This window comes from Duganella paludis (assembly GCF_054461335.1).
In genome coordinates this window covers 6244443-6302113 of the sequence record NZ_CM136922.1, presented here as the reverse complement: position 1 = coordinate 6302113, position 57671 = coordinate 6244443, and the positions used below count along the sequence as shown (strand labels likewise).

The following is a 57671-nucleotide window of genomic DNA, read 5'->3' as shown; positions in this document are numbered from 1 at the left end:
AGCGGTCGATGGCCGGCGCGGAAAAATTGATCCATACCGTGCCGTCCGGCGAAGTCGGCACGCGCAGGTCGCCGACCGAGACGCTGTGCACGCCGTCGGCGCCGGCCTCGATCTCCAGCGCCTGCGTGCCGGTCGCCACGCGCAGCAGCTCCATCGACAGCGACGGCACCAGCGTCTCGCCGACCGCACCGACCAGCGGCGCGCGCCGCACGATGCCCTTTTCCAGATTGGCCGACAACAGGCCCTGCCCGCGCGCCGCCGCCTGCAGCGCGGGCAAGCTGGACATCGCCTGCGGGAAGCGCATCACCGGCAGGGTCGCCGCAGTCACCGCATGTTCGCCCTCGCCCTTCACGCGCATCGGCCAGACGCGCAAGGCGTCGCTGGTGCCGGCCTCCGCGTGCAGGAAGCCCGCCGTTCCAAGCACGATGGGCGCGCGCCGCATCTGCTCCGCCAGCAGCGCATCGTGCGACGGCAGCAGCGCCAGTTCGTCGTGCAGGCGGCCTTCCGGCAGCCGCGCCACCAGCGCCTCCGGCGAGGTGTTGTCCGGCTCAGGCATCAGGATATCGAGCCCGATCGCCAGCGGTTCCTGTTCGGCGATCCGCTCCAGCAGGTCTCTCAGCAAAGTGCGCGGCCACGGCCACTGGCCGTATTCGCTCAGCGCCGCTTCGTCGATATTGATGATGTGGACCGGCCCGGAAAGCCGCTGGCGCGGCAGGTAGACCTGATAAGCGTCGAACAACGCAAGACGCAATGCCGGCAGCGGACCGTCGCCGCCGCGTGCCAGCAGCAGAGCCAGCACCAGCGCCAACAGCAGCGCCAGCGGCCGGCCATGACCGGCGCGCACGCCGCCCGAGGCACGGATTTGCAAGCGGCGCAGCATGGCGGCGCTTACAGCGAAATTTCCATGCCGTCGTAAGCGGACAGGATCTCCAGCGGCGCTTCGCCGGTGATCTCTGCATAACGGCGCGTTTCAGCCAATACGCGCGAAATCTGCACGTCGTCGTAAATCGGTTCGTGATGGAACAGGCAAAGCTTGTGCACACCCGCCAGCTGGCACAGCTCCACCCCCACCACATTGCTGGAGTGCCCCCAATCGGCCTTCACCGAAATCGAATCGGCCAGCGAATACATGGCGTCGAAAATCACCAGGTCGGCATCGCGGAAGAAATCGACGAAGGCCACGCGTTCGGCCGCGTTATCGAGCTTGTGTTCGGAGTCGGTGCTGTAGATCAGCGCCTTGCCGTTCTGTTCCAGGCGGTAGCCGTAGGAGTCGCCGGCATGCAGCTGCAGCTTGGCGGTCACCGTCACATCGCGCAGTTGCAGGGGCACGCCCGGCTCCATGGTGACGAATTCGATGGTCGCGCCCAACTGCTGGAAGGTGACGGGAAAACTGATCGGTTCCTGCTGACGGCGGAACGCCGTTTCCAGATCCTTGTGGCAGCCGTAGATGATGATGCGGTTGCCCGGTATGTAGGCCGGCGTGAAGAACGGGAACCCCATGATGTGGTCCCAGTGCAGGTGCGACATGAATACATGATAGGTCTGCGGCTTGGCCGGGCCGTATTTCGCCAGCTTGGAACCGGCCAGCGGACGCACGCCCGAACCAAGATCCAGCACGATGTGCTCGTGGATGGCGTCCGTGTCCCAGGCCTCCACCTCCACGCAGCTGGAATTGCCGCCGTAGGTGCCGCTGACCTCAAAGCCCAAATCGTTGTCGATGTAATCGGCGACCTTCTGCGGCGTATCGAGATCGCGGCCGATGGCGCCTTCCAGCGCCGTCACCAGCTTGGCGCGTATCTGCCGCGCGTTCAGCGCCACCGGCAGCGAGCCGCGCGCACCCCAGATGCGCGCTTTCATGCGCCGCCCGCCGGAGTGGAAGCCGCCGATACCGCTGCCAGCGCCGCCGCGCGGTCCGGGAAGATCTCAAACAGCATGTCGAAGCGGCTGATGGTGAACACTTCCAGCACCAGCGGCTGCAGCGCCGCCAGCACCATGCGTCCGCCCTGCGGCTTGACCTGCTTGATCGCCACCATCAGGGCGCGCAGGCCGATGCTGCTGATATAAACCACGTTGGAAAAGTCGATGACCAGCGCCGCGCCGTCCTTGCGGCAATCCGCCAGATGCGGATCAAGCGCCAGCTTGAAGGCGTCGGCGTGGGTGTGATCGATGCGGCCTGCGGGGCTCAGGATAACCGTGCGGCCCTCTTGTGTTGGCTGTAGTTCCATAGTTTTGACTCGGCTTGACCTTGCGTACTCGTTTGTATAACTCATCAGCTTATTTTCCATTATCACATCTTTTTGTCCTTTTGACACCACGAACTGTTGCGTTCATCCATGCTATTCTTCGCCCTCGACGTATTCGGAGGAGCGCGCGCATGCCGTCACTTAACCAATTTTTCAAGCTCGCCGAACACGGCACCAACGTTCGCACCGAAATCATCGCCGGTGTGACCACTTTCCTGACGATGGCCTACATCATCTTCGTCAATCCGGCCATCCTCGGTGATGCCGGCGTGCCCAAGGACGCCGTGTTCGTGGCCACCTGCCTGGCCGCCGCGCTGGGCACCATCATCATGGGCCTGTACGCCAATTACCCGATCGGCATGGCGCCGGGCATGGGCCTGAATGCCTACTTCGCCTACGCGGTGGTGATCGGCATGGGCGTGCCGTGGCAATCGGCGCTGGGCGCGGTGTTCATCTCGGGCTGCTTGTTCATCATCGTCAGCCTGTTCAAGGTGCGCGAACATATCGTCAACGGCATACCGCGCTCGTTGCGGGTGGCGATTACCGTCGGCCTGGGATTGTTCCTGGCCCTGATCGCGATGAAGAGCGCGGGCCTGGTGGTCGCCAGCCCTGAAACGCTGGTGCGCGTGGGCGACATGCACAATCCGCACACCATCATGGCCATCTTCGGCTTCCTGCTGATCGTCACGCTGGACCGCCTGAAAGTACCGGGGGCGCTGTTGATCGGCATTGTGTCGGTGACGGTGCTGAGCTTTTTCTTCGGCGGGAATACCTTCCACGGCTTCGTCTCGATGCCGCCGTCGGTGTCGCCGACGCTGTTCCAGCTCGACCTGCAAGGCGCGCTGAATCTGGGCCTGCTCAACGTGGTGCTGGTGTTCTTCCTGGTTGAACTGTTCGACGCCACCGGCACCCTGATGGGCGTGGCCTCGCGCGCCGGCCTGCTGGTGAACGGCCGCATGGAGCGCCTGAACAAGGCCCTGCTGGCCGACAGCTGCGCCATCGTCGCCGGTTCCGTGCTGGGCACCTCCAGCACCACGGCCTACCTTGAAAGCGCGGCGGGCGTGCAGGCCGGCGGCCGCACCGGCCTTACCGCGCTGGTGGTCGCGCTGCTGTTCCTGGCCGCGCTGTTCTTCGCGCCGATCGCCGGCGTGGTGCCGGCCTACGCCACCGCGCCGGCCCTGCTGTTCGTCGCCTGCCTGATGCTGCGCGACTTTATCGACATAGACTGGAGCGACACCACCGAAAGCGTGCCGGCCGCGATCACCGCGCTGGTGATCCCCTTCACCTACTCGATCGCACACGGCATCGCGTTTGGCTTCATCACCTATGCGCTTTTGAAACTGCTGACCGGCCAGGCGCGCCAGGTCAAGCCGGTGGTGTGGGTGATCGCCATCGTCTTCCTGTTCAAGTACAGCTACGTCGCCTGATATCGTTGATTATTCACGACCAGTGTCGGCATCTCCCTGATCGGCATCACGCCGATCAGGTTATGCAGCCGCATGCGGCATAGCGTAAGAATATCTTCCTCCGGCGCAGCAAGACGCATCTGCACTTCCATGCCCAGCGGCGTGGCGGTGGTGCGCAAGGCGCGCAACTCAATATCCAGACGACGCACCACCTGCAACGCCGCCTCCAGCGTGGCGATGGGCGCATCGGGCTCGATGCAGAATCGGTAGCTTTTTTGTGTGGTATCCATGCTCTTAGAATAGCGGGAAAGCTCAAAAATAGGCTTCCTGATTTTCCACGAATTTACGCAATTTCCAGCATAATCCTCTGCCCAATGTAAAATATCCGGAATATTTATCTGGATACCTATGGAAATCGACGAACTGGATCGCCGCATCCTGCGCGAATTGCGCAACGACGGCCGCCTGAGCAACACCAAGCTGGCCGAAAAGGTCGGCCTCTCCACCACGCCATGCTGGAACCGCGTGCGCGCGCTGGAAGAAGGCGGCATGATCGAGGGCTACACGGCGCTGCTCAGCCAGAGCGCACTCGGTTACCCGGACACCGTCATCATCGAAGTGACGCTGGACCGGCATGACGACGACATTTTCGAGAAATTCGGCCAGGCCCTGGCCACACTGCCGGAGGTGATGGAAGCCTATCTGCTCACCGGCGACTACGACTACCTGATCAAGGTGGCCGTCGCCGGCACGGCGGGCTATGAGGAATTCCTGCGCAAGAAGCTGTACAAACTGCCGGGCCTCAAACACAGCCGCTCCACCTTCGTGCTGCGCTGCCTGAAACGCACCTATTCGGTCGAACCCTGACTTTGTGCGGAACCGTACAGAGGCCGCCGTCAAAAGCGTTCATATTCGGGGCTCATCCAATCAGGAGAAGACAATGAACAATACGATCAAACTCGCCGTGGCGGCAGCCGCCATGGGCATGGCTACCCAGGCTTTCGCACAAATCACATTCTATGAAGGTGACGGCTGGCGCGGTCGCGCCTACACCGCCAACGGCCAGGTGCGCGACCTCTCGCGCAACGGCTTCAACGACCGCGCCTCCTCGGTGGTGATCGATCGCGGCCAATGGGAAGTCTGCGAAGACGCCAACTTCCGCGGCCAATGCATGGTGCTGCGTCGCGGCAGCTACGAAACGCTGCAGGGCATGGGCCTGAACAACCGCATCTCGTCGGTGCGCCCGGTCAAAGCGCGTGACCGCTACGATAACGAAGCACCGCCACCGGTGGCGCAACAACCCAGCTATGAATGGCGCCGTCGCCCAAGCGAGCGCATTATAGAAGTGCCGGTGCGCTCGGTGCGCGCCGTGGTCGGCGAACCGGAACAACGTTGCTGGGTTGAGCGTGAACAGGTCAACGAGCCATCGCGCGGCGCCAACGCCGGCGGCGTGATCGCCGGCGCCCTGATCGGCGGCATTCTGGGTCACCAGGTTGGCGGCGGCACCGGACGCGATATCGCGACGGCCGGCGGCGCTATCGCTGGCGCGGCGGTCGGCAATAACGTCGCCAACCGGAACAACAGCAATAGCTATGCGCGCGACGTGCGCCGTTGCGAAAACGTCGCCAACCAGAAGCCGGAATACTGGGACGTGACGTATGACTATCGCGGCGTTGAACACCGCGTGCAAATGAGTACGCCTCCGGGCCGCACCGTGGCCGTCAACAGCAAGACCGGCGAACCGCGCATGTAATCAGCCCGCCGTCACGCAGCCCAATCCCTGCAGCGTGCGGCGGACTGCGGCGTCGATCGGCGTATGCGGCTCGACGCCCAGCACCGCCAGCAAGCGCGCATTCGACATGCGCACGGGTTGGCGCCACAGATAGCGCATCTCGCGCAATTCCCGGAACACCGGCACGAACGGCGCAGCCACAAATGTCAGCCACCAGGGAAACGCGCTCGCGCGCAACGCCGGCTTGCCGGCCGCTTGTGCAATCGCGGCGACCATCTGCGTGCCGTCCGCATCCCAATGACCCTGCATCTGATAGCTGGCAAACAGCGGCAATGCGTCGCCTCGCTCCACCAACCGCACCATGGTCTCCGCCACGTCCGGCAAGTAGGCCCATTGATGACCGACGCCCGGCGCCGAGGGATTGCTGATCGCCTTCAGCGGCACGCCCGGCTTGACCAGCCCTTGCGCGAACCAGCTATTGCCAGCCTTGGGGCCGAAAAAATCGCCTGCACGCACAATCAGCACCGGCACGCCACTATCCTTCAAACGCCGTTCCATCTCGACGCGGATCGCACCTTTGCGCGTGAGGGGACGTTGCGGCGCATCCTCGTGGATATGCGGGAAAGCGTCCGGTCCATAGTTGTAGACGGTGCCAGGTAGCAGGATGCGCGCACCCGACGCCCGCGCGGCGGCTATCGTGTTGTCGACCATCGGTAGCACCAGGCTGCCCCAGTTGCGATAACCCGGCGGATTCACCGCATGCACGATCAACTGCACGCCGGCCGCCGCGCGCACCACGTCGTCGCGGTTCATGGCGTCGCCGGTGATCCATTCCAGGCCGTCGCCTTCCGTTTGCGAGCGGTGCAAAGCCTTCACCCGCCAGCCGCGCGCCAGCAGCAAACGCGCCACTTCGCCGCCGATGCCGCCGGTTGCCCCCAGTATCAATGCTTCCATGCCGTTCTCCCTGTTGATTGCGATGGAGTCAGTGTCGCCCAAGGAGAGTTAAAAGAAAATTACCAAAAACCGCATAGCAGCTATACAATTTTGTATGAACTCGACCGAACCTGACTGGGATTTGTATCGCTCCTTCCTCGCCGTACTGCGCGAAGGCTCGCTATCGGGCGCCGCGCGCGCCCTCGGATTGACCCAGCCCACGGTCGGCCGCCATATCGACGCGCTTGAGCAGGCGCTAGGACTGTCGCTGTTCAGCCGATCGCAATCCGGATTCATCGCCACCGATGACGCCCACGCGCTACAGCCCTACGCGGACACGCTGGCCGCCGCCTCTTCCGCCCTGCTACGCGCCGCCTCGGGCCTGGGACGCGGCGCGGACGCGCAGCTGCAAGGCACCGTGCGCGTGACGGCCAGTGAGGTGGTGAGCGTGGAGGTGCTGCCGACTATCCTGGCGCGATTGCGCGCCAGCCATCCGGGTCTGACCATCGAACTGGCCGTATCGAACCGCATGGAGAATTTGTTGAGGCGCGACGCCGACATCGCCGTGCGCATGCAGCGCCCGGAGCAAGATGTGCTGGTCGCGCGCCGCATCGGCAATATCGATCTGGGGTTTCACGCCAGGCGTGATTATCTGGAGCACCACGGCACGCCGCGCTCCTGGGAGGAACTGGCGCGGCACACGCTGATCGGCATCGACAGTGAGAATGCCTTCACGCGCAAACTACAGCCGCTGCTAAGCGGCCTGGCGGGCTGCCACTACGCGGTGCGCAGCGACAGCGATCTGGTTCATTTGGCGTCGATACGCGCCGGCCTGGGCATCGGTATCTGCCAGGTGCGGCTGGCGGCTCGTGATCCGGCGCTGGTGCGCGTGGTGCCGGAACTGCTGACCATTCCACTCGATACCTGGCTGGCCATGCACGAGAACCTGCGCGCCAATCCTGCCTGCGCCGCCGTCTATAGCGCGCTGGCCGCAGGACTGGACGACTACATTAACGGGAACTGACCAGGCGACGCGACTTGTGCAGCTCATCCTGCATCTGCATGGTCTGATGCGCGGTGCGCAGCGTCAGCGAATCGACGCTGGCGGTGCTGCGCACCGTGGACGATGGCAGATCAGCCCAGCGGCTGCGCGGCGCCGGCGCAACCACGCGCGACAGCACCGGTGGACCCGACGGTTCGGCCGATGGCGCGGCCGAAACCGAAGCCAATACGTCCGACGATGGCGCAACCGATTCGGCTGGCGCCGGCGACTGTTCCTGTTGAGCTGACTGCGGACAATCCGCGTCCGTAAACAGCACATGCCCTTCCTGATCCACACATTTGTTGACCGCTGCGCCAGCGCCGCCGCAGGCCACGGCGAAAGCCGCGCATAGAATGAGTTTCATGATCGATGCCCCTTTGATAAGTGACTCCATCATCTACCTCGGCGCAGGTGCGGTCTGTGCGGCCTCGCACACCCCTGAATGCGGCATTGTCGCTCTATGTCGGGTACAATACCGCCTTCTCTCAGCAATACGCACGCTCATGAAATCTGTCCTGATCCTCTCCGCGCTTGCGCTGGCCGGCGGTCACGCCGCAGCCGCCGACTCGATAGACCCGGTCAACCCCAGCGGCTGGAACACCTCCGCCGAACTGGGCGCCATCTCCACCTCCGGCAACACGGTCGGCACTTCGGTCACCGGCAAGATCGACGCCAAGCAGGAAACGGCCAAGTGGAGCAACGAATACATCCTGGCCGGCTACTTCAAGGACGAAGAAGTCACCGACGACGATGGCACCAAATTGCGCGAGCGCTCGGCGCAGCGCTACTCGGCGTCCGCCAAGGCGGGCTACAAGCTGCTGGAAGACGACCACGGAAAACTGTTCGCGCTGGCCACCCACGTGGACGACCGATTCGGCGCATACACCCGCTACTCGACCATCGGCGTCGGCTACGGCACCCAGACCTACCAGTCTGACACGCACACGCTGGACGTGGAAATCGGTCCGGGCTACTTCCGTGGCGTGCGCTCGGAAGGCATCGTCGAAAACGGCATGACCATCCGTGGCGCGGCCGCCCTGAAATGGAAACTGAGCGAGAACGCGCAGTTCCGCCAGAACCTGAGCGTGGAACGCGGCACCTCGAATATGCACTCCATCGCCGAAACGGCCATCCTCACCAAGATCAACAGCACGATGCAGATGAAGGCGGCCTTCAACGTCCGCAACGACACCGTCGTGCCGGCCGATAAAAAGAACACCGATACACAAACTTCGGTCACGCTGGTTTACTCCTTCTAACTTTAAAACGAATCATGAACACTCCACGCACCCTCGGCACGCCCCTGTCCCCAACCGCCACCAAAGTCATGCTGCTCGGCTCCGGTGAACTCGGCAAGGAAGTCATCATCGCGCTTCAGCGCCTGGGCGTGGAAGTGATCGCCGTCGACCGTTATCCGAATGCGCCGGGCCACCAGGTGGCGCACCGCGCCCACGTCATCAACATGACCGACGGCGCCGCGCTGGCCGCGCTGATCGAACAGGAGAAGCCGGACCTGGTGGTACCGGAGATCGAGGCCATCGCCACCGACAAACTGGCGGAGCTGGAAGCAGCCGGCAAGATCACCTGCATCCCGACCGCGCGCGCCGCGCAGCTGACCATGAACCGCGAAGGCATCCGCCGCCTGGCCGCCGAAACGCTGGGCTTGGCCACCTCGCCCTACCGTTTCGCCAGCAGCCTGGAAGAACTGGAAGCCGGCGCCGCAGCCGTGGGCTTCCCTTGCGTGATCAAGCCCGTGATGTCGTCGTCGGGCAAAGGCCAGTCGAAGATCGACAGCGCCGCCGAAGTGAAGGCCGCGTGGGACTATGCCGCCGCCGGCAGCCGCGTCGATTCCGGCCGCGTGATTGTCGAAGGCTTCATCGACTTCGACTACGAAATCACCCTGCTGACCGTGCGTTCGCTGGGGGCGGACGGCCAGGTCGTCACGCAGTTCTGCGACCCTATCGGCCACGTGCAGGTGCAAGGCGACTACGTCGAATCGTGGCAGCCATGCCGCATGGACCCGTTGGCGCTGGAACGCGCGCGCGACATCGCCGCCAAGGTGACCGGCGACCTCGGTGGCCTGGGCCTGTTCGGCGTGGAGCTGTTCGTCAAGAACGATATGGTGTGGTTCTCGGAAGTGAGCCCGCGTCCGCACGACACCGGCATGGTGACCATGGCGACGCAGGTGCAAAGCGAGTTCGAACTGCACGCCAAGGCCATCCTCGGCCTGCCGGTCAACGTGGCGTTGAAGGCGCCGGGCGCTTCGGCCGTGATCTACGGCCAGCACGAAGCGGCAGGCATCGCCTTTGAAGGCGTGGCCGACGCACTGCGCGTGCCGAACAGCGACATCCGTTTGTTCGGCAAGCCGGAGTCGTTCGCACGCCGCCGCATGGGCGTGGCGCTGACCACCGCCGACGACGTCGACACCGCACGCGTCAACGCCAAGGAAGCGGCGTCGCGCGTGAAGCCGGTCATCAAGTAATTCCTACATCCCCCGGAACAGATCTGCGTAGTTGCGGCTGACGACCAGCTGTTCCGGGCGGCCTTTCAGCTGCACCATCAAGCGGCCGCGAAAATCCTGCCGCGTGCCCGCCACGTGGCGCGCGGCCACAATCACACTGCGGTGTATCTGCCAGAACTGCTGTTCATCGAGCTGCTCGCGCAGCTTGCTGATCGGCGTGCGGATCAGGCTTTCGCCATCGGCCACGAACACGCTGGTGTATTTGTCGTTGCTCTGGAAGTAGATCACTTCTTCGATCGGAATCAGGCGCGTTTCTTCGCCGTGCGTGGCGCGTATCCATTGCAGCGGCGCGGCGGCGGGCGCCGGCGCCTGTGCCAACGCAGCTGCGGGCGACGCGGCCAGATGCGCTAACAAAGCCTGCAGCGCGTCCGCCGGCACCGCCGGAGCCGCAGCCGCAACCGGCGCGGCGAAACGCGCCTTCAATTTGGCCACCGTCTTCTCCAGCCGTTCCAGGCTGGCCGGCTTGAGCAGGTAGTCCACCGCCGAATGCTCGAACGCCTCCACCGCGTACTGGTCGAACGCCGTCACGAACACGATGTGCGGCGGCTTGGCGCCTTCGGCCAGCCGCGCCGCCACATCCAGCCCGGTCAGGCCGGGCATGCGGATATCGAGGAAGGCCACGTCCGGCGCTTCCTCATCGATCATGCGCAGCGCTTCAAGGCCGTTGGCGGCACGCGCGACCACGCGGAGTTCCGGCCATACGCTTTTCAGCTGGCCTTCCAGGTACTCACGCAGATGGGCTTCGTCGTCTGCAATCAGGGCGCGGATGGTATCGATGTCGAACTCGCATTCAAAGGCAGCATCAGGCGCACCGTCATGCCGCAAGGTTGATTTTCCAGTAATTCTACCTTGGCGCCGGCGCCGTACAAACTGCGCAGGCGCTCGCGCAGATTACTCAGTCCCACGCCGCCGCCGGGCTTGCGCGGCGCGGATTCATTCAGGCCGGCGCCGGTGTCGCTGATGCGCAAGCACACATGCTCGCCTTCGATGCGGGCGCTGACGACGATCTCGCCGCCCTCCACCTTCGGTTCCAGCCCGTGCGCGATGGCGTTCTCCACCACCGGCTGCAGCAGCATGGGGGCGATACGGAACTGCCGCAGTTCATCCGGCAGTTCGATGCGATAACGCAGCCGCTCCCCCATGCGCACCGTCAGCACGTCCAGATAGGCGGCGATCAAGCGCATTTCGGAATCGAGCGTCGCTTCCTCGCTGCGGCTGGCGGCAAGGCTGGCACGCAGGTAGTCGATGAAGCGCTCCAGCATGTGCTGCGCCTGCGCCGGCCGGGTGCCGATCAGGCTAAGCACATTCGCCAGCGTGTTGTACAGGAAGTGCGGTTCGATCTGCGCCTGTAAGGCGCGCAGGCGTGCTTCGGCCAGCATGCGCTCGGTGGAAGAGATCAACGCCTGCCGTGTCGCCTCGGCCACGGCGCGCTCGTAGCGGCGTTCGGCCGAGCTGCGCACGAGGTACAGCAGCAGGCCCACGCCAAGCGCAATAATCAAGAGCTCCATCAACACGCTGCGGTTCGACAGCATCTTGAAGGGATCGACACCGTTCCAGATCATGCTGCCAAGGCCGACGCCGAACAACATGCTGAAGCCCATCAGCGTCATGCTGAACAACACGCGCGGAATCACCGACGCGCGGCGCGGCCAGCCGTCCAGCAGGCGGTCGGCCAGCACCGTCCCGGCGTGCATTGTTAAGCCGATCAGCGTGGACATCAGCAGCGTCGGGCCAAGATAGTGCAGAAAGGACCCGTCGCCGCGCCACAGGACGCCCTGCACCGCAGCGACCACGATGCCGATGCCGCTGCTCCAGATCAGGGTGTACAGCAGGTTGCGAAGCTTCGAATGCGGCCAGCGCCGGAAGAACGGAAACAGCTCCATCGGGTGCGACAACGGCGGAGGGGCGTTTGGCCCGGTGGTGCAGGAGGTAGATTTTTTCATGTCGCCAGAAAGTTACCATGAAAGCAAAGCGGTGCGCGATAGGGCAAGCGCGCCAGCGCCATCGGTCCGGCCTTGATGTTGTGCGCATCAAACACTGTCAGCACGGTTTGACCGTGGTGCCGGTCCTGCGCCACGCCCACCACATAGCCGTCGGTTTCCGAACGCGCGCCACGGCGCGGCACCAGGATGTGCTCCTCGACTTCCCAACCGGCGCCGAAGGCGTAGCCGTCCACTTTGCCGCTGTCGGTGTCGATCAGGTTGACGCTGTTCAGCACCGCATCGAGGTCGCCGGCGCCCAGCACCAGCAGCTTGCGATGGCGCGCGGAGACCACTTGCGGCGCTACGCGCGGGAACTCGCTGGCGCCGAACAGCCGCGCTTCGCGCGCCGTGCCGCTGGCGTAGTCCAGCGTAATCTGCACCGTGGCGCTGGGGTGGTCCGCAACCCTGCGCCGCTGTTCACGCTCGGCCAAGGTGGTATGGCGCAGCGCGTCGTCGTCGTGCAGCACGGCGTCGAAACGCGTGCAGGCGCCGTCTTCGTAAGCGTTCCCGAAATGGAAAACCGAACGCGCCGGCAGCTCGAACACCTGGCGCAAGGCCAGCGTGTCCTTGCTGATCACCAGCGCGCGCATGGGACGCTGCGCGCCGGCCCACTGCATGCTTTCGGCCAGGCTGCGCTCGGGCGCGGCCTGCATGTCGTAGGGCGCCAGCAGAAAGATCAGGTGGCGGCCGCTGACCACGAAGTCGTGCACCATATTCAAATGCGGCACAGGCAGCATGGCGGTGTGCGTGACCTCGCCGCTGGCGTTCAGCCGGTAGATGATCAATTGGTCGGTACCGGACATGGCGCCGAAGTTCCACAGGCCGCCGTCCGGGTCCTGCTTGGGATGGGCGGAAAACGGCATGGCCTTGAGATCGGCGCGCCAGGTCTTGATTCCGCGCGTGGCCAGCGTTTGCGGATCGAGCTCGGTGGCGGAGCCGCCCTCCCACAGCGCGTACAGCGCGCCGTTGAACGGCAGCAGATTGGTGTTGGCGGCGTTGACGCTGTCGTTGTTCTTGACGGCCTTGCGGCCGAAATAGGTGCCGAAGGCCGGATACAGGAAGCGCCCCGCCCTGCTTTCGTCCTCGAACTTGCGGGTGGCGACGAAGCGGCCGATGTGGCTTACCTTGCCGTCGGCGATATGCCAGCGCTGGGCAAAGCCGTCGCCGTCGAACAGATGGCGATACCGTTCACCGCCAAGTTCGTAGCGTCCCGGCCCGTTGCGGAAGAAGGTCCCGTTCAGGTCACGCGGCAAGCGGCCCAGCAGCGTGGCGCCGCCGGACAGCTCGCCGACACCATCGGAAGCCAGCACGGGGAAGGAAGCCAAGCCCAGTGCGGCCAGGCTGAGAAATTGGCGGCGGTTGATCATGACGGCTCCCCTCAGCGCAGATTGACGCTGGTGCTGGCGCCATCGGCCGGCAGCGCGATGCGGGCGTCTTCAAAGCGTGGCGCACCGCGCTTGCCGACTGCGTTGTTGCTGAAGGCGTAGTCCTCGGTCGGCATGCCGACCGGATTGCGATCCAGTTTGCCGTTGTTGTTGGCGTCATGATAAATCGCGAAGGCGTAATCGCCGGCCGGCAGGCCGCTCAGCTTCACTTGTACCGCACCGTCCCGCGCCGGCACGGCCAGCCCGCGTACAGGCTTGGAGGGGAAGGTTTCGGCGCTGTTGTAGACCGCGACCATGATCTGGCCGTCGGCGCCGGACACGCCGGCCACGTTGATGGTCAGGTCGGCGGCGAAGGCCGGCAAGGCGGCTGCGGCCAAAACGGCTGCAAGCAGCGGGAAGGTCAGTTTGGACATGCTGGGCTCCTGGGTGGGTGAAGTGTGAAGCCACTTTACCCGCGGCCCGGCGGCGGTGCGCAGCCATGCGACGAAGCGCTGCTAAGGCGCGCGAAGTGCGGCCCGATGGCGCGAAATGGCGTCCAGCATCTGCTCCACATCGACCGGCTTGGCGATGAAATCGTCCATGCCGGCGGCGATGCATTGCTCCTGCTCCGACTGCATCACGCCCGCCGTCATGGCCAGGATCGGCAATTTCAGTCCCAATTCCTTGCGCACGCGGCGGGTGGCCTCGAAGCCGTCCATCACCGGCATCTGCACGTCCATCAGCACGATATCGTAGTCGGCCGCGCGCTCGCGCAGGCGATCGACCGCCTCCAGGCCGTTCTCCACCAGGTCCACGCTGGCGCCCGCATGTTGCAGCATGCCGCGTGCCACCACCTGGTTCAGCGGATGATCCTCCACCAGCAGCAAGCGCAGTCCCTGCAGGCGCGCGGCATCGTCCGCTAGCGGCACCTCCGTAAGCGGCACCTCCGGAAGCGGCGTGCCCGGCACCGGCTGCGCATCCTGCGTCTCCGGCGCGACCGGCGCGCGCGTTTGCGACGACGGCTGCGACTGCGACTGCACCAGGCCCCAGCTGTCCGTGGCGGCGTTCTGCCACACCGGTTGATCCACCACCGCATCGGCGCCGCCGACCACGAACGGCAACGTCACCACGAACTCGCTGCCGGCGCCCTGCATGCTGCGCACCGAGATATCCCCGCCCATCAGCTCCGCCAGGCGGCGGCAGATCGCCAGTCCCAGCCCGGTGCCGCCGAAACGGCGCGTGGTCGAGGCGTCGGCCTGGCTGAAGGCGGAGAACAAACGGCTTTGCTGCTCGCTATCCATGCCGATGCCGGTGTCGCGCACCGAAAACCGCAGGCTCACATGATCGCCTTGACGCGGCTTGTCCAGCGAAATCCGGACGGTCACGCCACCGCGCTCGGTGAACTTGACCGCATTGCCCACCAGGTTGATCAGGATCTGCTGCAAGCGCATGGCGTCGCCCACCAGCACCTGCGGCACCTCGGCGTCGGCGGTGACGGCCAGGTTGATGCCGCGCGCGCTGGCGTTCACCGCCATCACGCTGGACACCGAATCGAGCAGCTCGCGCGGCCGGAAGGCGGCCGGTGCCAGCTCCATGCGGCCGGCCTCGATCTTGGAGAAATCCAGCACGTCGTTCAAAATCCCCAGCAGCACCTGCCCGGACGAGCGGATCATGCCGACATACTCCTTCTGCGTGCCGCTCAGCGGCGTGTTTTCCATCAGGTAGGCCACGCCCAGCACCGCGTTCATCGGCGTGCGGATCTCGTGACTCATATTCGCCACGAACTCGCTCTTGGCGCGGCTGGCCGCTTCGGCGCGCTGCTCGCTGTTCTTGCGGTCCGTGATGTTCATCGCGGTCAGATAACAGCCCTGCACCTTGCCGTCGGCCCGCACATCGGGCACCAGGTCGACCAGGAAGTGTCGCACGCCGTCCACGCTTTCGAAGTCGCGCTCGAAATGCAAGCGACTGCCGGCCAGCGCGGCGCGCAGCTCGTCCAGCCACGGCTCGGCCGCCGCGCCGAACACCTCGCTGACGGTCTTGCCGAGCATCGATTGCGGCTCGATGCCCCACAGCGCGCGGTAATAGTCGTTGGCGAAGCGGTAGCGCAGGTCGCGGTCCAGGTAGGCAATCAGCAGCGGCAGCGCATCGGCCAGCACGCGCGACCGCCGTTCGCTTTCGGCGCCGCGCAACTGGGCCGCCGCGCGCTCGGCCTTCTGGCGGGCGACGACCACCACGGACAGCAGCCCGACCAGCGCGGCGAAGACAAGCGACACGGAGACAATCAGGGCATCGTTGGCGGGCAGAGACAAGGTTAACTCGCTATGAACAAGATGGCAAAATATAACCTGTCGCGGCCCGAATGCCAAACCATTGTGGCAATATTTACGCTATAGTGGCTCATCACAGACAACCCCAGAATCCGTCATGCGCGCGTTGATGCTTCTCACGCTGTGCTACGCCCTGATTGCCCGCGCCAGCCTGCTGCTGGCGTTCGCCCACACCAACGCAACGCCGGTCTGGCCGCCCTCCGGCATCGCCTTCGCCGCCCTGCTGCTGATGGGATACCGCGCCTGGCCGGCGATCTTCGTGGGCGCCCTGCTGGCCAACCTGGTCTCCTTCAACGCCAACGGCCTGCCCTTGGATGCCACCGTGCTCACGGCCTCCCTGATTATCGCCGCCGGCAATACGCTGGAGGGACTGAGCGGCGTGTGGCTGGTACGGCGCTACTTCGACGTCAAGCAGCCCATGGGCCAGCAGCAGAACGTGTACAAATTCGCGCTGGTGGCCATGGCCATGTGCACCGTCAGCGCCGGCATCGGCAGCGCCACGCTGGTGCTCAGCGGCCTGGCGCCGGCCGCCGCCTACAACACCATCGCGCTCACGTGGTGGGTCGGCGACACCGCCGGCGTGCTGCTGGTCGGTCCGGCGATACTGATCTGGTGCGTGCGCCGGCGGCCGCGCTGGAGCTGGCCCCGCGCGCTGGAGATCGCCGCGTCGCTGCTGGTGCTGGTGGCGCTGTCGGTGGCCGTCTTCGGCCGCCGCTATTCCTACGAGGACGGCCTGGGATGGCTGCCCTACCTGTTCGTGCTGGCGATCGCCTGGTCGTCCTACCGCCACGGACTGCGCGGCGCCAGCCTGGTGTGCCTCATCGCCGCCGGAGGCGCGGTGTTCGGCACCATCAACGGGCGCGGGCCGTTCGCGGTCGGCACGCTCAACGACGCCTTGATCTCGCTGGTCAGCTTCATCATGCTGTGCAGCCTGATCGCCATGGTGCTGTGCGCCGACGCCAGTGAACGCAAGCGCGCCGGCGACAAAGTCAGTTACAGCGCCGCCCAATGGGGCACGCTGCTGATCGGCGTCGGCCTGACGGTGGCGGTGTGGAACCTGCTGGCGGTGGGCGCCGAGCGCCGCGCGCAGGAGCAATTCGACGCCGAATGCACCGACATCGCCCGCCGCATCAGCCGCCGCATGGCGCTCTACGAATCGGGCCTGCGCGGCGCCCAGGCGCTGTTCAAGGCGCAGCAGGAGCCCACCCGCGACCAGTGGCGCGATTTCGTCGAGGGCATGGACCTGCATAACAACTTCCCCGGCGTGATGGGCCTCGGCTACGCCATGCACCTGCGCGCCGACCAGCGCACCGAAACCGAACATGCCATCCGCTACCAGGGCTACGAAGACTTCCACATCTGGAACAACACCCAAGGCGCCAACGATCCCGGGGTATCCGCCGTGGTGATGTATATCGAGCCTTTCGCCGGACGCAATCTGCGCGCCTTCGGCTACGACATGATGTCCGAACCCAAGCGCCGCGCCGCCTTGCTGCAGGCTGCGCGCAGCGGCGCGCCGGCCATGACCGCCAAGGTGGTGCTGGTGCAGGAAGAGGGAAAGACCGGCCTGCCCGGCTTCCTGGTGTACTTCCCGATCTACCGCAAGCTGGCGCAATTGACCCGCGACGCCAGCGCCGACCAGCGCATGGCGGCGCTGCAAGGCTACGCCTACAGCCCGATCCGCGCCGATGAACTGATGCTCGACTTGCTCGGCCCCGCCGACAAGACCGTGCGGCTGGAGATTTTCGACGGCGCCCAGCCCTCGCCCGACACCCTGCTCTACACCAATGTGAGCGAGCCGGCGGACCGCAAGCAGTATCCCAATCCCTACCTGCGCACCATCCCGCTGGACCTGCTGCAGCACCAATGGACGCTGCGCTTCTCGTCGCAGCCGGCGTTCGAGAACGCCATCGACCGCCAGAAGTCGCACATCGTACTGCTGGCCGGTGTGATTATCAGCCTGCTGTTCTTCGGCGTGGTGCGGGCCCTGACCGCGCGCCAGGCCTACGCCACCGCGCTGGCGCGGCAAATGACCGGCGCGCTGCGCGAATCGGAAAGCTCGCTGATCGCCGCGCGCGACCAGGCCGAAGCGGCCAGCCGCGCCAAGAGCGAATTCGTCGCCAACATGAGCCACGAGATCCGCACGCCGCTGAACGCGGTGCTGGGCATGACGCATTTGCTGAGCAATACCGTGCTGTCGGCGGAGCAGTTCAAGTACGTCGAGATGATACGGTCGTCCGGCAATTCCCTGCTCAGCATCCTGAACGACGTCCTCGACTTCTCCAAGATCGAGGCCGGCCGCATGGAGCTGTCGCCGTCGCCGTTCCAGCTGTCCGCCATGCTGGAGGCAATCGCCACCATCATGACCGTCAACGGCGGCGAGAAGGACCTGGAGCTGGCCATCGGCGTGCAGCCGGGCGTGCCGCAGGCGCTGGTCGGCGACGGCCACCGGCTGCAGCAGGTGCTGATCAATTTGGTCGGCAACGCGATCAAGTTCACCGAGAAAGGATCGATTTCGGTGTTGGTGGAGCTGGCCGAGGCGCCGGCCACGCTGCGTTTCACGGTGCGCGACAGTGGCATCGGCATCGACGCCGACCGCCTGCAGGCGCTGTTCGCGCCCTTCTCGCAGGCCGATGCCTCGATGACGCGCCGCTTCGGCGGCACCGGCCTGGGACTGGCCATCTCGCGCCGCATCGCCACCCTGATGGGCGGCGCCATCGACGTCCACAGCACACCGGGAGCAGGCAGTGAATTCATGCTCACCGTGCCGCTGCAGGTCAGCACGGACACCACGCCCGCCATCGGCCCGGTCCAGCATCTGCTGATCGTCGACGACGACCACACCAGCGCCGACTACCTGTGCCGCACCATCCGCGCACGCGGCTGGAACTGCGACTGCGCGGCCACCGGCGAACAGGCGCTGGCGCGGCTGCGCACGCCAACGGTGCGCTACGACGCGGTGCTGGTGGACTGGAACATGCCCGGCATGAACGGCCTGGCGACCATGGAGGCGATACGCGCCGACGCCAGCATCGCCCGCCTGCCGGTGATCCTGATGATCAGCGCCTTCGGCCAGGGCAAGCTGCTGCACACCGACGGCGCGCAGGCGGCGGACGCCGTGCTGCTCAAGCCCGTGACCCTGATCCGCCTGGCCGACACGTTGCACCAGGCGCAAGCCCACGCGCGCGAAGGCGGCGGCGCCCCGCTGCTGGCCGATACCGACAACGGCGACCAGCGCCTGGACGGCGTGCGCATCCTGCTGGTGGAGGACAATCCGGTCAACCAGCTGGTGGCCAACAGCATGCTGACCTACGCCGGCGCCGTGATCGAAGCGGTCGACAACGGCCGCGCGGCGGTCGAACGCCTGCGCACCGACGCCCACCGCTACGACATCGTGCTGATGGACGTGCAGATGCCTGAAATGGACGGCTTCGAGGCGACCACCAAAATCCGCGCCGAACTCGGACTGCACCTGCCGGTGCTGGCCATGACCGCAGGCGTGATGGCCTCCGAGCGCGAGCAGTGCATCGCCTGCGGCATGAACGACTTCATTGCGAAGCCTATCGATGTCGACGAAATGTTGCGCGTCATCGCCCGTAACTTGCCCGCCACGCCGAAGGCCGCCGCCGGCCGCTGAACGGTTGCCATACCTCTTTCGGGGTCTATACTGCTATTCGTCGATTCTTCTATCATCGATCCTGATTGAACAAATGCCATATTTAATGTAGTATTTCATTTACTTCTTTAAGTCATTGCAAAAATCATGGATACAGTCACGATACTTCTGTCTTCGTTTGTGCTGTCGATTACCGGTCTGTTCGTGTTTATCTGGTCGCTGCGCAAACGCCTGTTCGATCCGTCCTCGGAGGCCGCCGAGGTCATTTTTAATCCCGGCGAGATCGGCGGCAGCGTGCCGCCGGACCGCGAAGCGGCGGACCGCTCCACCGCTGTCATCACCTTCATCTTCCTGTCCTGCGCCGTGGTGTGGCTGATCGCCGGTTCGCTGGCGGGCCTCACCAGCTCCATCAAGCTGCATGAACCGGACTGGCTGGTGCAACAGGCCTGGCTGACCTTCGGCCGCATCCGCACCATCCACCTGAACATCATCGCCTACGGCTGGGCGCCGATGGCGGCCTTCGGCGTGGCCTACTGGCTGCTGCCACGCCTGCTGAAGACGCCCCTGCTCGGCGGCCGCTACGCCATCCTCGGTTGCATGCTGTGGAACGCGGGTCTGATCGCGGGCCTGGGCTGCATCGCCGCCGGCATCACCGACGGCATGGAGTGGCTGGAGATTCCCTGGCAGGTCGATGTGCTGATCGTCGCCGGCGGCGCCCTGATGGGACTACCGCTGGTGTACACGCTGCAGGCGCGCAAGGTCGATCACCTGTATGTGTCGGTCTGGTACATGGGCGCGGCCCTGTTCTGGTTCCCCATCCTGTTCCTGATCGGGAACCTGCCGGCCACGCACTTCGGCGTGCAGCAGGCCACCATGAACTGGTGGTTCGGCCACAATGTCCTGGGCCTGTTCTACACGCCGATGGCGCTGGCCTCGGTCTACTACTTCCTGCCCAAGATCATCGGCCGGCCGGTGCAGTCGTACAACCTGTCGCTGCTGGGCTTCTGGACGCTGGCCTTCTTCTACGGCCAGGTCGGCGGCCACCACCTGATCGGCGGACCGGTGCCGGGATGGCTGATTACGCTCTCCATCGTGCAGAGCGTAATGATGGTGGTGCCGGTGATCTCGTTCACCGTCAACCAGCACCTGACCATGAAGGGCCACTTCTCGCGGCTGATCTACTCGCCGACGCTGCGCTTCATCGTCCTGGGCGGCATGATGTACACGCTCAGTTCCATCCAGGGCTCGATCGAGGCGCTGCGCGCGGTGAACCGGGTGGCGCACTTCACGCACTTCACGGTGGCGCACGCGCACCTAGGCCTGTACGGCTTCTTCACCATGGTGATGTTCGGCGCGATCTACTTCGTCATGCCGCGCGTGATGTCGTGGGAGTGGCCTTATCCGAGCCTGATCGCCGCGCATTTCTGGCTGGTGGTGGCCGGCTTCTCGGTCTACTTCATCGGCTTGAGCATCGGCGGCTGGCTGCAAGGGCTCGCGATGCTGGATGCCGCCAAGCCTTTCATGGATTCGGTCGCCGTCACGCTGCCGTATCTGAAGAGCCGTTCGCTGGGCGGCGCCGTCATGACGCTGGGGCACGTGGTGTTCGCCGGCCACTTCCTGGCGATGGTGTTCCGCTACGGCCCGGCGCGCACCGGCGCAGCGCTGCTGCATACTTCGAAATTGGCGGGAGCGTGACATGAACGACGAACTCAAACTACTGAGCGGCGCCATGGTCACGCTGGCGCTTGCCACGTCGGCGCTGGTGGTGGTGCCGTTCCTGCAGCTTAAGCCGGTGGAACCGCCGGCCGGCCTCAAATCGTACACGTCGGCGCAGTTGCGCGGACGCGAGGTGTATATCGCCAACGGCTGCATCTACTGCCACTCGCAGCAGCCGCGCGACCGCGCCTTCGCGCCGGACGACAAGCGGGGCTGGGGCCGCGCCTCGGTTGCCGGCGACTACCACTACGACAAGCCGCATTTGCTGGGCACCATGCGCACCGGGCCTGACCTGTTCAACATCGGCGCGCGCCAGCCGAGCCAGGACTGGCACCTGGGCCACCTGTACCAGCCGCGCGCCTACACGCCTGGCTCCATCATGCCTTCCTATCCATATCTGTTCGAGGTGAAGGACAAGGCCGAACCGGGCGACCGCGTGCTGACGCTGCCGCCTGGTTATAAGCCGCCGGGCAAGGTGGTGGTGGCGCGGCAGGAGGCGCTGGACCTGGTGACTTATATGCAGGGACTGGATCACACCTATCCCGTCTTCGAGGGGAAACGGAAATGAGCCACGATCCGCGCGCGCGTGAAAATCCCGATCCGTATGAACGCAACCGTCCGGTGCCGCGCCTGGTACTGCTGGTGGTGACGGCGATCGTGGTGTGGGCGGTTGGTTACATCGTCCTGACGCAGGGCGACGATGCGCCGGAGCTGGGCGACCAGCGCACCATGTCGACGTTGGAGGGTAAACCGGCCGGCGCCGGCGGCGCGGCCGACGGTCTGCAAATCTACACGGCCAACTGCGTGGCCTGCCATCAGGCCAGCGGCGCCGGCCTGCCCGGCGTGTTCCCGCCGCTCGGCGGTTCAGAGTGGGTGCTGGGCGCGGACAAGCTGCCCGTGAACATCCTGCTGCATGGCGTGAGCGGCAAGCTGACGGTCAAGGATGTGGCGTACAGCGGCCAGATGCCGGCTTTCAAGGACAAGCTGAACGACGCCGAGATCGCGGCGGTGCTCACGTATATCCGCACGAATTTCGGTAACAGCGCCGGCAAGATCGGCGCTGATGTGGTCAAGGCCGAACGCGAGGCGGGCAAGGACCGCAAAGATTCATGGAGTGGTGATGAAGAACTGGCGCCACTCAAACAGTAGCTCGCTGGCGCCGACGCTGGCGGCTATGCTGCTGGTGTGCGGCCTGGGCACGGCGGCGTTGCATCAGGGCTCGATGGGTTTTGAGGTGGTGTCGACCGAGGACGGCCGCCGACTGGCGATCAGCCGCGCGCCGCTGGCCGTGCCGGATGTGGCGGTGCACGCGCCGGATGCGGCATGGCTCGGCGGCCTGCTGCAAGCCGACGGCCGCGTGGCGATCGTCACCTTCATCTACAGCAGCTGCAATGCAGTGTGTTCGGTGCTGGGCAGCGAGTACCAGCAGTTGCAGGATGAGATACGCAAGCGCGGCTTGCAGAATGATGTGCGGCTGCTCAGCATCAGCTTCGATCCGCGCGATACGCCTTCGGTGCTGGCGGCGTATGCGCGGCGCCAGCACGCCGATCCGGCGCTGTGGCGCATGGTCGGCGTGGACCGGGCGGACGAACGCAAGGCGCTGCTCGATGCGTTCGGCATCGTCGTGCTGCCCGCGCAGATGGGCGAATTCCAGCACAACGCGGCCTTCCACCTGATCGACCGCGACGGCCGCGTGGCGCAGATCACGGACTACGACAATCCAGCCCAGGCGCTGGAACATGCCGCCACCATGGCCCGTCGCGCGGCCGCGCCGGGAGACCAGCTGTGAGTCCGCTCCGCCTCGCCCTCGCGGTGGCATGTCTGCTGGCCGCAGCGCTGCCGCGCGTGTGGCTGGAGGCTTCCATGCTGCGCCACATGCTGCTGCAACTGCCGCTACTGGTGGCGGCCGGCTGGTTGCTGGCCAGCGCCTTGCACGGCCGCTCCCGCATCGCCGCCGTCGACCAGCATGGCGTCACCGGCCTGACCGCCCTGCTCTTCATCAGCGCCTACTGGATGATCCCGCGCGCGCTGGAACTGAGCATCACCGACCCGTTGATCGAAGCGGCTAAATTCGTCTCCCTGACCGCCCTGGGCGCCATCCTCCCCGGCTCGCTGCAACGCGCCAACTGGATCGTCCAGCTGTTCTACATGGGGAACCTCAGCTGGATGACCGCCATCGCCGGCATCCAATACCAGAACATGCCGCAACGCCTGTGCAACGCCTACCTGCTGGACGACCAGATCGCCACCGGGGCCGCACTGGTGTGCGCATCGATCGCCATCGCCCTCCTCTGGGGCTGGCGTCTCCACTCCAAGAAAGAAACCAACCATGTCGCACCTGAACCTGAATCCCGAATCGATCACCACCCTGGTCCACGAATTTTATGACGCCATCCGCGCCGATCCCGAACTGGGTCCGGTCTTCAACCTGGCGATCGGCCAGAACTGGACACCCCACCTGGCGCGCATGGTCGACTTCTGGTCCACCGTCATGCTGGGCAAGCGCGGCTTCCAGGGCAATGTCTACGGCAAGCACATGGCGTTGAGCGGCATCGAGCCGGAACACTTCCGACGCTGGCTGCAGCTATTCGACGCCACCACCACCCGCATGTTCAGCGCCGAAGACGCCGCTGAATTCCAGATCGTCTCACGCCGCATCGCCGCCAGCCTGCAATACGGCTTTTTCGGCGAAGTGAAAGTCGCATAAACACCAGGAGCCTCACCATGAAAAGCATCCCCGACACCGTCGCCCACTACAAAAGCACGGGCATCTTCACCGAAGCCACCACGCCCGCCGCGCTGCAGCGCGCACACACCACCGCCGCCGGCGTATGGGGCCGCATCACCATCGTCGAAGGCAGCCTGCTATACCGTATCACCGACGCCCGCGTGGCGCCGGAAGAAGTGCTGCTCACGCCCGAACAAGCCGGCGTCGTCGAGCCGCAGATCGAACATGAAGTCCAGCTGGTCGGTCCGGTACGTTTTCAAGTGGACTTTCACCGCTAAACATCAGATTTATTAACAACAGGTGTGCAGGCACGCCACAGCCGCACGAAATATGTTGACGTTTGAGTGCCGCGCGCAGATATTCAACTCAGCGCGTAATTCTCACCAAATGTCTCTTATCGATGCGATTACCCGGATTTTCATTTTGTTTTCTACTGCTGGTTTGCCTGCTCGCGCCCTGCCGCGCTGCCGCACCGGCCAAACTTCCGCTGACCTTCGAGGCGATGGAATCCCTCGGGCCGGACAGCCAGTCCATCATGTCGCTGCTGCAGGACCGCCAGGGCTACATCTGGATCGGCACCGTCGAGGGCGGGCTGTTTCGCCACAACGGCCGCCGCGCCGTGCGCTACACCAACGATCCCGCCAATCCCGCCAGCCTGCCGGCAGGCCGCGTCGGCTCGCTGCACGAAGATAGCCAGGGCCGCATCTGGATCGGCACCGACGAAGGACTGGCGCGCTTCGAGCCGGAGACCAACGGCTTCACCCGCTACCTGCCGCCATCGGCGCAGCGCAACACGCGCATCATCCGCCACATCGTCGGCGACGGCGCACACGGTCTGTGGCTGGCGACATGGGGCGGCTTGCAGCACCTTGACCCGGCCAGCGGCAAGTTCCGCATGTACCAGGCCGATCCCGCCCGTCGCGACGCCATCGCCCACAACGACGTCAACGCCATCGCCATGGACGCCGCCGGCGGCCTGTGGGCGGCCAACTGGCCCGGAGGCCTGAGCTATCTGGCCGCCGGCGCGCAGGGCTTCACGCATCTGCGGCTGGACTCCGAACAGCAGCCGGATCCCAAACTGAACGACGTGCGCGCCATGCGCTTCGGCCCGGACGGCCGCCTGTGGCTGGGCACCGACGCCGGCCTGGTGGTCTGGCAAAGCGGCACGCCGTGGAGCGAGCGCCGGCGCCTGGACGGCGTGCGTGGCCGCGTCAACGCCATCTATTTCGACAATCACCAGAACGTCTGGGTCAGCACCCGCACCGAAGGACTGCTGCGCTGGACGCTGGACATGGTGCACGTGCAGACCTATACCCATCGCGCGGAAGACAAGCATAGCGTGCCCAGTAACGCCGTCAACGCGGTGATGGAAGACCGCAACGGCACCCTGTGGCTGGGCAGCTTCACCGACGGCGTATGGCGCGCCAACCTGGGCAACTACGGCCTGGAACGCATTATCCCGCGCGACATCGCACCGGAGAGCTTCCCGTCCTCGAACTTCGTGCGCAGCATGGCGGCCGCGCAGGACGGCGGCATGTGGCTGGGCGTGGACGACGGCCTGCTGCTGTTCGATCCGGCGGCCAAGCGCATCGTCCAGCACTACACCACTACCAGCAAGAACGGCGCGTTGAATCACAACTCGGTCTACAGCCTGTACCAGCAGCCGGAAAACGGACCGCTGTGGATCGGCACCTCCAAGGGCCTGAACCGCCTGGACCCGCACAACGGCCGCTTGTCCGCCGTGCGTTTCGATATCGCGGCCGACAACTTCGTCAACACCATCGCGCCGGGACGCGGCGGCGTGCTGTGGCTGGGCACCGGCGCCAGCTTGATGCGCTACGACCCGGCCGACGGCGCCATGCGGCGCTACGTCCACAGCGACGGCCAGCCGGACAGCCGCAGCATCAGCGAAGCCAGCGCAGTGCTGGAGGACGCCCAGGGGCGGGTCTGGGTCGGCGAGTTTTTCCGCGGCAGCGGGCTTGATATGATGGCCGACAACGACGGCCGCTTCCAGCACTTCCGCCACGATCCGCAGCGGCCCGACAGCATCAGCAGCGACAAGATCACCTGCCTGTACGAGGACATGGTCGGCACCATCTGGATCGGCACCGCACGCGGCTTGAACCGCATGGTGCCGGGCAAGGACGGCACGCCGCAATTCCATCGCTACACCGGCCCCGGAGATCCCGGCGCGGTGCTGATCGAATCGATCGAAAGCGACCGCGCCGGCATCCTCTGGATCAGCACCGTGCGCGGCCTGTCGCGGCTCGATCCCAACACCGGCGCCTTTACCCACTATTCTGCCGACGATGGGCTGACCGACGGCCTGCACCAGTCGTCGTCCGCCCGCACCAACGACGGCCGCCTGTATTTCGGCGGCACCACCGGCATCACCGCCGTCTATCCGGAGCTGCCGCTGCGCACGCCAACCGTGCCGCCGGCCACCATCAGCGACATCCGCATCTACGATCGTTCGCTGAGCCAGGGCCAGCGCCCCGAGGGCGTGATACTGGAGGGCGCGGTCAGCAACCCGCGCGCCCTGACCGTGCCGTGGAGCGCCGCCGTGCTGACGCTGGAATTCGCCGCCCTGCACTACGCCGCGCCCAAGCGCAACACCTACGCCTACTGGATGGAGGGCTTCGACCGCCAATGGGTGCGGGCGGACGCCAGCCAGCCGGTCGCCAGCTACACCAACCTGGCGCCGGGCAGCTACCGCTTCCACCTGCTGGCCTACACCCACAAGGGCATGGTCAGCGCGGAGTTCGTCCTGCCGATCACTGTCACGCCGCCGTTCTGGAGCACCTGGTGGTTCCGTACCGGTGCAATCCTGCTGGTGATCGTCGCCATGGCGGTACTGTACCGGTTGCGTGTACAGGCGCTGCACCGGCGCGCACAGCGGCTCGAAGCCCTGGTGGCGCTACGCACCAAGGAGCTGGAGGAGTCCAACCGCAAGCTGACCGCCCTGTCCTCCACCGATGCGCTGACCGGCCTGGCCAACCGCCGCAGCTTCGACGAGGCGCTGGCGCGCGAATGGGGCCGCGCCCAGCGCGCCGGCGAACCGCTGGCCCTGGCCATGGTCGACGTCGACTGCTTCAAGCTCTACAACGACAGCTACGGCCACCAGGCCGGCGATGCCTGCCTGCGCCAGGTGGCCTGCGTGCTGGCCGATGGCGTGCACCGCGCCGCCGACGTCGCGGCGCGCTACGGCGGCGAGGAATTCGCCTTCATCGCGCCGCTCAACGGCGCAATGCAGGCCGCCGAGATGGCGGAGAAAATCCGCGCGGCGATCGAGGCGCTGGCCATCCCGCATGAACGCAGCGTGACCGGCAGCGGCTGCGTCACCGTCAGCATCGGCGTGGCGTCCATCGTCCCAAGCGACAAACAGGGGCCGGAGCTGCTGCTCAAGGCCGCCGACCAGGCCCTGTACCGCGCCAAGGACAGTGGGCGGAATTGTGTCATGCAAGTCCAGCTCGGCCACCAGCGACACACTGGCAACTTGGCGGATGCCCTTTAGGTAAGCTTGCCGTTTGCATCACGTGGAAGCGGTATCATTGCGATACCGTTGCCAAACCACAACGCAATTGTGACATTTCCCGTCAAACCATCCATACTAAAAAAGCAGGACCACACGATAAACATGGATGGGAGACACGATGAAACAACCCTCGCTCGCCGTTATCACCCTCGCGATTCTCAGTACCCTCACCCTCAACTCCCATGCGCAGGATGGCATGGCCATCACCGTCAGCGGCTTCGGCACCGGCGCCCTGACCATGACCAATTCCGACCAGGCTGAATTTAACCGCACCAACCAGGCGGCCGGCGTCGGCAAGGACGCCCGCCCCGGCGTCGACTCCAACCTCGGCCTGCAGGCCACCGCCAAGTACAGCGACAACATCTCGTTCACCATCCAGGGCCTGGTGCGCAAGAACGGCAACAACGACCAGTTCGGCGCCGAGCTGGCCTGGGCCTTCGCCAAGATCAAGCTGAACGACGAATTCTCGCTGCGCCTGGGCCGTATCGGCCTGCCGGTGTACATGATCTCCGACGTGCGCAACGTCGGCTACGCCAACATCATGCTGCGTCCGCCCAACGAGGTGTATCGCCAGGTCACCGCCGACAACGCCGACGGCGCCGACATCATCTACCAGCACAGTTTCGGCGACAGCACCCTGACCGCGCAGGCGGCCGTGGGCCGCAGCAAGGTGCGCGCGCCCGGCAATTACTACATCGAATTCAAGCCCGTGATCTCGACCCAGGTGGTGCTGGAGAACGGCCCGTTCACCTACCGCCTCGGCCACTCGCGCGCCACCTTCGGGCTGTATGAAAACGCCAGCCTGAATGGCCTGGTGACGACGGTGCGCAACGTCGGCCTGACCAGCATCCTGGCCGAGTTGCCGCTGACCGACATCAAGGGCACCTTCAATTCGGCCGGCATCAGCATGGACTACAACAACATCGTCGGCCAGGCCGAATACGCCAAGCGCAAGACCGATACGCGGCTGGTGCAGGACACCAGCTCCTGGTACGTGATGGCCGGCTACCGCTACGGCAAGTTCGTCCCCTACGTCATGCACGGCGACGTCAAGCAGGACAGCCGCCGCAGCTTCTCGACCCTGCCGACCACCGGCCCGCTGGCGCCGCTGGGCGCCGCCATCAACGGCGCCATCAAGGGCGGCCTGCAATCGACCACGGCGATCGGCATGCGCTGGGACTTCTACAAGTCGGCCGCGTTCAAGATCCAGATGGACCGCATCAAGACGCGCGAAGGCAACGGCTACTTCGTGAACGCCAAGCCTGGCTTTGCCGGCAGCACGGTCAACGTTTATGCCGCAGGCATCGATTTCGTCTTCTAAGGAGAATGCCATGCATAACACGATCGGCAAGCTGCTGCTGGCAGCGGGCGTATGGCTGGCCGCAGCCCCTGTCTTCGCGGCGGAACTGGTGGTCATCGTCAATCCGAAAAACCCGGCCACGCGCATGTTCAGCGAACAGGCGGCCCAATTCTTCCTCGGTAAATCTACGCTGTTCACGCCCGTCGAACATGTCGACGGCCCGCTGCGCAACGAGTTTTACAAGAAGGTGCTGGACAAGGACAGCACCCAGGTGAAGGCCATCTGGTCCAAGCTGGTATTCACCGGCAAGGCTACCGCGCCCAAGGAGTATGGCTCCAGCGCGGAGGTGAAGAAGGCCGTGGCGGCCGACACCAGCGCCATCGGCTATATCGAGAAGTCGGCGGTGGACGACAGCGTGAAGGTCATCCTCACCGTGCAGTAAGCCTGGACGCGGCCTAGCCTTCGATCACGATGGCGGGCCGCAGCCGCTTGCGCGACGTCCGCGCATGCGGCACCCAGGCGTGGGTTTGCCAGCGCCGCCACATGATGAGACCACGTATCCATTCATCGGCGGCGTAGGCGATCCACACGCCGGGCAGGCCCCAGCCCAGCACCACGCCGAGCAGCCAGCTGCCGCCGGCCAGCACGAACAGCATCGAAAATGCCCCCGCCATCACCGGAAAGCGCGCATCGCCGGCCGCGCGCAAGGCGTTGATCACCACCAGGTTAAAGGTGCGGCCCGGCTCCAGTATCACTGTAATCCACAGCAGCGTGGCGCCGGCCGCGATGATTTCGCGATCCTGCGTGAACCAGCCGAGCAACCATGGCCCGGACAACGCCGCCGCGCCGGCGATCAGCACACACACCACCAGCCCGCGCGCCAGCGAGCGCTTTACCACCTTGTGCGCCTCGCGCAGCCGGCCGGCGCCGATCAGGTAGCCGACCACGATTTCCACCGCCAGCCCGGTGGCGATACTGAACATCATCACGCCGCCCATCAACTGCAGCACATAGGCCTGGGTGGCCAGCGCCCTGGCGCCCAGGTCCGCCGCCGTCGCCACGCTGACCATGAAGGCCAGGCGCCAGGCGATGTTCTCCGCCGCTCCCGGCAGGCCGATATGCAGCACCGCCGCCAGTTCGCGGCGTGGCAGGCGCCACCAGTCGTCGCGCGCCACAGTGATGTGCAGATGCACGCGCCACATCAGCAGGTGCAGCGCCAGGCCGATCATGCGGCTGATGGCCAGCGCCACGGCGTAGCCGGGCAGGCCCATGGCCGGCAGCGGCCCCCAGCCGTACATCATGGGCAGCGCCAGCAGCAGATGGCTGACGTGCATGATGATCAGCACCACCAGCGTGTCGCGCGTGCGCAGGTGGGCGCGCATCACGCCGGCCATGGAGGCGTTCCAGGCGTCGAACAGCATGGCCGGTCCCAGCGCCACCAGGAATGGCGCGGCCAGCGGGAACACTTCGGCCGGGGTATTCAGCAGGTGCAGCAGGCCGTTCGCGCCCACCATCGCAATCAGGCCGGTGATGGCGCCCAGCCAGGTGCTGGCGCCGACCACCGCGCAGGCCACCTTGTTGGCCGCCTCGCGCTGGCCGCCGCCCAGGTTCTGCGTGACCACCACGCTGACACCGGCGCCGATGATGCGGAACAAAATGAACAACGCGGCCGATACCTGGCTGGCGATGGCGAACGCGCCGCCCGCCTCGTCCGAGATGCGCGCGGCCAGCGCCGTGCCCACCACGCTGGAGGCGATCGCCAGTCCCAGCTCCACCAGCAGGGGCCACGCAAGGTTGAACATGGGTGGCGTCTTGATCGGCGTTTTGGAGGCGGGCATGAAATTTAAGATAGAGTGTTGCCAAAGCGCCCATTTTATAACATGTGGAAGCGCTTTCATTGTCGTCAGCCAACAACGCCAACTGTTTGATTTTCTTTCCGTTTTGGCAAAGACTCGACTTATACTATGAAAGCATCTTCACTGCGCTGTTCGCCGCAGGTGCAGTAACGATAGCCTGATGAAAAATTTTAAAACCGCCCTGCTTGCCGCCGTATTGATTGTCTCGTCACTGCTGATCTCCGGCGGTGCTGCGCAAGCGAGTGGATCCATTCTGCAATCGAGTACTGCGGTGGCCTCCGCCGCCAACGCTGCCGCCGATACCGGCATGCTGATCGAGCCGCTGGAAGTGGTCACCATCCAGCCGCCGCTGCGGCCGGACGTGCTTCCCGTCACCCTCGCCCAGCTGGAAGACCAGTTCCGCCGCCCCGAGCTGCAAGCCTCGCTCAACAAGGGCAGCATCGCCGTGGTGTACCCGAATGTGGAGGAGCCGTTCCGCTCCGCCTTCCTGGCCATGATCCAGGGCATAGAAGACCGCATCAAACTCAAGGTGCGCGCCTACCCGGTCGATCCGAAGGTCGATACCGCCGAACTGAATAACACCCTCAAGCGCAGCGGCACCAAGGTCGTCATCGCGCTCGGCCGCCAGGGGCTGAACGCCACGGCGGGCTTCGACCGCGAAATCTCGGTGCTGGCCGGCGGCGTGCTGCTGCTGTCGGAATCGGAAAACGTGATGGGCATCAGCATGACGCCCGATCCGGCCCTGCTGTTCTCGCGCCTGCGCGTGCTGCTGCCGGAGCTGCGCCGCATCGTGGTGGTGTACAACCCGCAGAAATCGGATTGGCTGATCCGCCTCGCGCGCGAAGCGGCCAAGGCGCAGAACATCGAACTGTCGGCCCACGTGGCGGGCGACCTGGCCAGCGCCGCCAAGCTGTATAGCCAGCTGATTACCAGCGCCGACAACCGCCACGACGCCATCTGGCTGCCGCACGACAGCACCACCGTGGAGGAAAGCACCATCCTGCCGCTGGTGCTGCGCGAGTCATGGAACAGCAACCTGCCGCTCTTTTCCAGCAACGTCCTGCACGTGAAAAAAGGCGCGCTGTTCGCCATGGTGCCGGACAACGTGGAGCTGGGCCGCACCCTGGCCGCATCGGCCATGGGCGTGATCGCCGGCGAAGTGCGCCGCCGTCCGCTGGTGCCGCTGCGTGAACTGCAAACCGCGATCAATCTGCGAACGGCCAGCCACATCGGCCTGAATCTGGGCGCGCTGCAGCAGCGCAGCTTTGATTTCGTCTACCCCCAACCGTGAGCGCACTCAGAATGATACGCAACTTCCTGCGCCGCACCGGTTTCCAACGCCAGCTCACCCTCATCGTCTCGGCCGCGATTCTTGGACTGGCCGTGTTCTCGGCCCTGATGAACGCCTGGGCCGCCAACTCGCGCATGCGCGACCACTTCATCGACCAGGGCCAGCGCATCGCCGACAACCTGGCGCGCCAAAGCACGCTGGCGCTGCTGTTCCACTCTGCCGAAAACGCCCGCGACGTGGTCAACGCCACGCTGGCCTTTCCGGATGTGGCGGGCCTGCAGATCATGGATGCGCGCCGCAAGGTGCTGCTGTCGCGCGCCCAGGGCGGCGCCAGCCTGGACGCCGCCATCTTCGGCGCCGCGCCGCCGGCCCATGCGGCCATGGCCGGCGAAAACGCCGACGGCTGGGTGTTTGTGGCGCCGGTCTACGGCGGCCAGGCCGAGGCTTCGCCGTTCGAACTGCAGGACAGCCAGCAACAACTGCTGGGCTATGTCCACGTGCAGCTGTCCAAGGCCACGCTGAACAAGCTGACATGGTCGCTGCTGCTGGGGAACCTGGGCCTGACCCTGTCGTTCGCGGTGCTGCTGCTGGTGGTGGCGCGCCTGCTCACGCGCCACATGCTCAATCCCCTCAACGCCCTCTCCCGCCTGATGCGCCGCGCCGAAGCCGGCGAATCGGGCATGCGCGCCACGCCGGCCGGCCCGCGCGACCTGATCGAAATGGGCCAGGCTTTCAACCAGATGATGAATGTGCTGGAGCAGCGCGAGGAAGAGCTCAAAGGCTCGCGCGACGCCGCCGTCAACATGGCGCAAATGAAGGCGCAGTTCGCGGCCACCGTCAGCCACGAGGTGCGCACGCCGCTCAACGGCGTGGTCGGCATGCTGGACATGCTGAAGGAAACCCGCCTCACGCCGCGCCAGCAGGAATTCGTCGACGTGGCATGGAATTCTTCGCGCACCTTGATCGCGCTGATCAACAATATCCTCGACTTCTCCAAGATGGAAGCGGGCAAGCTGACGCTGGAAGAGGCGGAATTCAGCCTGGCCGCGCTGCTGGCCGAAGTGGTGGAACTGCTGGGTCGTCCGGCCCAGCAAAAAGGCGTGGGCGTCAGCTGGATCGTGGCCGCCGATGCGCCGGACCGCGTGATCGGCGATTCCCTGCGCCTGCGCCAGATCCTCATCAACCTGACCGGCAACGCCGTCAAGTTCACCGAGCGCGGCGAAGTGACCATCTGTGTGTCCCTGGCCGCCGCCGAACCATTGATGCTGGCTTTCGAAGTGCGCGACACCGGCATCGGCATGAGCGACGACGTGCAGCACCGCCTGTTCGAGGCCTATATGCAGCCCGACCCGAGCGCCACGCGCCGTTACGGCGGCACCGGCCTTGGCCTGGCGATCTGCAAGCAGCTGGTGGAGCTGCTGGGCGGCGAGATCGGCGTGCGCAGCGTGGCCGGCAGCGGCACCACGTTCAGCTTCTCCATCCCGAGCCGCGCGGCGCCGCAATTGCAAGCGCAGGCGCAGATAGAGGCGCAAGTGCTGGCGGCCACGGTTCCGCACGGGCCACCACGGGCGCTGCCGCCGCGCCAGTTCCGGGTGCTGATCGCGGAAGACAACCGCACCAACCAGATGGTCGCCGCCGGCATGCTGGCCATGAACGGCTGCGTGTGCGAATTCGCCGCCGACGGCGTGGAAGCCGTGCGCGCCGCCCAGCGCGATCGCTTCGACCTGATCCTGATGGATTGCAGCATGCCTGAAATGGACGGCTACGAAGCCACCGCCCACATCCGCCTGGCCGAACAGGCGCTGGGCCGCCGCACGCCGCTGGTGGCGATGACCGCCAACACGCAAAGCGGCGATGCCGAAAAATGCCTGGCCGCCGGCATGGACGATTACCTGGCCAAGCCGATCACCCTGGTCGAACTGCGCCACAAGCTCGAAAAATGGCTGCCGCTGGGCGGTGCGTCCGCAACGGCGGCCGGCGCCATGGAGGCTGCGGCCGCAGCCCCGGCCAGCGTCCCGCGCATCCACGCGCTGCGCGCCGCCGGCCAGGCGCCGGTCGACCTGGAGGTATTCGACAAACTGCGCGACGTGCTGGGCGACTCGCTGCCGCACGCGGTCACGCCGTACTTGGAAGACGCCCCGGTATGCCTGGACGAACTGGCGCAAGCGGTACGCAGCGGCGACACCGACGCCGCCCGCATCCACGCCCACTCGCTGAAAGGCTCGTCCGGCAACTTCGGCGCCAAGGCCTTGGCGCAGCTGGCGCTGGAAGCGGAGCAGTTTGCGTCCGCAGGCCAGCCGGAACGCATCCTGCCGCTGCTACTGCCGCTCAACGAACAGTACCAGGCGGTGGCCGCCTTCCTGCGCGCGGAACTGAACTACGCCGATCCGGACGCCCTGCACCTGAGCGAAGACACGCCGCAAGTGCTGGTGGTGGACGACGACCGCAGCACCCGCAGCACCCTGCGCCACACGCTGCAACGCGACGGCTTCCGCGTCGAGGAAGCCTCGGACGGCCAGCAGGCGCTGGCGATGCTGACCCGCTTCCAACCCGACGTGATCCTGATGGACGCCATGATGCCGGTGATGGACGGCTTCACGGCCTGCGCCCGCATGCAGGAACTGCCGAACGGCGCCGACATCCCGGTGCTGATGATCACGGCGCTGCAGGACAACTCCTCGGTGGAGCGCGCCTTCGCCGCCGGCGCCAGCGACTACATTCCCAAGCCTATCCACTACGCCGTGCTGTCGCAGCGGGTACGCCGCATCATTGAAGCCAACCGCGCCGAGAAGCGCATCCGCCACCTGGCCTACAACGACGTGCTGACCAACCTGCCCAACCGCACCCTGTTCTTTGAACTGCTGGGCAAGAGCATCGACCGCGCGCGCGCCGCCGGCCAGCAGGTGGCCGTGCTGTTCATGGACCTGGACCGCTTCAAATACGTCAACGACAACCTCGGGCACGACGTCGGCGACCGCCTGCTGCAAGGCGTGGCCCAGCGCGTGCGCCAGACCGTGCGCGCCGACGACACCGTGGCACGCCTGGGCGGCGACGAATTCACCGTCGTCCTGAATGAACTCGACAGCCCGGCGGCGGCGGCCACCGCCGCCCACAACATCGTGCGCGCGCTGGCCGCGCCGTTCCCGATCGACGGCCACGAGATCTTCGTCACCGCCAGCGTCGGCATCGCCATGTTCCCGCACGACGGCGGCGACGTCGCCACGCTGGTCAAGCACGCCGATAGCGCCATGTACCGCGCCAAGCGCACCAACACCGGCTTCCAGTTCTATGAGTCGTCGATGGAGCATTCCATCTCCGAGCACGTGCGGCTGGAGAGCGACCTGCGGCGGGCCATGGAACAACGGCACCAGCTGGAAGTGTTTTACCAGCCGCAGGCCTGCCTGGCCAGCGGCCGCATCGTCGGCATGGAGGCGCTGGTGCGCTGGCGCCATCCGGTGCGCGGCATGATCCCGCCGGCCGACTTCATTCCGCTGGCCGAGGAAACCGGCATCATCAACCAGCTGGGCGATTGGGTGCTGCGCACCGCCTGTGCGCAGCTGCAGCAGTTCATCCGCAACGGCCTGCCGGAGATGCGCGTGGCGGTCAACCTGTCGGTGCGCCAGCTGCTGCAAAAAGACTTCGCCGCCTCGGTGGAAGCGGTGCTGGCCGACACCGGCCTGCCGCCACACCTGCTGGAGCTGGAGATCACCGAGAGTACGCTGATGGAAAACGCCCAGGACACGCTGGCCGCGCTGCACCGCCTGCGCGAGCTGGGCGTGCGCCTGTCGATCGACGATTTCGGCACCGGCTATTCCTCGCTGTCCTACCTGAAGCGCTTCCCGGTCGACATCATCAAGATCGACCGCTCCTTCGTGCAGGACCTGCCGCAGGATTCCGACGACGCCGCCATCGTCAGCGCCATCATCGCACTGGCCCACAGCCTGCGCTTGCACGTGGTGGCCGAAGGCGTGGAGACCGATGCGCAGATGGCCTTCCTGGCCCGCCGTTCGTGCGACATGATGCAGGGCTACCATCTGAGCCCGGCCGTGCCGGCGGAACAATTCGAAGAGCTGGCAAGACGCGCCATCAAAAAACTCAATACGGAGACAGCACCTTGAACAAGTCGAGCGCCCAAAGGCTGTACGCCACCGCGGCACTCACCCTGCCGCTGATGGCGATCAGCACGGCCCACGCGAGCCCGGTCGCGGACGACGACGAACTGGCGCTGGTGTACGGCGCCGGCGACAGCGTCAGCATCGCCACCGGCAACCTGCAGGCATTGCGCCGCGCGCCGGCGGTGGCGTCGGTCATCACGGCGTCCGACATCGCCGCCATGGGCGCGACCGACCTCGATCAGGTGCTGGAAAGCGTGGCCGGCATCCACGTCAACCGCACGCCGAACAGCAACTCGCCGCTGTACGTGGTGCGCGGCATCGTCAGCGCCTACACGCCGCAGATCCTGATGCTGCAGAACGGCGTGCCGATCACCACTGCCTACATCGGCAACAAGGGCAATATCTGGGGCGGCTATCCGCTGGAGCATATCGCCCGTATCGAGATCATTCGCGGCCCCGGTTCGGCCTTGTATGGCTCGGACGCGTTCTCCGGCGTGATCAACATCATCACCAAGGGCGCCAATGAAGCCGCGGGCACCGAGGTCGGCGGCCGCGTCGGCTCGTTCGGCAGCTACGACGGCTGGGTGCAGCACGGCGGCAAACTGGGTCCGGTGGAGGTGGCGGCCTACTTCCGCGCCGGCTCCACCGACGGCTACCATCCCACCATCGAAGCCGATGCGCAGAGCCGTAACGACACGCTGTTCGGCACCCACGCTTCGCTGGCGCCAGGCGAGTTGAATAACCAGCTCAAAATGATCGACGCCAACCTGGACCTGATCTACGGCCAGTGGCGCGCGCGCTTCGGCTACAAGCGCCGCTACGACATGGGCACCGGCGCCGGCATCGCCTCGGCGCTCGATCCGGTCGGCCGCCAGCAAGGCGAACGCATTACCTCCAACCTGAGTTGGACCGAATCGCAAGTGACGCGCAACCTGGGACTGGGCGCCAGTCTGAGTAGCCAGCAGTCATCGCAGGAGATGCCCACGCCATACCGGCTGCTGCCTCCCGGCTTGGTGTTCCCGACCGGCGCTTTCCCGAATGGAATGATCGGCGCGCCCGAGGAGTGGGAGCGCATTTACCGCTTGGCTGCCTATGCCGATTACAGCGGCGTCTCCAGCCACCACCTGAGGGTAGGCGTGGGCCATGACGATATCGATATGTACCGCGTGCGCGAAATCCGCAACTTCAATTACGCCCCCAACGGCACGCCGATCCCGCTGCCGGCGGTGGTGGACACCACCAACACCACGCCGTTCATCCGCCCGCAACGCCGCAAGATCGACTACATCTACCTGCAGGATGAATGGAATTTCGCCGCCGACTGGAACCTGACCGCCGGCGTGCGGCATGACCAGTACTCGGACTTCGGCGGCACCACCAATCCGCGCATGGCGCTGGTATGGGACGCCAGCTTCGACCTGACCGCAAAGCTGCTGTACGGCCGCGCCTTCCGCGCACCGGCGTTCAACGAAAGCTACGGCATCACCAATCCGGTGGCGTTGGGGAATCCGAATCTGAGACCGGAGCGGAATGCCACCACCGAGTTGGCGTTGGCATGGCAGGCGCGCACCGACGCCACCGTCAACCTGACCTTCTATCGTTACAACATGAAGGACATGATCCGCGTGGTGCCGAACGCCATCGCCGGCACCGGCGGCACATACGCCAATACCGGCAACCAGAACGGGCATGGCATCGAGCTGGAATCCAACTGGACGATTTCGCGCGAAGTGCGCCTGTCCGGCAACTACGCCTGGCAGCGCTCCACCGACCAGACCGCCAAGACCGACGCGGGCTACGCGCCGCGCCACCACGTGTACGGCCGCACCGAGTGGGCATTTGCCAGCGGCTATCAGTCCAGCGCCCAGGTCAACTGGGTGGCGGACCGCAAGCGCGCCTTCGGCGACCTGCGCAAGCCGCTGCACGACTACACCACGCTGGACCTGACGCTGTCCACGCGCAATGGCCGCAACCAGTGGAACTTCGCCGCCGCGCTGCGCAACGTCTTCGATACCGACGTGCGCGAGCCCAGCCCCGCGCCGGGCCTGACCTTGCCGAACGATTTGCCGATGGCGCCGCGCGCCTTCTCGGTCCAGGCTTCGTACAAGATGTAAGGGTTTAGTCCAGGAAGTCCGAATACTCTTTCTGGGCGTAGCCTTTCAGCTTTTGCCACGGCAGCTCGCGCGTCAGCGTCGGCTGCACCGTCAGCTCCATGCGGTTGAAGAAGGTGGCGGCCTTGTCGCCGCTTTCCACCACCAATGGGATCTGCTTGCGGTCGTCCCACAGCACGCGTTCGAACACGCCCTTGTCCTCACGCTCGCGCCAGCGCGCGCCGGGCACGGTGGAGGCGCGTGACGACAGCGGCATCGCCTTCAGGCGCTTGCTGTCGAGCAGATAGTAGGCGTGGTCCCAGGAACCGTCGAAGCCGATGTTGTCGTACTCCGAGCGCGGCACCGCGACCACCTCCCTGGCATGGCCGTCCACGAACTCCACGCGCGGCTGGTTATTATCCAGCACCACGTGACGCGGCAGCACCACATGATTGAAGTGCTTGTGCGCGCCCGGCGTGTGCTCCTCGGCGTGCGCCGGCAGCAGGCGCGCACTCCACACATGGCCGGCGCGGCGCAGCATCGTCTCTTCGTAGCGCGCTTCACGCGTCACGCCCTCCGCCGTCACGACCTTGCTGTAGTAAGCGATCTTGACATCAAGGTCGGCATCCGCAGATGCGGCGGAACCGGCCGCGCACAGCGCGGCCGTCAACAGGAACAAGCGCTTCATCAGAGACCGAAGGCCGATTTCAGGAGGCTGAACACCTTGGTGTTGTCCAACGTGCCCTTGAAGCCCTTGGCGCCGGCGCCGGTGGCGAACAGCTTGACGTCGCCGCCGCCGTGGGTTTCGCTGGCCAGACGCACGCCGGTCTCCTGCAGGTAGTTATCGGCCAGGACGGTGGCGCTGTCCAGGCTCACGCGGGTGTTCGGGCGGTTCGGGCCATTGCCGAATACCAGCGTGGTGTAGGTATTGCCGTCGGCGTCCTTGCTCGGCTGGTTGTCCTTGTAGCCGCGATTGATGTCGAGGATGGGATTGCCCTTCTTGCCGTAGCCGTTGAACGCCAGCGTGTGATCGTGGTCGGCGGTGATCACGATCAGGGTGTTGGCCAGGGTCGGGTCGGTCAGCTTGGCCTTGTCCAGCGCGGCCTTGATGGCGTCGTCGAAGGCGATAGTGTCGGCCAGCGCGCGCTTGGCGTTGGTGGCGTGCAGCGCGTGGTCGATGCGGCCGCCCTCCACCATCAGGAAGTAGCCGTTGGTGTTGGCGGACAGCAGATCCATGGCCTTGACGGTCATCTCGGCCAGGCTTGGTTGCGTGGCGCCTTCGCCCACCGGCGGAGTGGCGCTGCGGTCCAGTTCATATTCCAGGTGGCTCTTGCTGCTATACAGGCCGATGAACTTCTTGCCGGCGGCAGCCGCGTTCATTTCGGCCTTGGTCGAGGCCACGACGTAACCCTTGGCCGCCATTTCGGTCAGCAGGTTGCGGCCATCGGCGCGGCCGGTCTTGTTGTTGACGGCGTCGAACGGCGTGAAGTGATTGCGTCCGCCGCCCATCAGCACATCGACGCCGTCGCCCAGCGCCGCATTGTAGCCAACGCCGCCCGGCGCCACTTGCGCCGCGATGTGGTACTGCGCGTTGCGGTTGCAGATGTGCGAGAAGGTGGTGGCCGGCGTGGCGTGCGTCAGTTCGGTGGTGGTGATGGCGCCGACGGCCTTGCCCTTGCCCTTGGCCAGTTCCAGGATGGACACGGCGGCGCTGCCGTTGCCGGTGGCGGCGCAGTTGTTCACGCCCAGGTTGCCGTTGGCGTCCTTGCCCGGACTGGTGGCGACGGTGTCGGCCGACATGGAGATGACTTCATTGTTCATCTTCACGCCGGTCATGTAGGCGGCCATCGACGGTGCGCTGTCGGTGGTTTGCGCGTCGTTCGAATAGGTCTTGATGCGGGCGGTGCGTTCTATCGTGTCCATGGTCAGGCTGCCCGCTTCGCCGTATTTGTAGATACGCGCGGCCGTGACGGTGGACGGGCCCATGCCGTCGCCGAGGAAGAAGATGATGTTCTTGGCTTCGCCCGCCGCGTGGGCGGCTTGGGCGAAGGACAGCGTCAGCGCGGCGGCTAAGAGTGTACGTTTCATGTGCAAAGTTCCGTTCTTGAAGTGTGCGGTGCTTACAGGCCTGCTGCGCTTTTCACCAGGTTGAACACCTTGGTGTTGTCGATGGTGCCGGTGAAGGTGTCGGCGCCCTTGCCGACGGCGCCCAGGAAGACGTCGGTGCCGCCGTGGGTTTCGCTGCCCACGCCAACGCGCACCACCGCTTCCTGATGGTAGGTATTACCGCCGGTGACGGTGTCGTCCAGCGAGGCCTGGCTGGCGCGGCTGGCCTGCACGCGGTTCTCGCCGTTGCCGAAGCCGATGATGGAGTACGGTGCGCCGTCCAGATCCTTGTCCACCGCGCCGGTGACGTAGTTCTTCACCACGCCCAGCACGCCGGCATTGGCGGCGGTGGTCTTGCCGGTGCGCTTGGCGTAGCCGTTCAGCACCAGGGTGTGGTCATGGTCGGCGGTGACCACGATCAGGGTGTTGGCCAGGGTTGGATCGGTCAACTTGGCCTTGGCGATGGCGGCCTTGATGGCGTTGTCGAAGGCGACGGTGTCCTGCAGCGCTTTCTTGGCGGTGGTTTCGTGCAGCGCGTGGTCGATGCGGCCGCCTTCCACCATCAGGAAGTAGCCCTTGGTGTTCTTGGCCAGGACGTCCATGGCTTTGGTGGTCATCTCGGCCAGGCTTGGTTCCTTGGTGGCGTCGCGGTCCAGGTCATAGCTCATGTGGCTGGAGGTGAACAGGCCAAGCAGCTTGTCGGTCTTGGTGCCGTCGATGGCATTGAACTCGGTGCTATTGCTGGCGTAGGCGTAGCTCTTGGCTTTCAGTTCGGCGATCAGGTCGCGGCCATCGGCACGCTTGCCGCCGTCCTTGACCGGTTTGAAGAACTGGCTGCCGCCGCCCATCAGCACATCGAGGCCGGTGGCGCCCAGCGCGCTGTTGTAGCCGGCGCCGCCCGGTACGGCTGCTGCGGCGATGTCGTTTTCCAGGTCGCGGTGGCAGATGTGCGAGTAGGTGGCGGCGGGCGTGGCGTGGGTGACGCGTGCAGTGCTCACCACGCCGGCCGACAGGCCGGCGGCCTTGGCCAATTCCAGCAAGGTCACGGCCGGGGTGCCGTTGCTGGTGCCGCAGTTGTTGCCCAGTTTATTGCCGGCGCTGTCGTTGATTGGATCGACGGCCACGGTGTTTTGCGACATCGAGATGACTTCGTTATTCATCTTCACGCCGGTCATGTAGGCGGCCATCGACGGTGCGCTGTCGGTGACCTGGGCGTCGTTGGAGAAGGTTTTGACGAAGGCCGTTTCCGGCAGCGTGTCCATGGTCAACTCACCGTCTTCGCCGACGGCGTAGATGCGCGCGGCGGTCATGGTGGTCAGGCCCATGCCGTCGCCGAGGAAGAAGATGACGTTCTTCGGCGCGGCGGCGACCGGCGGCGTGACTGGCGGCGTGGTCTCGGTGGGAGCATTGTCGCTGCCGCTGCAAGCAGCCAGCAAGGCCGCGCTCAATCCAGCGATGAAAATAGACTTGCGGTTCATATCGTCAATCCGGCTTGTTATAAAGGCTAGCAAGATAACAAACGTTTATGACGGGCCGATGACGACTACTTCCCGAGATTGAAAGGCGTAGAATTTGTGTACTGCCCTGAGAAAAACAGGTTTGCAATTGGCGTTATTAAACCTCACGCCCAGTTGCAGGGATCGAAGCACGAGCAGCTAGCCGCAGCAATTGGCGTTGACCGAGGCGCCGTTGTCGTCGGCGGAACGCTGTCGAGGGGAGCGCGCGGGGACATCCTCACCCGCGAGCAAAGCGGGCATTTTGGCTATCGCTGGACGCCAGCGATCCGAGATAAGTTCCGATTGTGGCTATCGGTACGTACAGGATTGCTTGTGATACACCACTACTGGAGGCAGAAATGAAAGCGGAGAAAGTGATACCAATCCCGCCCTATCTTCAGCCACCCCACTGCTGGCTATTCATCCGTGATGAGCAGTTAATTGGTGTACACAAAAACAATGGCTGGTGCACACAACTTCGATTCGAGGAGCTTATTACCTTCGATGCCGAAGAAAAATTCGTGCTCATGATGATTCTGCTCGAGCTGAATCCTTCTGAATTCGCTCAGCACTTGTCCGAGGCATGTCAATCTCAACCAGAATACGCTCACAGCATTCGGAAATTTCCTTCGACGCTGCTGCTGAAACACGTCTTCCATAGTAGCGTCTCCGACTATTGGCCGCAGTTGGCATTGAACTGGTTGAACCATCAACCTCATCTACTTCCTCTCTTCTATGATGAGTTGGGGCATATGGTGGCGGACAAGGCTATGTCACAAAATCTAAGACACCGCGCGAGACGAATGTTGCGCAGCTCAGAGCCCGCGATTCCAAACGACGAGCGCCGCATCGATACCGCCTGCGAGCGCTAAAGTGAACTTATTGGTCGAGCCAGGCGCCGTTCTGCGTGCCAAGCTTCTTGATGCGCTTAAAATTGACGCGCACCGCTTCCGCATCGAAGCGCGCTCCATCGCTGAAGGTCAGGTCGCGCCGCAAAACAAAAGTGTAGACACGACAGTCCGGCGATACCTTCCACGAGCGCGACGCCGGAACCGAGAATGAACAGTAGGCTAACAAAGCGGAGAAGACAAAAAAGCTGGCGCTTGGTTGCTTTCGATAGGAACAGGCGCGCAGCTTAGCCGACCCGCCCAGCCTCGACAACCAAGGTTTGTCGCTATCGATATTTCGCCGCGCTGCTGTGCTTATGCCGCCTGGCGCAGCATTGCCGCTTGCGGTGGCGGCAAGGACGGCCGCTGCGGCAGGTGTTGGACGATGGCGCTGCGCGCGTCGGTCTTGAAGGCGCCGACCAGTTGCGACAGCTCGCGGGCCTGCGCCTGCATCGCGGCGGCGGCTGCTGCGGCTTCCTCCACCAGCGCGGCGTTCTGCTGGGTGACGTCGTCCATCTCGCTGATGGCCGCGTTGACCTGCTCGATGCCGTGCTCCTGCTCCGCGCTGGCCGCGCTGATGGCGCCGATGATGGTGGTGACCTTCTGCACGCTGGCGACGATGTCGCCCATCGTGGCGCCCGCCGCCTCCGCCAGCGCGCTGCCGCTGGCCACGCGTTCGGCCGAATCGTTGATCAGCTTCTTGATTTCCTTGGCCGCTTCAGCCGAGCGTTGCGCCAGGTTGCGCACCTCGCCCGCCACCACCGCGAAGCCGCGTCCCTGCTCGCCGGCGCGTGCCGCTTCCACCGCCGCGTTCAGCGCCAGGATATTGGTCTGGAAGGCGATACCGTCGATCACACTGGTGATGTCGACGATCTTGCGCGCGTAGTCGTTGATGCTGGCCATGGTCTGGACCACCTCCGTCACCACCGCCCCACCCTTGCCCGCCACCTCGGACGCCGACATCGCCAGCTGGTTGGCCTGGCGCGCGTTGCCGCTGTTTTGCTTGACGGCCGCCGTCAGTTCGTCCATCGCCGACGCCGTTTCTTCCAGCGCGCCGGCCTGGTGCTCGGTGCGGCGCGACAGGTCCATATTGCCGCTCGCGATTTCGCGCGAGGCGGAATCGATGGCGACCGCGCCATCGCGCACGCGGCCCACGGTGTCGGCCAGGCGGCAGGTCATGTGGGACAGCGCGTCGAACAGTTGGCCGATTTCATCGCTGCGGCCATGCGCGATGGCCACGTGGAGTTCGCCGCCGGCCACCTGCTCGGCCAGTTCCACCGCCTGCGTCAGCGGGCGCACGATGCTGCGCGTGAGCAGCAGCGCCAGCGCGGCGCCCAGCGCCAGCGTCGCCATGCCCAGGCCGACCAACAGCGCGCGGCTAGCCTCGAACTGGCTGGCCGAATGCGCGGCCAGCGCCTTGGCCTGCTGCGCCTGGTACGCCAGCAGCTTTTCCAGCGCGCCGGCATAGGCCTTGTAGACGCCCGGCCATTGGTTGTCGAGCAGCTCGCTCACTTCCTGGATCCGGCCGCTGTCCTTGAACTTGAACAGGTCGGCGCGCATGGCCAGGAAGGCGGCCTTCTTTTGCGCCACGGCCGGCATCAGCGCCGCCTCGCCGGCTTCCACCGGCATCGCCGCCAATCGGCGTTCCAGCTCGGCCGCCGTTTTCTCGCCCGCGTTCAGCTGGGCCTGGAAAATGTCCGACACCTCCAGGCTGTCGCTGCGGCCGATCGACATCGCCCGCAAAGCGTTCAATTCGGTCACGCCCAGCAGCTCGGAGGTCAGCTGCTGGCGCGCCAGTTTTTCGTTCACCAGGCTGGACGCCATGTCGTTGGCCGCCTGCAGCCGCCACAGCGACACGCCCGACATGCAGGCCATCACCAACAGCAGCACCGCGAACGACGCCATCACCCGCATACCGGTATTCAATTGAGGAAGTTTCATAAGCATTCAATAGTCAAAGTGCGCTGGCAGCGCGAATACTCACCAATGTACACGCCAAATGTGACGACGTTATTACCGCAAGGCAATTACGTCAACACTGTTTTCTTTCAATCAAGATGTAATCAGGCGGTAATAATTTCCCGGTAGCATCTTAGGTTCAGTATTGATAAAAGGTTTCCGGCCGTGGAGTTCAATGCCTCTCGTTTGCACCTGCCCCGCTTTCGCCTCTCCGTCGCCGCCGACCTGTGCGTGGAGACGATCTCGGTGCTGTCCGACAGCAGCAATTTCGCCGTGCTCGAGTTGTTCACCGAGCGCCGCGACCTGATGAGCCTTCCGGTGATTGAAGGCGGTCGCCCGATAGGCCTGATCAGCCGCAACATCTTCATGTCGCAGATGTCCAAGCCCTTTTACCATGAGCTGTACGGCAAAAAGAGCTGCATCGCCTTCATGGACAAGGAGCCGCTGATCGTCGATGCCGCCATGAGCATCGAAGCGCTGACCTTCCGCGCGGTCGAATCGGGCGAGAAGGCGCTGGCCGACGGCTTTATCGTCACGCGCGACGGCACCCTGGCCGGCGTCGGCTTCGGCCTGCAGCTGATGAACGTGGTGGCCAATATGCAGGCCGAGAAGAACCGCCAGATCATGCACAGCATCGACTACGCCAGCGTGATCCAGCGCTCGCTGCTGCGCCCTTCCAACCTGGCGCTGTCCGACGCGCTGGACGACGCCCACCTCGAATGGCAGCCGCGCGACGTGGTCGGCGGCGACTTCTATCACTTCGCCCGATACGAAGACGGCTGGTTCGCCGCCATCGCCGATTGCACCGGCCACGGCGTGCCGGGCGCGTTCATGACCCTGATTTCCTCGTCGACGCTGGCGCAGGCCCTGCAGCAACTGGGGCCGCGCGACCCGGCGCGCCTGATCGCGGAAGTCAATCGCGGCGTCAAAGGCATGCTGGGACAGGTCGAAGGCCACGGATCGGCCGAATCGAACGACGGCATGGATGCCGCCTTCCTCTGGTTCGACAACGCCGCGCGCCGCCTGCACTTCGCCGGCGCCAAGCTGTCGCTGTTCCAGCTGGACCCGGAACAGCAGGCCGTGCAAACGGTGGACGGCGAACGCATGGGCGTCGGCTATATCGACTCGCCGCTGGACTACCAGTGGACCAACAAGATCATCGACATTCCCGAGGGCAGCCTGCTGTTCCTCACCACCGATGGCCTGATCGACCAGATCGGCGGCGCCAAGGACATCGCCTACGGCAAGCGCCGCATGCGCGATGTACTGCTGGCCCAGCGCACCCAGTGCGCGCGCCACGTCTCGCAGGCCATGCTGGACGACTACCAGGCATGGCAGGGCGAACAGCCGCGCCGCGATGACCTGACCTTTTTCTGCCTGCGCCCTTAACCGACGGCGCCTCGAGGAGCACGATTTGTTGTACAAAGAATTCAGCGATTTTTACGAAGTGGCCCGCAAGCGCCACATCATCTTTTTCTACGTGGGCTATTTCTCGCAGCACGTGGTGGCGGCCATTTCGGAAACCATCAAGGCCCGCCTGGACACCGCCGGCGCGGCCGGGCCGACGCGGCGCCGCATTTTCTCGTCGTTCGTCGAAATGTCGCAGAACATCATGCACTACTCGTCCGACACGCTGACGCCGCATGAGCACAGTGATAACCAGATGCGGCGCGGCTCCTTCTGCATCGGCATGAAGGGCGACAGCTTCTTCCTGCTGTGCGCCAATCCGGTCGACAGCGCCAACGTGGAGCGCATCCGCAGCCGCCTGGAGCCGCTGCACACCATGTCGATGGAAGAGATCAAGTCGGCCTACAAGAAGGCCCTGCGCGAGGAAACGCCGGCCGACAGCAAGGGCGCGGGCCTGGGCTTCCTGACCATGGCGCGCGACGCCAGCGAGCCGCTGGAGTTCGAATTCGTCGCCGACGAATACGAGCCCGAGACCACCGTCTTCTGCATCAAAGCGATTATCTGAACCCAGCACCCAGAACAATACCGAGAACACCCATGGAACCACTCTTTATCGCCGCCTCGCCCACCTCGCCGGAAATCGACTTCCGCTTCGACCAGCACACACTGTCGATCAAGGGCGAATCCTATCCCGAGAACGCCGCCGCCTTCTACGGCCCGGTGATCGCGCGCGTGCAGGCCTGGCTCGATGACTGCGTCGAGACGGCGATTACCGTCAACGTTTCGCTGGCCTACTTCAACAGCTCCAGCACCAAGATGCTGTTCACCTTTTTCGAGGCGCTGAACAACGCCGCAGTGGCCGGCAACCAGGTGCGCCTGAACTGGTATCACGACGAGGACGACGACACCATCCTCGAATTCGGCCAGGAGCTGCAGGACGACTTCGGCGCCCTCGACTTCCACGACCACGCTGTGAGCAACTGATGAAACCCATGGCCGACGCCGACCTGTTTGCGCTGGAAAGCGCCGCGCTGGCCAACGCCAGGGCCGCGCATGAAGACCCCCAGGCCGACGCCCGCTCGGCACTGGCCGAGCTGATCGTCCACTACGAGCGCCTGATGCGCGAGAGCCGCCGCCTGATCCGCCGCAGCGACCGCGCGGAGCTGGACATGAACCAGATGAACCGCCAGCTGCACGAACTGGCGCAGCAGCTGGAATACCGCGCCACCCACGATCCGCTGAGCGGCGCCTTGAACCGGGCGGCGGTGATCGATCAGGCCACGGCCTGCCTGCAGCAAGGCGACATGGCGCTGATCGTGCTCGATATCGACCACTTCAAATGGGTCAACGACGATTTCGGCCATCCAGCCGGCGACGCCGTCATCATTACCGTGGTGGCCTGCCTGCAGGCGCTGCTCGGTCCCGGCGTGGCGATCGGCCGCGTCGGCGGCGAGGAATTCTCGGTGGTCTGGCCGACCTCCTCGCAGGAGGAAGCCAAGGCCGTGGCGCTGCGCATCTGCGACGCCATCGCCGACCAGGTCTTCGGTGCGCCGATCAACCGCCAGATCACGGCCAGCGTGGGCGTCAGCTGGAATGCGCAAGGCACCAGTTTCGAACTGGCCTACGCGCGCGCCGACGAAGCGCTGTACGCGGCCAAGCGCGCCGGCCGCAACTGCGTGAAAGCGCATTCACAACTGCCGCTACCGGTCACCCCGCCAGCGCCCGAAGACGCCTCAACTCCCTGCCATTAAATCAAGCAACTGGCGTCAGTAGCGGCTGGCCGCTGAAGTGGGCGAGCAGGTTGTCCACCACCAGCTGGCCCATGGCGTGGCGCGTTTCCACCGTCAGGCTGCCGACGTGCGGCGTCAGCACTACGTTATCCAGTTCCCGCAAGGCGGCCGGCACGCGTGGTTCGTCGGCGAAGACGTCCAGCGCGGCCATGCCCAGCGTGCGGGCGCGTAAGGCATCGATCAACGCAACTTCGTCCACCAGCGCGCCGCGCGCGATATTCACCAGCGTGCCCTGCGGACCGAGCGCCGCCAGCACCGCCGCGTCGACCGCATGGCGCGTGGCGGCGCTGCCTGGGGCGCTCAGCACCAGATAATCGCTTTCTTCCGCCAGCGCCAGCAGCGAGGCGGCGCGCGGCACGCTGACCCCCTCGATGGCGCGCGGCTGGAAGTAGCGCACTTGCATGCCGAACGCCTGCGCCCTCAGCGCAATCGCCTGGCCGATGCGGCCGAAACCGAAAATGCCGCACACCTTGTCGCGCAGCGCACGCGCCGGCGCCACCGGCTTGCCCGCTTCCCAGGCGCCGGTGCGCACGTAGAAGTCCAGCGCCGGCAGGCGGCGCGCGGCCGCCAGCAACAGGGTCAGGGCCAGGTCGGCCACGTCGTCGGTGAGCACGCCCGGCGTATTGGTGACCGCGATGCCGCGCGCGCGCGTGGCCGTCAGGTCCACGGCGTCGGTGCCAATGCCGTTCACCGCGACGATTTCCACGGCGGGCAGCTGCGCCAGCAGCGCCGCGCCGATACCGAGGTTACCGGTGGTGAGCACGGCGCGCACGCCGCCGGCCACGCTGCGCAGCCAGTCCGACTGCTGCGCCGGCGCCTGCTGCCACAGGTGGTGACAATGAAAATGCTGTTCCAGCTGGGCCATCACGCTGGCGGAGGGACTGGCCGCAATGACCAGGACTTCAGGTTTCATAGGTGTACCTACTCTTGTTTGCCTGGGGCGATTGTACTAGCGCTGTGGACTTTCAGTCGGCATTTACGTATGCTTGAATCACCCCAGAGAGGAGCGCTCCCGGATTTGAACGATCACGCATCCCTGCCGCCCATTGCCGCCGCCCAGCGCTGGCTGCGCGCCGCCGCGTGGGCGCTGGCCTGCCTGTGCGCCGCCGCCGGCGGTAAGGCCGTCGCCGCGCCGGAACGCTGGGACCAGCTGGCGACTCCCCTGTTCGACCATGTGGGCCTGGATCAAGGTCTGCCGCACCTGGTCGGGATGGCCCTGGCGCAGGACGGCGATGGCTACGTCTGGGTGGGCACGCAGAGCGGCCTGGCGCGCTGGGACGGCTACCGCATGCGCAGCTTCCGCCATAGCGCCGAATCCACCAGCCTGCCCGGCGACTTTGTCCAGGCGCTGCACGTGGACGTGGCCGGCCGCCTGTGGGTGGGCACGGCCGCCGCCGGCATCGCCATGTACGACAAACATACGGAACACTTCGTCCGCCTCAACGATGAGTTGAGCCGGGGCCTGGTCAGCGCCGTCGCCAGCGACGCCAAGGGCAATCTCTGGATCGGCACGCCCTCCGGTCTCAAATACTACGACACCGTCCACAAGACGCTTCGCCGCTACAGCCACGAAGACACGCCCGGCCTGCCGGACAACCAGATCCGCGCCCTGCTGATGGACCGCGCCGGCACGCTGTGGATAGGCACGGCCAGCGGCTTGTCGCGCCTGCGCACGGGCGGCACCATCGTCGGCGTGCCGGTGCGCGGCGACGGCCACGGCGCGTGGAGCGATACGGTGTTGAGCCTCGGCGAAAACAGCCGGGGGCAGATCGCCTTCGGCACGCTCAAAAGCGGCTTCGGCGTCGTCGACCCGCAGGCCGACCATGGCCGCCTGATCGCGTTCAAAGAGGTCAAGGACGCGCAGGCCAATATGGTGCTGGCGGTGTCCGAGACCGTGCCCGGCACCTGGTGGGCCAGCACCTACGGCGGCGGCGTGATCGAATACCGCGCCGACAGCAACCGCAGCGCACGCATCCTGCATCAGCCGGCGGTGTCGTCCAGCCTCAGTGCCAACCGCACCGCCGCCCTGCTGCGCGATCGCAGCGGCATGATGTGGGTGGCCACCGAGCGCGGGGTCGACCTCTACGACCCGCACAACGAGGCCATCGACTCCGTGTTCGGCGCCCAGGGCATGCTGGAGGCCGGCGTCTCGGCGCTGATGACCGACAGCCGCGGCCAAGTCTGGATCGGCCTGGCCGACCAGGGCATCGACATCGTGCCGCATGACGGCGCGCGGCGCGCGGCCTTGCGGCCCGATCCCGAGCGTCCGGAGACGGCCTTGCCCAACCGGATGGTGTTGTCGCTGGCCGAAGCCGACGCCGGCGAGGCCTGGATCGGCACGCAACTCGGCCTGTACCGCAGCAACCGTCATGGCACGGCCGTCCAGCGCGTGCCGCTGCCGCAAGGGAATGTGCATCCGCGCATCGGCACCATCCTGGTCCGCAAGGGCGAACTGTGGCTGGGCACCTTCGATGGCCTGCTGCGCTACGACCCGGCCACCGGCGCGCTGCGTGCCTATGTCCAGGGCACGCAGGAAAGCGGCGGCCTGACCGACAACCGCATTCACGCCGTGGTCGGCGACGCCGATGGCGCGTTGTGGGTCGCCACCCGCAACGGTTTGAACCGGCTCGACCCCGAGAGCGGCAAGGTGGAACAGATCAGGGCCGATCCGGGCAAGGCCGACACCTTGTCGGACGCGTTCATCAGCTCCCTGGTGATCGACCGGCGCGGCCGGCTCTGGGTCGGCACCTTGGGCAGCGGCCTGTGCGTGATGACGGGGCGCGACGCGCTGGGCCAGCCACAGTTCCAGCAGGTCGGCACTGCGGCGGGACTGTCGAGCGACGCCATCATGGCGCTGCAGCTGGACGCCGCAGGCCGCGTCTGGGCCGCCACCTCGGACAGCATCGCCGTGATCGATCCCGGCAACCTGCGCGCACGCGCCCTGACCCGCGCCGACGGCCTGGCGTTCCGCACCTTTTTCATCGGCGCCGCCACCGTCACCGCCGAACACGATCTGGTATTCGGCGCCACCGGCGGCATGACGGTGGTGTATCCGGGCCGCCTGAACGACTGGACCTACCGCGCGCCGCTGGCCATCAGCGCGGTGCGGCGCGACCAGCAGGCGCTGACGCCGTCCGAGCTGAGCGCAGCCGAAGGAGCGACGCTGGTGCTCAACCCCGGCCAGCAAAGCTTTGAAGTGGAACTGGCGGCGCTGGACTTCTCGGCGCCGCAGCGCAACCGCTACGCCTACCTGCTGGAAGGTTTCGACCAGCGCTGGCTGGAGGTCGACGCCAGCCGCCGCATCGTCTCCTACAGCTACCTGCCGCCGGGCTCCTATCTGCTGCGCATGCGCGGCAGCAACCGCGAGGGGCTATGGAATGCGGACGAGCTGACGCTGCGCGTCGAAGTGCTGCCGGCCTGGCACCAGAGCTGGTGGGCGCGACTGGGCTATTTCCTGATCGCCTGCGCGCTGGCCTGGGCGCTGCTGCGCTGGCGCCTGCGCCGCATGCGCCGCCAGGGCGAGGCGCTGCAGGCGCTGGTGTATTCGCGCACCCAGCATCTGGAAAAACTCAACGCCATCGTCAAATCGATCAACGAGCAAACCGATTTCGACGCCCTGCTGCACACCATCCTGCACGAATCGACCATCATCCGGGGCATCGACTCGGCGTTGGCGCTGGTGCGCGAGAACGGCAGCGAAATCCTGAGCCTGCGCGCGGCCTGGGGCCGCATCGACGCCGCCGCCGACGCCTACCGCATCGACCTGCGCCAGGCGGAGGCACGCTACGCGCCGGCGACCGGCATGATCGCGCCCGACATCTTCGAGGTGCACCATCCGCATTCGCTGCCGGGCGACGTCTGCGCCCTGCTGTCGGTGCGGGTGGTGATCGACGGCCAGGTCGAGGGCTACCTGATCTTCGAGAACTACCAGTACCAGGCCAGCTTCGAGTCCGCCGACCTGGAGCTGCTCAAGGCGCTCAAGGAGCCGTTCATTTCGGCCTATCACAAGGCACGCTCGCTGCGCATGATCGAGCAGGCGCGCACCAACGCCGAGGCGGCAACCCGCGCCAAGAGCGACTTCCTGGCCAATATCAGCCACGAGATCCGCACGCCGATGAACGCCATCCTCGGCTTCGCGGGACTGGGCACGCACCTGGACCTGCCGGCACAGCCGCTCGACTACTTCCGCAAGATCAGCCGCGCCGGGCAAAGCCTGCTGCAGATCATCAACGACGTGCTGGACTTCTCCAAGATCGAATCGGGCAAGCTGGAACTGGAGGCCTTGCCGTTCGACCTGCCCGATACGCTGAACCAGATCTCCGACCTGTTTGCCTGGCGCGCCGCCGAACGCGGGCTGGAACTGGTGATCTGGACGGCGCCCGAGGTGCCCTCCAATCTGCTCGGTGATCCGCTGCGACTGGGGCAGATCCTGGTGAACCTGGTCGGCAACGCGCTCAAGTTCACCGCCAGCGGCCATATCGAAGTGCGGGTGGAGATCGACGCCGCCACGCCCGGGTTCACGCCGGGCGGGCCGCTGGTGTTGCGTTTCACCGTCGAGGACAGTGGACTGGGCATCAGCAAGGAGCAGCAGGCACGCCTGTTCCAGGCCTTTGCGCAAGCCGACGCCAGCACCACGCGCCTGTACGGCGGCACCGGGCTGGGGCTGGCCATTTCCCAGCAACTGGTGCAGAAGATGGGCGGCGATATCACGGTCGACAGCGAACCGGGGGTCGGCAGCAGCTTCAGTTTCACCGTGCACCTGCAGGCCGCGCACGACCAGACCCCGCAGCTGCAGCCGGTGCCGGCGGCCGCGCAGGGCAAGCGCATCCTGGTGGTCGACGATTGCGAGGCCACGCGCCACATGCTGCGCACGCAGCTCGCCGGGCTGGGCCTGCAGGCGCGCGCGGTGGCGTCCGGCGCCACGGCGGTGGCGGCCATGCAGCTCGATGCCTACGACCTGTTGCTGATCGACGCCGACATGCCGGACCTGGACGGCATCGACACCCTGCACCGCATCGCCGAAGATGCCGAGCTGGCGTCGGTGCCGGCGGTGCTGATGGTGACCGCCTATGCGCGTGAACACGACAAGCAGACCATGGAGCACGTCCGCAACATGCCCTTCCTCGACAAGCCGGCCAATCCGCAGCTGCTGCGCCACGCCATCCTGTCGGCGCTGGGGCTGGAGTCCGGCCAGCAGGGCGTGGTCATGAGCGCCCCGCCTTCGGTGGCGGTGCAGCGCATCCGTGGCGCCCGCGTGCTGGTGGTGGACGACAATGCCATCAACCAGCAGGTCGCCAGCGAGATCCTGCAGCGCGCCGGCGTGCGCGCCGACGTGGCGGGCAGCGGCGAGGAGGCTGCGCGCCTGGTCGGCGACGGCCACTACGACGCGGTGCTGATGGATATCCAGATGCCCGACATGGACGGTTACCAGGCCACGGCCCTGATCCGCGCCGACCAGCGCCATGCGGCGCTGCCCATCATCGCCATGACCGCGCATGCGGTGGCCGGCTACCGCGAGCGCTGCCTGGCGATGGACATGAACGACTACGTCACCAAGCCTATCGATCCGGATACCTTGTACACGGTGCTGGCGACCTGGGTCACGCCGGACCAGAGCCGGGCGGCGGCGGCGGCGCCCGCCCCGCCGCCGGCGCCCTACCGGCCCACTGCCGCCGCCGCGCCGCGCCCCGGCATCGACGTGCGGGCGGCCATGGAACGGCTGGGTGGGCATGAGGCGCTGCTGGCGCAGTTGCTGCGGATGTTCGCCGACGATTTTGCGTCCACTTTGCAACAGATTCAAGATGCAATCCATTCGGGCGAAGTGTTACATGCGGCGGATCTGGTGCACAAAATCCGCGGTGCGGCGGGTAATCTTTCAGCAAACGAACTTTTTGAAACGTCGACGGCGCTGGAGCTGCGGCTCAGAGAGGAGCCGGCCGCGCTGCCGGAGTTATTGGCGGCATTCGCGCAATCCTTCGAAGTCGTCATGGCCAGCGCGCGGGTGGAGAAAACGGCGGGCGCCAGCGAGACCGCCTCGGCTTCCTAGCGCTTTGCCGGCCATGCCCGGGCCCAGGCGGGGCCGGGCTTTTTTGTTTTAGCCGAACACTTGCTTCAGCGATTCCGCGTCCGGCAACGCCTCTCCCCAAGCCGCAAGCTGCCCTTCGGTGGCCTTGATGCGTTACTGCGGTTTCCCAGGGCAAGTCATAACGGGCGGGCGGAGTGGGAATGGACATCCGTCTAGTTTACAGTGATGCATGTCCCCGTCGTCTTGATGCAATACAAAGCTAAAGCAGAATACCAACGTCGCCATAAATCGCTACCGCGCAAAAAAAAACCGCCTGGAGAGGCGGTTTAAAAATTAACCCAAGGAGTTCCTACGATACTGCTTACTGCATGCTACTTACTGCGGTTTGCGGCGGCGCACGACGGCGCCGACCAGGACGAGGCCTCCCAGCAGCATGGCGTAGGTTGCCGGTTCCGGAACCGCCGCCATCACACTGGACGAACCAAACTCCACGCGCAGGCCGGTCGGATTGCCGCCGTTCTGCGCCCAATTGGTAACCACGAAGTCCAGCGTGTTGACGCCGGGCGCAAAGCCGCCGCTGGCGCTGAAGCTGGTCCAGTCGCTGAAGCCAGTGGCATTACCGATGACTTGGTCGTTCAGTTTCACCACCACGGAATTGTCCGCCGCGAAGCGGCCGCTGAAGGCGGCGCTGGCTGCGTTGTAGCCGGTCAGGTCGAAACTCAGCGTATAGGTATAGGTGCCCGAAGTCGATGGGTCGAAGGTGTCGCCCTGGCCAGCGGTCGGCGTAATCCATTTCGACGCGCTGCTATTGGCCAGCCATGGGCCGATCGGCCACTGGCTGTCGTAAGTGATGACGGCGGTGCTGCTGACGGCCGAGCTCAGTGCGTAGTTGCTGTCCGATTGACCGCTGATGCCGACGCCGGTGTTGACCAGGCCAGTGATGCTGGCCGCGTTGGAAGACGAGATTGCGATGAATGCCAGTGCAGTGGCGGCAAGGAGATTGCGTTTCATGAGAGCCTCTAAAATCGGTTGGTATGGTGTCAACCAGCATCGATGGGGATGCCGGAATTTCATCGAACCGTTTTTTAGGGCGTCGAAAAGGAGGTAGTGCTGTTGAGTAGAATTATAACCAGCTTTTTCAAAAAATGCTCACGTGCATTTAAATTTCTTTTCGGCACTTGAGCATTTCCATACAGGATTACTTCTGCTTGCGGCGACGTGCTACCACGCCCACCAGCGCCAGGCCGGCCATCATCATGCCGTAGGTGGCTGGCTCAGGGACGGCGCTCACGCTGGACGTTTCGAATTCAACGCGCAGGCCGGTCGGGTTGCCGCTGTACTGCTTGTCGTTGGTGACGACGAATTCCAGCGTGTTCACGCCGGCGGCGAAACCGCTGCTGGCGTGGAAATCGTGCCACGACTGGAAGCCGATGCCGCCGCCGATGTCCTCGCCATTCAGCTTGACCAACACCGAGTTATCCGACGACACGCGGCCGTCGAAGACGGCGGTGTTGCGGTCGTAGCCGGTCAAGTTGAAGGTCAGGGTGTAGGTGTAGATACCGCTGATTGCTGGGTCGAAGGTGTCGCCCTGCTTGTCGGTCGGCGTGATCCATTTGGAGGTGCTGTTGTTGACCAGCCAGGTGCCATCCACCGGCCACACGCCATCCTTGGTGATGGTGGGAACGGTCTCGGTCACGCTGGTCGAGCTGACCGTGTAATGGGTTTCCGCAGCGCCGCCAGCGCCGATGCCGGTGTTGTACAGGCCGTTGATGTCGGCAGCAAAGGCGGAGGAAACGCTGGCCAGGGCCAGTGCTGCGGCAAAGATGGTGTGCTTCATGTGAACCCCTGATTATTAGTATTGAATTCGAAGCGCCCACTGAGATTGCCAACCGTTTCCCGGGCGCGGAAAAACAAAAACGGCCGGGTTCGATTATAGCGAACTCGGCCGATCTTGTGGACACAATATTAACGCATGTGTTTTATGCGCAACATATGCTAATTATTGAACAACTTTCCCTCATCCGCCAGCTTCAGCAGCAGCGGCGCCGGGCGCCATGCGTTGCCCTGATGGCCGCGCGCATATTTATTGATCGCCGCCACCACGTTCGGCAGGCCGACCGTGTCGGCGTAGAACATCGGGCCGCCACGGTACAGCGGGAAGCCGTAGCCGGTCAGGTAGACCATGTCGATGTCCGAGGCGCGCAGGGCGATGCCCTCCTCCAGGATCAGCGCGCCTTCGTTCACCAGCGAATACACCAGGCGCTCGACGATTTCCTGGTCGCTGATCTTGCGGCGCGTGATGCCGAGGTCGGCCGAATGCTGGACGATCATGGCGTTGACCTGCTCGTTGGCGTAAGCCTTGCGGTCGCCGGCCTTGTAGTCATACCAGCCGGCCCCGGTTTTCTGGCCGTAGCGGCCCATCTCGCACAGCAGGTCGGCGGTTTTCGAGTAGGTGATTTCCGGCTTTTCCACGTAGCGGCGCTTGCGGATGGCCCAGCCGATGTCGTTGCCGGCCAGGTCGCCCATGCGGAACGGGCCCATGGCGAAACCGAATTTCTCGGCCGCCTTGTCCACCTGCTCCGGCAGCGCGCCCTCTTCCAGCAGGAAGCCGGCCTGGCGGCTGTACTGCTCGATCATGCGGTTGCCGATGAAGCCGTCGCACACGCCCGACACCACGCCGGTTTTCTTGAGCTTCTTGGACAGCGCCAGCGCCGTGGCCAGCACATCCTTGCCGGTTTCCTTGCCGCGCACGATTTCCAGCAGCTTCATGACGTTGGCCGGCGAGAAGAAGTGGGTGCCGATCACGTCCTGCGGACGCTTGGTGAAGGCGGCGATCTTGTCGACGTCCAGGGTCGAGGTGTTAGTGGCCAGGATGGCGCCCGGTTTCATCACTTCGTCGAGCTTGCGGAACACGGCTTCCTTCACGCCCAGTTCCTCGAACACGGCTTCCACCACGATGTCGGCCTGGCCGATGTCGTCATAGGACAGCGTGCTGCTCAGCAGGCCCATGCGCTGGTCCAGTTTTTCCTGGGTCAGCTTGCCTTTTTTCAGGCTGTTTTCGTAGTTCTTGCGGATGGTGGCGACGCCCTTGTCCAGCGCTTCCTGGCGGGTTTCCAGCAGCTTGACCGGAATGCCGGCGTTGAGGAAGTTCATGGCGATGCCGCCGCCCATCATGCCGGCGCCGATCACGGCGGCCGACTTGATGGCGCGCACCGGCGTATCGGCCGGCACGTCCGGCACCTTGCTGGCGATGCGCTCGGCAAAGAAGGCGTGGCGCAGCGATTTCGATTCGCTGGTCTGGATCAGGTGCATGAAGCGCTCGCGCTCGAACTTCATGCCGTCGTCGAACTTCATGGTGACCGAGGCGGCCACGGTTTCCACGCATTCCAGCGGCGCCGGGAACGGGCCGGCCATGGCCTTGACAGTGTTGCGCGAGAATTGCAGGAAGGCTTCGTGGTTCGGATAATCGACTTTGCGGTCGCGCACTTTCGGCAACGGGCGTACATCGGCGATTTTTTCGGCGAAGGCCACCGCCGATTGCAGCAGGTCGGCGTCGGCGGCGAACAGTTCATCGAACAGCGCCGGCAGCTTTTCCGACGGAACCGGCGCGCCGGAGACGATCATGTTCAGGGCCGGTTCCAGGCCCAGCACGCGCGGCAGGCGCTGGGTGCCGCCGGCGCCCGGCAGCAGGCCCAGCTTCACTTCCGGCAAGGCGATCTGCGCGCCCGGCATGGCCACGCGGTAGTGGCAGCCGAGCGACAGCTCCAAGCCGCCGCCCATGCACACCGTGTGGATGGCGGCCACCACCGGCTTGGTCGAGCCTTCGGCGGTGGCGATCAGGGTGTGCAGGCTCGGTTCGGCCAGCGCCGCCGGGGTGTTGAATTCCTTGATGTCGGCGCCGCCCGAGAAGGCTTTGCCGGCGCCGGTGATGACGATGGCCTTGACCGCATCATCGGCCAGCGCCTGCTGGATGCCCTTGACGGCCGCCGTGCGCGTCGTCAGGCCCATGCCGTTGACCGGCGGATTGTTCAGGGTAATGACGGCCACCGCGCCGTGCACTTGATATTCAGCAGTCATGTCTCTTCCTTATGTTCTGGTTGGAATGGTAGGCCCACCTACTATACCGCATAAAAAGAACGATCGTGTTATTTTTTTGAACGCGGTGCGCTAGCTTTTGAACGCGGCACCTGTGCTTCGTAAAGCG

Annotated in this window: 48 protein-coding genes (1 of these 48 only partly in view); 27 read left to right on the top strand and 21 right to left on the bottom strand. The window is 65.2% G+C overall.

Annotated features, from left to right (window positions below):
• The 3 genes in view from ACXZ1M_RS27770 to ACXZ1M_RS27760 are tightly spaced (at most 8 nt apart) and all read right to left on the bottom strand, a layout consistent with a single transcriptional unit that may run on beyond the window.
• Positions 1-880, bottom strand: partial view of a CHASE2 domain-containing protein gene (locus ACXZ1M_RS27770; protein ID WP_459050815.1) — the 5' end (the start) only. 1241 nt of this gene lie to the left of the window's left edge; 880 of the gene's 2121 nt are visible here — the first part of the coding sequence; the start codon lies at positions 878-880; its stop codon lies beyond the left edge, outside the window.
• Positions 881-888: 8 nt separating this feature from the next.
• Entirely contained in the window at positions 889-1857 is a 969-nt protein-coding gene (locus ACXZ1M_RS27765) for an MBL fold metallo-hydrolase (protein WP_459050814.1), read from the bottom strand.
• Positions 1854-2225 (bottom strand): STAS domain-containing protein, encoded by a 372-nt coding sequence (locus tag ACXZ1M_RS27760; protein WP_459050813.1) that lies wholly within the window; start codon positions 2223-2225, stop codon positions 1854-1856. Before ACXZ1M_RS27760 ends, ACXZ1M_RS27765 begins: the two co-directional genes overlap by 4 nt.
• A 149-nt stretch (positions 2226-2374) precedes the next feature.
• Between ACXZ1M_RS27760 and ACXZ1M_RS27755 the strand changes: the two genes are divergently transcribed.
• Positions 2375-3670, top strand: coding sequence for an NCS2 family permease (locus ACXZ1M_RS27755; protein WP_459050812.1), 1296 nt, complete (start codon positions 2375-2377; stop codon positions 3668-3670).
• Here the strand turns inward: ACXZ1M_RS27755 and ACXZ1M_RS27750 are convergent.
• Positions 3658-3939 carry a hypothetical protein gene (locus ACXZ1M_RS27750; RefSeq protein ID WP_459050811.1) on the bottom strand — a complete coding sequence of 94 codons (282 nt, stop codon included), beginning with the start codon at positions 3937-3939 and terminating at the stop codon, positions 3658-3660. The genes ACXZ1M_RS27755 and ACXZ1M_RS27750 overlap by 13 nt on opposite strands.
• Before the next feature lie 118 nt (positions 3940-4057).
• On the opposite strand from ACXZ1M_RS27750, the gene ACXZ1M_RS27745 reads away from it, so the two are divergent.
• Both ACXZ1M_RS27745 and ACXZ1M_RS27740 read left to right on the top strand, forming a co-directional pair.
• Complete coding sequence (locus ACXZ1M_RS27745) at positions 4058-4516, top strand: Lrp/AsnC family transcriptional regulator (protein WP_459050810.1); 459 nt, start codon at positions 4058-4060, stop codon at positions 4514-4516.
• Positions 4517-4589: 73 nt separating this feature from the next.
• Complete coding sequence (locus ACXZ1M_RS27740) at positions 4590-5402, top strand: beta/gamma crystallin-related protein (RefSeq protein WP_459050809.1); 813 nt, start codon at positions 4590-4592, stop codon at positions 5400-5402.
• On the opposite strand, the gene ACXZ1M_RS27735 is transcribed toward ACXZ1M_RS27740, so the two are convergent.
• Positions 5403-6335 (bottom strand): NAD(P)H-binding protein, encoded by a 933-nt coding sequence (locus ACXZ1M_RS27735; protein ID WP_459050808.1) that lies wholly within the window; start codon positions 6333-6335, stop codon positions 5403-5405.
• A gap of 94 nt (positions 6336-6429) precedes the next feature.
• On the opposite strand from ACXZ1M_RS27735, the gene ACXZ1M_RS27730 reads away from it, so the two are divergent.
• Positions 6430-7338, top strand: coding sequence for a LysR family transcriptional regulator (locus tag ACXZ1M_RS27730; protein WP_459050807.1), 909 nt, complete (start codon positions 6430-6432; stop codon positions 7336-7338).
• Here ACXZ1M_RS27730 and ACXZ1M_RS27725 read toward each other — a convergent pair.
• On the bottom strand, positions 7325-7720 hold the full coding sequence (locus ACXZ1M_RS27725) for a DUF4124 domain-containing protein (RefSeq protein ID WP_459050806.1): 396 nt from the start codon (positions 7718-7720) through the stop codon (positions 7325-7327). The genes ACXZ1M_RS27730 and ACXZ1M_RS27725 overlap by 14 nt on opposite strands.
• A 139-nt stretch (positions 7721-7859) precedes the next feature.
• On the opposite strand from ACXZ1M_RS27725, the gene ACXZ1M_RS27720 reads away from it, so the two are divergent.
• Positions 7860-8615 carry a DUF481 domain-containing protein gene (locus ACXZ1M_RS27720; protein WP_459050805.1) on the top strand — a complete coding sequence of 252 codons (756 nt, stop codon included), beginning with the start codon at positions 7860-7862 and terminating at the stop codon, positions 8613-8615.
• Between the two features lie 14 nt (positions 8616-8629).
• Positions 8630-9838 (top strand): formate-dependent phosphoribosylglycinamide formyltransferase, encoded by a 1209-nt coding sequence (gene purT / locus ACXZ1M_RS27715; protein ID WP_459050804.1) that lies wholly within the window; start codon positions 8630-8632, stop codon positions 9836-9838.
• A 3-nt stretch (positions 9839-9841) separates the two neighbouring features.
• On the opposite strand, the gene ACXZ1M_RS27710 is transcribed toward purT, so the two are convergent.
• The 5 genes from ACXZ1M_RS27710 to ACXZ1M_RS27690 all read right to left on the bottom strand — a co-directional run bounded on the left by ACXZ1M_RS27710 (position 9842) and on the right by ACXZ1M_RS27690 (position 15532).
• On the bottom strand, positions 9842-10612 hold the full coding sequence (locus tag ACXZ1M_RS27710) for a LytR/AlgR family response regulator transcription factor (protein ID WP_459054083.1): 771 nt from the start codon (positions 10610-10612) through the stop codon (positions 9842-9844).
• A 20-nt stretch (positions 10613-10632) separates the two neighbouring features.
• Positions 10633-11820 carry a sensor histidine kinase gene (locus tag ACXZ1M_RS27705; protein WP_459050803.1) on the bottom strand — a complete coding sequence of 396 codons (1188 nt, stop codon included), beginning with the start codon at positions 11818-11820 and terminating at the stop codon, positions 10633-10635.
• Positions 11817-13226, bottom strand: a complete 1410-nt coding sequence (locus ACXZ1M_RS27700; RefSeq protein WP_459050802.1) for a carotenoid oxygenase family protein — start codon at positions 13224-13226, stop codon at positions 11817-11819. The genes ACXZ1M_RS27705 and ACXZ1M_RS27700 overlap by 4 nt, the downstream gene beginning before the upstream one ends.
• 11 nt (positions 13227-13237) lie before the next feature.
• Positions 13238-13657, bottom strand: a complete 420-nt coding sequence (locus ACXZ1M_RS27695; protein ID WP_459050801.1) for a DUF2141 domain-containing protein — start codon at positions 13655-13657, stop codon at positions 13238-13240.
• A gap of 81 nt (positions 13658-13738) precedes the next feature.
• The gene (locus tag ACXZ1M_RS27690) at positions 13739-15532 is read right to left on the bottom strand and encodes an ATP-binding protein (protein WP_459050800.1); all 1794 of its coding nucleotides are present in this window, start codon (positions 15530-15532) and stop codon (positions 13739-13741) included.
• Between the two features lie 115 nt (positions 15533-15647).
• On the opposite strand from ACXZ1M_RS27690, the gene ACXZ1M_RS27685 reads away from it, so the two are divergent.
• From ACXZ1M_RS27685 to ACXZ1M_RS27635, 11 genes are all read left to right on the top strand, one after another.
• The gene (locus ACXZ1M_RS27685; RefSeq protein ID WP_459050799.1) at positions 15648-19187 is read left to right on the top strand and encodes a CHASE domain-containing protein; all 3540 of its coding nucleotides are present in this window, start codon (positions 15648-15650) and stop codon (positions 19185-19187) included.
• Positions 19188-19313: 126 nt separating this feature from the next.
• On the top strand, positions 19314-20861 hold the full coding sequence (locus ACXZ1M_RS27680) for a cbb3-type cytochrome c oxidase subunit I (protein WP_459050798.1): 1548 nt from the start codon (positions 19314-19316) through the stop codon (positions 20859-20861).
• A gap of 1 nt (position 20862) precedes the next feature.
• Entirely contained in the window at positions 20863-21450 is a 588-nt protein-coding gene (locus tag ACXZ1M_RS27675; RefSeq protein WP_459050797.1) for a cbb3-type cytochrome c oxidase subunit II, read from the top strand.
• The gene (locus tag ACXZ1M_RS27670) at positions 21447-22031 is read left to right on the top strand and encodes a c-type cytochrome (RefSeq protein WP_459050796.1); all 585 of its coding nucleotides are present in this window, start codon (positions 21447-21449) and stop codon (positions 22029-22031) included. Before ACXZ1M_RS27675 ends, ACXZ1M_RS27670 begins: the two co-directional genes overlap by 4 nt.
• Positions 22003-22671, top strand: coding sequence for an SCO family protein (locus ACXZ1M_RS27665; RefSeq protein ID WP_459050795.1), 669 nt, complete (start codon positions 22003-22005; stop codon positions 22669-22671). The genes ACXZ1M_RS27670 and ACXZ1M_RS27665 overlap by 29 nt, the downstream gene beginning before the upstream one ends.
• Entirely contained in the window at positions 22668-23270 is a 603-nt protein-coding gene (locus ACXZ1M_RS27660; protein WP_459050794.1) for a hypothetical protein, read from the top strand. The genes ACXZ1M_RS27665 and ACXZ1M_RS27660 overlap by 4 nt, the downstream gene beginning before the upstream one ends.
• Entirely contained in the window at positions 23212-23589 is a 378-nt protein-coding gene (locus tag ACXZ1M_RS27655; protein WP_459050793.1) for a group III truncated hemoglobin, read from the top strand. Before ACXZ1M_RS27660 ends, ACXZ1M_RS27655 begins: the two co-directional genes overlap by 59 nt.
• 17 nt (positions 23590-23606) lie before the next feature.
• On the top strand, positions 23607-23888 hold the full coding sequence (locus tag ACXZ1M_RS27650; RefSeq protein ID WP_459050792.1) for a DUF1971 domain-containing protein: 282 nt from the start codon (positions 23607-23609) through the stop codon (positions 23886-23888).
• Between the two features lie 224 nt (positions 23889-24112).
• Positions 24113-27124: a diguanylate cyclase gene (locus ACXZ1M_RS27645; protein ID WP_459050791.1), complete on the top strand. Its 3012-nt coding sequence runs from the start codon at positions 24113-24115 to the stop codon at positions 27122-27124.
• Positions 27125-27263: 139 nt separating this feature from the next.
• Complete coding sequence (locus ACXZ1M_RS27640; protein WP_459050790.1) at positions 27264-28466, top strand: hypothetical protein; 1203 nt, start codon at positions 27264-27266, stop codon at positions 28464-28466.
• A gap of 10 nt (positions 28467-28476) precedes the next feature.
• Positions 28477-28887 carry a type 2 periplasmic-binding domain-containing protein gene (locus tag ACXZ1M_RS27635; RefSeq protein WP_459050789.1) on the top strand — a complete coding sequence of 137 codons (411 nt, stop codon included), beginning with the start codon at positions 28477-28479 and terminating at the stop codon, positions 28885-28887.
• A 13-nt stretch (positions 28888-28900) separates the two neighbouring features.
• Here the strand turns inward: ACXZ1M_RS27635 and ACXZ1M_RS27630 are convergent, their stop codons facing one another.
• On the bottom strand, positions 28901-30283 hold the full coding sequence (locus ACXZ1M_RS27630) for an MATE family efflux transporter (RefSeq protein ID WP_459050788.1): 1383 nt from the start codon (positions 30281-30283) through the stop codon (positions 28901-28903).
• A gap of 178 nt (positions 30284-30461) precedes the next feature.
• Here ACXZ1M_RS27630 and ACXZ1M_RS27625 point away from each other — a divergent pair, with 178 nt between their 5' ends.
• From ACXZ1M_RS27625 to ACXZ1M_RS27615, 3 genes are read left to right on the top strand one after another with little or no spacing between them, the layout of a single operon-like run.
• Entirely contained in the window at positions 30462-31592 is a 1131-nt protein-coding gene (locus ACXZ1M_RS27625) for an ABC transporter substrate-binding protein (protein WP_459050787.1), read from the top strand.
• An 11-nt stretch (positions 31593-31603) separates the two neighbouring features.
• Positions 31604-35710 (top strand): EAL domain-containing protein, encoded by a 4107-nt coding sequence (locus ACXZ1M_RS27620; RefSeq protein ID WP_459050786.1) that lies wholly within the window; start codon positions 31604-31606, stop codon positions 35708-35710.
• Complete coding sequence (locus ACXZ1M_RS27615; RefSeq protein WP_459050785.1) at positions 35707-37821, top strand: TonB-dependent receptor plug domain-containing protein; 2115 nt, start codon at positions 35707-35709, stop codon at positions 37819-37821. The genes ACXZ1M_RS27620 and ACXZ1M_RS27615 overlap by 4 nt, the downstream gene beginning before the upstream one ends.
• A 4-nt stretch (positions 37822-37825) precedes the next feature.
• Here ACXZ1M_RS27615 and ACXZ1M_RS27610 read toward each other — a convergent pair whose 3' ends face one another.
• From ACXZ1M_RS27610 to ACXZ1M_RS27600, 3 genes are read right to left on the bottom strand one after another with little or no spacing between them, the layout of a single operon-like run.
• Positions 37826-38485 carry a hypothetical protein gene (locus ACXZ1M_RS27610; RefSeq protein ID WP_459050784.1) on the bottom strand — a complete coding sequence of 220 codons (660 nt, stop codon included), beginning with the start codon at positions 38483-38485 and terminating at the stop codon, positions 37826-37828.
• Positions 38485-39885 (bottom strand): alkaline phosphatase, encoded by a 1401-nt coding sequence (locus ACXZ1M_RS27605; RefSeq protein ID WP_459050783.1) that lies wholly within the window; start codon positions 39883-39885, stop codon positions 38485-38487. Before ACXZ1M_RS27605 ends, ACXZ1M_RS27610 begins: the two co-directional genes overlap by 1 nt.
• A gap of 32 nt (positions 39886-39917) precedes the next feature.
• Positions 39918-41381: an alkaline phosphatase gene (locus ACXZ1M_RS27600; RefSeq protein WP_459050782.1), complete on the bottom strand. Its 1464-nt coding sequence runs from the start codon at positions 41379-41381 to the stop codon at positions 39918-39920.
• 96 nt (positions 41382-41477) lie between these two features.
• On the opposite strand from ACXZ1M_RS27600, the gene ACXZ1M_RS27595 reads away from it, so the two are divergent.
• Together ACXZ1M_RS27595 and ACXZ1M_RS27590 are read left to right on the top strand one after the other, a co-directional pair.
• Complete coding sequence (locus tag ACXZ1M_RS27595; protein WP_459054082.1) at positions 41478-41762, top strand: polymorphic toxin type 43 domain-containing protein; 285 nt, start codon at positions 41478-41480, stop codon at positions 41760-41762.
• Entirely contained in the window at positions 41759-42271 is a 513-nt protein-coding gene (locus tag ACXZ1M_RS27590; RefSeq protein WP_459050781.1) for a hypothetical protein, read from the top strand. Before ACXZ1M_RS27595 ends, ACXZ1M_RS27590 begins: the two co-directional genes overlap by 4 nt.
• Before the next feature lie 7 nt (positions 42272-42278).
• Here the strand turns inward: ACXZ1M_RS27590 and ACXZ1M_RS27585 are convergent, their stop codons facing one another.
• Both ACXZ1M_RS27585 and ACXZ1M_RS27580 read right to left on the bottom strand, forming a co-directional pair.
• Positions 42279-42560, bottom strand: a complete 282-nt coding sequence (locus tag ACXZ1M_RS27585) for an ABC transporter substrate-binding protein (protein ID WP_459050780.1) — start codon at positions 42558-42560, stop codon at positions 42279-42281.
• Positions 42561-42601: 41 nt separating this feature from the next.
• Complete coding sequence (locus tag ACXZ1M_RS27580) at positions 42602-44227, bottom strand: methyl-accepting chemotaxis protein (RefSeq protein ID WP_459050779.1); 1626 nt, start codon at positions 44225-44227, stop codon at positions 42602-42604.
• A 204-nt stretch (positions 44228-44431) separates the two neighbouring features.
• Between ACXZ1M_RS27580 and ACXZ1M_RS27575 the strand changes: the two genes are divergently transcribed.
• Genes ACXZ1M_RS27575 through ACXZ1M_RS27560 form a run of 4 tightly spaced genes read left to right on the top strand, consistent with a single transcriptional unit; the run spans position 44432 to position 47403 of the window.
• Entirely contained in the window at positions 44432-45634 is a 1203-nt protein-coding gene (locus tag ACXZ1M_RS27575; protein ID WP_459050778.1) for a SpoIIE family protein phosphatase, read from the top strand.
• Between the two features lie 25 nt (positions 45635-45659).
• A complete protein-coding gene (locus ACXZ1M_RS27570; RefSeq protein WP_459050777.1) occupies positions 45660-46217 on the top strand; it encodes a SiaB family protein kinase in 558 nt (185 codons plus the stop codon).
• Positions 46218-46249: 32 nt separating this feature from the next.
• Positions 46250-46636: a DUF1987 domain-containing protein gene (locus tag ACXZ1M_RS27565; RefSeq protein ID WP_459050776.1), complete on the top strand. Its 387-nt coding sequence runs from the start codon at positions 46250-46252 to the stop codon at positions 46634-46636.
• Positions 46637-46644: 8 nt separating this feature from the next.
• Complete coding sequence (locus tag ACXZ1M_RS27560; RefSeq protein ID WP_459054081.1) at positions 46645-47403, top strand: GGDEF domain-containing protein; 759 nt, start codon at positions 46645-46647, stop codon at positions 47401-47403.
• A gap of 1 nt (position 47404) precedes the next feature.
• Here the strand turns inward: ACXZ1M_RS27560 and ACXZ1M_RS27555 are convergent, their stop codons facing one another.
• Positions 47405-48355: a 2-hydroxyacid dehydrogenase gene (locus ACXZ1M_RS27555; RefSeq protein ID WP_459050775.1), complete on the bottom strand. Its 951-nt coding sequence runs from the start codon at positions 48353-48355 to the stop codon at positions 47405-47407.
• 105 nt (positions 48356-48460) lie between these two features.
• Here ACXZ1M_RS27555 and ACXZ1M_RS27550 point away from each other — a divergent pair, with 105 nt between their 5' ends.
• Positions 48461-53488, top strand: a complete 5028-nt coding sequence (locus tag ACXZ1M_RS27550; protein WP_459050774.1) for a hybrid sensor histidine kinase/response regulator — start codon at positions 48461-48463, stop codon at positions 53486-53488.
• Positions 53489-53842: 354 nt separating this feature from the next.
• On the opposite strand, the gene ACXZ1M_RS27545 is transcribed toward ACXZ1M_RS27550, so the two are convergent.
• The 3 genes from ACXZ1M_RS27545 to ACXZ1M_RS27535 all read right to left on the bottom strand — a co-directional run bounded on the left by ACXZ1M_RS27545 (position 53843) and on the right by ACXZ1M_RS27535 (position 57544).
• Positions 53843-54478, bottom strand: coding sequence for a PEPxxWA-CTERM sorting domain-containing protein (locus tag ACXZ1M_RS27545; RefSeq protein WP_459050773.1), 636 nt, complete (start codon positions 54476-54478; stop codon positions 53843-53845).
• Between the two features lie 187 nt (positions 54479-54665).
• Positions 54666-55304, bottom strand: a complete 639-nt coding sequence (locus tag ACXZ1M_RS27540; protein WP_459050772.1) for a PEP-CTERM sorting domain-containing protein — start codon at positions 55302-55304, stop codon at positions 54666-54668.
• Between the two features lie 158 nt (positions 55305-55462).
• Positions 55463-57544, bottom strand: a complete 2082-nt coding sequence (locus ACXZ1M_RS27535; protein ID WP_459050771.1) for a 3-hydroxyacyl-CoA dehydrogenase NAD-binding domain-containing protein — start codon at positions 57542-57544, stop codon at positions 55463-55465.
• Between the last annotated feature and the right edge of the window lie 127 nt (positions 57545-57671).

Excerpts from the sequence above, each read along its gene's own strand:
- purT (WP_459050804.1), top strand. The coding sequence starts at position 8,630 with ATGAACACTCCACGCACCCTCGGCACGCCCCTGTCCCCAACCGCCACC.
- ACXZ1M_RS27745 (WP_459050810.1), top strand. The coding sequence starts at position 4,058 with ATGGAAATCGACGAACTGGATCGCCGCATCCTGCGCGAATTGCGCAAC.
- ACXZ1M_RS27590 (WP_459050781.1), top strand. The coding sequence starts at position 41,759 with ATGAAAGCGGAGAAAGTGATACCAATCCCGCCCTATCTTCAGCCACCC.
- ACXZ1M_RS27560 (WP_459054081.1), top strand. The coding sequence starts at position 46,645 with ATGGCCGACGCCGACCTGTTTGCGCTGGAAAGCGCCGCGCTGGCCAAC.
- ACXZ1M_RS27760 (WP_459050813.1), bottom strand. The coding sequence starts at position 2,225 with ATGGAACTACAGCCAACACAAGAGGGCCGCACGGTTATCCTGAGCCCC.
- ACXZ1M_RS27670 (WP_459050796.1), top strand. The coding sequence starts at position 21,447 with ATGAGCCACGATCCGCGCGCGCGTGAAAATCCCGATCCGTATGAACGC.
- ACXZ1M_RS27675 (WP_459050797.1), top strand. The coding sequence starts at position 20,863 with ATGAACGACGAACTCAAACTACTGAGCGGCGCCATGGTCACGCTGGCG.
- ACXZ1M_RS27625 (WP_459050787.1), top strand. The coding sequence starts at position 30,462 with ATGAAAAATTTTAAAACCGCCCTGCTTGCCGCCGTATTGATTGTCTCG.
- ACXZ1M_RS27610 (WP_459050784.1), bottom strand. The coding sequence starts at position 38,485 with ATGAAGCGCTTGTTCCTGTTGACGGCCGCGCTGTGCGCGGCCGGTTCC.
- ACXZ1M_RS27665 (WP_459050795.1), top strand. The coding sequence starts at position 22,003 with ATGAAGAACTGGCGCCACTCAAACAGTAGCTCGCTGGCGCCGACGCTG.
- ACXZ1M_RS27640 (WP_459050790.1), top strand. The coding sequence starts at position 27,264 with ATGAAACAACCCTCGCTCGCCGTTATCACCCTCGCGATTCTCAGTACC.
- ACXZ1M_RS27755 (WP_459050812.1), top strand. The coding sequence starts at position 2,375 with ATGCCGTCACTTAACCAATTTTTCAAGCTCGCCGAACACGGCACCAAC.
- ACXZ1M_RS27645 (WP_459050791.1), top strand. The coding sequence starts at position 24,113 with ATGGAATCCCTCGGGCCGGACAGCCAGTCCATCATGTCGCTGCTGCAG.
- ACXZ1M_RS27705 (WP_459050803.1), bottom strand. The coding sequence starts at position 11,820 with ATGAAAAAATCTACCTCCTGCACCACCGGGCCAAACGCCCCTCCGCCG.
- ACXZ1M_RS27605 (WP_459050783.1), bottom strand. The coding sequence starts at position 39,885 with ATGAAACGTACACTCTTAGCCGCCGCGCTGACGCTGTCCTTCGCCCAA.
- ACXZ1M_RS27555 (WP_459050775.1), bottom strand. The coding sequence starts at position 48,355 with ATGAAACCTGAAGTCCTGGTCATTGCGGCCAGTCCCTCCGCCAGCGTG.
- ACXZ1M_RS27650 (WP_459050792.1), top strand. The coding sequence starts at position 23,607 with ATGAAAAGCATCCCCGACACCGTCGCCCACTACAAAAGCACGGGCATC.
- ACXZ1M_RS27730 (WP_459050807.1), top strand. The coding sequence starts at position 6,430 with ATGAACTCGACCGAACCTGACTGGGATTTGTATCGCTCCTTCCTCGCC.
- ACXZ1M_RS27620 (WP_459050786.1), top strand. The coding sequence starts at position 31,604 with ATGATACGCAACTTCCTGCGCCGCACCGGTTTCCAACGCCAGCTCACC.
- ACXZ1M_RS27685 (WP_459050799.1), top strand. The coding sequence starts at position 15,648 with ATGCGCGCGTTGATGCTTCTCACGCTGTGCTACGCCCTGATTGCCCGC.
- ACXZ1M_RS27750 (WP_459050811.1), bottom strand. The coding sequence starts at position 3,939 with ATGGATACCACACAAAAAAGCTACCGATTCTGCATCGAGCCCGATGCG.
- ACXZ1M_RS27725 (WP_459050806.1), bottom strand. The coding sequence starts at position 7,720 with ATGAAACTCATTCTATGCGCGGCTTTCGCCGTGGCCTGCGGCGGCGCT.
- ACXZ1M_RS27700 (WP_459050802.1), bottom strand. The coding sequence starts at position 13,226 with ATGATCAACCGCCGCCAATTTCTCAGCCTGGCCGCACTGGGCTTGGCT.
- ACXZ1M_RS27695 (WP_459050801.1), bottom strand. The coding sequence starts at position 13,657 with ATGTCCAAACTGACCTTCCCGCTGCTTGCAGCCGTTTTGGCCGCAGCC.
- ACXZ1M_RS27680 (WP_459050798.1), top strand. The coding sequence starts at position 19,314 with ATGGATACAGTCACGATACTTCTGTCTTCGTTTGTGCTGTCGATTACC.
- ACXZ1M_RS27535 (WP_459050771.1), bottom strand. The coding sequence starts at position 57,544 with ATGACTGCTGAATATCAAGTGCACGGCGCGGTGGCCGTCATTACCCTG.
- ACXZ1M_RS27630 (WP_459050788.1), bottom strand. The coding sequence starts at position 30,283 with ATGCCCGCCTCCAAAACGCCGATCAAGACGCCACCCATGTTCAACCTT.
- ACXZ1M_RS27540 (WP_459050772.1), bottom strand. The coding sequence starts at position 55,304 with ATGAAGCACACCATCTTTGCCGCAGCACTGGCCCTGGCCAGCGTTTCC.
- ACXZ1M_RS27580 (WP_459050779.1), bottom strand. The coding sequence starts at position 44,227 with ATGAAACTTCCTCAATTGAATACCGGTATGCGGGTGATGGCGTCGTTC.
- ACXZ1M_RS27545 (WP_459050773.1), bottom strand. The coding sequence starts at position 54,478 with ATGAAACGCAATCTCCTTGCCGCCACTGCACTGGCATTCATCGCAATC.
- ACXZ1M_RS27565 (WP_459050776.1), top strand. The coding sequence starts at position 46,250 with ATGGAACCACTCTTTATCGCCGCCTCGCCCACCTCGCCGGAAATCGAC.
- ACXZ1M_RS27600 (WP_459050782.1), bottom strand. The coding sequence starts at position 41,381 with ATGAACCGCAAGTCTATTTTCATCGCTGGATTGAGCGCGGCCTTGCTG.
- ACXZ1M_RS27655 (WP_459050793.1), top strand. The coding sequence starts at position 23,212 with ATGTCGCACCTGAACCTGAATCCCGAATCGATCACCACCCTGGTCCAC.
- ACXZ1M_RS27765 (WP_459050814.1), bottom strand. The coding sequence starts at position 1,857 with ATGAAAGCGCGCATCTGGGGTGCGCGCGGCTCGCTGCCGGTGGCGCTG.
- ACXZ1M_RS27740 (WP_459050809.1), top strand. The coding sequence starts at position 4,590 with ATGAACAATACGATCAAACTCGCCGTGGCGGCAGCCGCCATGGGCATG.
- ACXZ1M_RS27635 (WP_459050789.1), top strand. The coding sequence starts at position 28,477 with ATGCATAACACGATCGGCAAGCTGCTGCTGGCAGCGGGCGTATGGCTG.
- ACXZ1M_RS27720 (WP_459050805.1), top strand. The coding sequence starts at position 7,860 with ATGAAATCTGTCCTGATCCTCTCCGCGCTTGCGCTGGCCGGCGGTCAC.
- ACXZ1M_RS27735 (WP_459050808.1), bottom strand. The coding sequence starts at position 6,335 with ATGGAAGCATTGATACTGGGGGCAACCGGCGGCATCGGCGGCGAAGTG.